This is a genomic window from Streptomyces sp. NPDC003393 (assembly GCF_053589015.1).
In genome coordinates, this window is record NZ_JBSFRB010000003.1 from 279,213 (window position 1) to 330,636 (window position 51,424).

Below are 51,424 nucleotides of genomic sequence, written 5' to 3' on the forward strand. Positions count from 1 at the left end.
CACGCTCGGGCGCGCGGTGTCCGCGGCGGGCGTGGCGGTGATGCGTCCGGTGTCGCCGGTGAGCGCCTCCACGGCCGCCTCCACTCGCCGGCAGGCGGTGGCCAGGCGCGCGTCGTGCGAGGCCTCCGGATCGGCGGCCACGGCGACCAGACCGCGGATCTCACGGGCGCAGTCGTCGAGCAGCGCGAGCACCTGGCGGGCGCGACGCTTGCGGCCGAGCATCGGGTTGAGCGGGTGGACCAGGGGCGCCACGGAGAGCCGTACCCGGCCGAGCAGCTGTTCCAGTTCGGCCACGCGGGGCGCGGGGTCGGCGTCCGCGACGCCCGCGAGTCGCGCGGCGGCCTCGGCGGTGCACGCGTGGACGCAGCGCAGAGCGCGCTGGATCCAGGCGTCGGTGACGGAGTGGGTGGTGACCGGCAGCACGAACAGCACGGCCAGCCCGGCGCCGAGTGCGCCGACGGCGGTCTCCGCGAGCCGCAGCGCGACCAGGCCGGGGGTGAGGACGCCGAGGAGGCCGTAGAGCGACTCGGCGAGCAGTGTGACCCAGAGCATCATCCAGGTGTAGGACACGGCGGCCGTGTAGAAGGTGCCGAAGACGCTGACGGCGACGAGGGCGACGGTGGGCAGGACGGCGCCGTGCAGCGGGACGACGAGGAGGGCGCCGAGGCCCAGGCCGAGCACCGTGCCGAGGACGCGCCGGAAGCCGCGCACCAGGGTCTCGCCGCGCGAGACGGTGTTCACGAAGACCCACCAGGTGGCGCCCACGGCCCAGTACCAGCGCTGTCCGGAGACCATCTGCCCCACGACGAGCGCGAAGGCGGCGCCGGAGGCGGCCTGGACGGCCTGCCGGGTGGTCACCCGGACCAGTGCGCTGCCGGCCGGCGGCGCGGGCGTGACGGCCGGGGGCAGTCGGCGTTCGTAGCACCACAGCCCGAAGCGGACCGCCGCCGCGCTGAGCACGGACAGGACGACGGCGGCGGACAGCTCGGGCAGCTGCCCGCTGGCCGCGTGCAGGAACTGCGCCACGAAGAAGGTCATGAACGCGAACACGCCCAGGCTGTGGCCCCGCGGCCCCCAGCGACGCGCGTACACGCCCGCGCCGACCAGGGCGATGAAGGCGAGGTCCCGGACCACTGGGTGGTCGTGCAGTTCGGCCGCGGCGGCAAGAACGGGGATGCCGACGACCGGCAGCAGCGCGGTGGTGACCGCCTGGCCCCGGACCGTGGGATCGGTGACGGTGAACAGTGCCAGCAGCGCGGCGAGCCCTCCGGTGACGGCACCCGCGAGGGAGTGCCCGGCCGATCCGCAGACGACGACCGCCAGGCCGATGCCGAGGACGGCACGGGCCGCGAACCGCAGCCGCGCCCGTCCCGGGTCCGGAGCCGCGAACACCCTCTTCAACACTGCTTACCGCCCCCTTGGCAGACCTGGAAACACCGGCATGGGACGCCGGTGCGGACCACCGGCATGAAAAAGGCGCCGCGGAGGTCCGCAGCGCCATCGACGTGTCCATAACACCATCCGCACGCCCATGGCTCAAGCGAGGGCCGAGCCACTGGACCATTGGCCCAGCCGCACGCTGAGATCCGATACCGCTGAAGGGCCAATGGACCACGACGCCCGGCCGGGGTGGGTCGCACCGCACTGAGCCATTGGTACAGTCGGCGTCGATCGACGAACGCAGGAGGGCACGGGCGACGCCATGGCCGTGGACGAACTCGACACCCGTATCCTGCGGCTGCTCCTCGAACAACCGCGCACCAGTGTGCGCGAGTACGCCCGCGTCCTCGGTGTCGCACGCGGCACGCTCCAGGCCCGCCTGGACCGCCTCGAACGCGACGGCGTGATCACGGGCACGGGGCCCGTCCTCTCCCCCACCGCACTCGGCCATCCGGTGCTCGCCTTCGTGCACATCGAGGTCACCCAGGGGCATCTGGACGACGTCGGTGAGGCGCTGGCCGCGGTGCCGGAGATCGTCGAGGCGTTCTCGATCACCGGCGGTGGCGATCTGCTCACCCGGGTCGTCGCGCGGGACAACGCCCACCTGGAGGACGTGATCCAGAAGCTGATCAGCCTGCCGGGCGTGGTCCGCACCCGCACCGAGGTGGCCCTGCGCGAGCGCGTCCCCCACCGGTTGCTGCCGCTGGTGGAGTCGATCGGCCGTGCGGCGAAGAGGTGACCCCGTCGGGACCCGGCCGGGGCGCCGCTGCGCGCCCGACGGCACCCAGGTCCAGGCCGGCAGTTGATGTCGGCCTTTGGTCCCGGTGCGGCCGCACCTACCTAGGGGCGGCGCGGCCTGCCGCGCTTGCCGCCCTTGGTGTCCTTGCTGGTCCTGGTGTTCTTCGCGCCCTTCGCGCCCCTGCCGCCGCGTGATCCCTGGGAGCCGCCCGAGCCGGCTCTCGGAGTGGCCGCCTTGCCGGCCCGTCCCGTCGGCTTGCCCGCCACGGGCTTGCGGCGGCCGTCCGCGGCCCCGGTCCGGTCGTCCTGGGACCCGCCGGCGGCCCGGACGGTGCCGCGCCCCCGGGTGCTGTTGACCGTCCGGCCCCGGACGATCCCGATGAAGTCGTCGACCAGGTCGGTGGTCCTCGCCTCCGGCCACGCCAGCGCGACGCTGGACTGCGGGGCGTCGACGAGCGGACGGTAGGTGAGGTCCCGGCGGTGGTGGAGGCGGGCCAGCGACTGGGGGACGACGAGCAGACCCACGCCCGCGGCCACCAGCTCGACGGCGTCCTCGGTGGTGGCGGGGCGCTCGAAGGCGGGCTCCCCCGGTGGCCTCTCCCAGCCCAGGACGTCGTCCAGGGGGTGCAGGACGACCTCGTCGGAGAGGTCCACGACCGACACCTCGTCCGCGGCCGTCACCAGGTGGCCCTTGGGGACGACGACCACCGTCGTCTCCGTGTAGAGGGGGATGGCGCTGAAGAAGGTCCGGTCCACGGGCAGCCGTACGAGTCCCGCGTCCGCCGTACCGTCGCGCAGCACTACGGGCGCGTCGGCGGCCGGGACCTGGACGAGTTCGAGGGGGACGTCGGGCAACCGCTCGCTCCAGATCCGCGCCCACTTGGCGGGCGTCGCCCCGGGAACGTACGCGAGCCGGAACGAGGGGGATGCTTCCGAGCCTGTCACCCCGCCAAGGTTACCCGGCGTGGTCGGACCACCCGCGACCGGTCGATAGGCTGGGCACCATGAAGTCGCACCGCACCACCCAGACCATGAAGCCCGCCACCGCGGCGAAGAAGCTGGGTGTGTACCTGCCCGCCACGCCCGCCGATTTCCAGGAGGGCGTCGTCTCGCGGGCAGAGCTCGAGGAGCTCCAGGCCGAGCCGCCCGAGTGGCTGCGCGAGTTGCGACGCAACGGCCCCCACCCTCGCCCGGTGGTCGCGGCCCGGCTGGGCGTCTCCATCGCGGGCCTCGCGCGCGGAGGAATCACCGAGGCCCTCACCACGGAGCAGATCGACGCCCTGAAGCAGGACCGGCCGCAGTGGCTGGAGAAGGAGCGGGCCACTCAGGCCGAGGTCCGCAAGGAGGCGGCCCGCCTGAAGGAACGGAACGCCGAACGCGCGGCCCGGCACGCCGAACAGAACGGCACTTCGCGCGCCTGACACCGGGGACCACCGGCTGAACGCGGTCATCTGCCCCTGTCCGCGCACGGTGTGCGCCGAGCGCGCTGTACGCCGATGCGGCGGCGCTGCCGACCGACGTCGATGAGTGGCTGGAGGGCTGTACCGCAAGGTCGGCACCGACACCGCCGGGCCGGCCGCCGCCCTGGAGACGTTTCCCGGCCCCGTACGTGACCCGCCACTGGCGGGGCCCGGCGTCCTCGGCGGCCGGCGTCCGGGTGCCCGGTCCGCCGGCCCCGTCCGCGTGCAGGTGGTCGGCCGGCGTTCAGGCCGCGCGGGTGCCGTCGTCGCGGTGCTCGGTCTCTTTCCCTTCCTCCCGGTGGATCGGTGTCTGCGAGCCGGTCAGCGGGACGCCGGTGCCGCCGCGCCGGATGGCCACGATCTCCGCCACGATCGACAGGGCGGTCTCCTCGGGTGTCCGGGCGCCGAGGTCGAGGCCGATCGGGGATCTGAGCCGGTTCAGTTCCGGCTCGCCCAGGCCTGCTTCGCGCAGGCGCCGCTCACGGTCGGCGTGGGTGCGGCGTGAGCCCATCGCGCCGACGAACGCCACCGGCATCCGCAGGGCCTGGGTCAGCAGGGGTATGTCGAACTTGGCGTCGTGGGTGAGCACGCACAGCACCGTGCGCGCGTCGGTCGTGGTGCCCCGCAGATAGCGGTGGGGCCAGTCGACGACGATGTCGTCGGCCTCGGGGAAGCGGGCCCGCGTGGCGAAGACGGGGCGGGCGTCGCACACCGTCACCCGGTAGCCGAGGAACTTGCCCGCCGTGACGAGTGCGGCGGCGAAGTCGACCGCCCCGAACACGATCATGCGCGGCGGGGCCACGGTGCACTCGATGAGCAGGGTCAGGCCGCCCGGGCAGTGCGATCCGTCCTCCGACAGTTCCCGGGTGCCGGTGCGGCCGGCCTCCAGCAGGGCGTGGGCCTCGGCCGCCACGGTGCGGTCCAGTTCCGGACGGCCGCCGAGGCCGCCCTCGTACCTGCCGTCGGGCCCGGCCAGCATCGTGGCGCCGAGGAGACCGGCCGGTCCCCGGACGACGCGGGCGAGGGCCACCGGCTCGTCGCGGACGGCGGCCGCCAGCGCCGCCCGCAACACCGCCCGCAGCGGTGTGTCCCCGCGGACGGGGGTGACGAGGATGTCGATGACCCCGCCACAGGTCAGTCCCACGGCGAAGGCGTCCTCGTCGCTGTAGCCGAACCGTTCGAGGACGCTCTCGCCGTCCTGGAGCGCCTGCCGGCACAGCTCGTAGACCGCTCCCTCCACACAGCCGCCGGACACCGAGCCGATCGCGGAGCCCTTGCTGTCCACGGCGAGGGCGGCACCGGGACCGCGCGGTGCGCTGCCGCCGACGGCCACCACGGTGGCGACCGCGAAGTCCCGATCCTCCTCGATCCAGCGGTGCAGCTCGCCGGCGATGTCAAGCATGCCGTTCCCCCGCCAGGGCCTGCAGGACGCGGTCGGGACGGATGGGCAGGTCGCGGTGGCGGACGCCGGTGGCGTGCCACACCGCGTTGGCGATCGCGGCGGCGGCGCCGACGACGCCGATCTCCCCGATGCCCTTGATCCCCACCGGGTCGTCCGGGTCCGGGTCGTCCACCCAGTCGGCCTCCACGAAGGGGACGTCCGCGTGCGTGGCGACGTGGTAGCCGGCGAGGTCGGCGCCGTAGAGGCCGCCGGTGGCGCGGTCGCGGACCGCCTCCTCGTGCAGGGCCATGGAGATGCCCCAGGTCATGCCTCCGATGAGCTGACTGCGTGCGGTGAGCGGGTTGACGATCCGGCCGGCCGCGAAGATGCCGAGCATGCGGCGCACCCGTACCTCGCCGGTGGTGACGTCGACCGCCACCTCGGCGAACTGGGCGCCGAAGGAGTGCCGTTCCCTCCGGGCGAGCGCTCCGACCGCTGCGGTGGTGTCGGACCGTACGGTGATGCCTTCCGGCGGGATGTCGGCGCCCAGTGCCAACCGCTCCCGCAGTTCGCCGGCCGCCGTCATGACGGCCCAGGCCCAGGACCGGGTGCCCATGGACCCACCGGCGATCATCGCCGGTCCGAAGTCGCTGTCGCCGATCCGGACCTTGATCCGGTCAGGTGCGACCTCCAGCGCGTCGGCCGCGATCAGGGTGAGCGCGGTGCGGGCTCCGGTGCCGATGTCGGCGGCGGCGATCCGCACCGTGAACGTGCCGTCCGGTTCGGCCGTGGCGGCCGCCGTGGAGGGCCCGGCTCCGGCGCCGAAGGAGGCGGCGGCCGTACCCGTGCCGAGCAGCCAACGCCCTTCACGGCGCAGACCGGGGCGCGGATCCCGGTCCGCCCAGCCGAACCTGCGGGCGCCCTCGCGGAAGCAGGCGGGCAGGTTGCGGCTGCTGAAGGGCAGTCCGGAGACGGGACCCCGCTCGGGTTCGTTGCGCAGCCGCAGTTCGACCGGGTCGAGTCCGCACTTCTCGGCGAGTTCGTCCAGCGCGGACTCCAGGGCGAACGAGCCCGGCGCCTCGCCCGGGGCGCGCATGTAGGTCGGGGTGGGCACGTTCAGCCGTACGACGCGGTTGGCGGTGTGGTGGGCGTCGGCGTCGTACATCACCCGGGCCGGACCGGCCGCGGGCTCGACGAACTCGTGCACGGTCGACGTGAGGTTCACGGAGCGGTGCTCCAGCGCCCGCAGCCGTCCGTCGGCGTCCGTGCCCAGCCGGACGCGCTGCGCGGTCGGGCTGCGGTAGCCGGTCAGGGAGAACATCTGACGGCGCGTCAAGACGACCCGGACGGGCCGCTGGAGGACCGTCGCGGCCATCACGGCGGCCACCTGATGGGCGCGAACGCCTTTGCTGCCGAAGCCTCCGCCGACGTGTTCGGAACGTACCCGCACGGAGTCCGGGTCCAGCGAGAACATCTTGGCGAGTTCAGCGACGACCCAGGTGGTGCCCTGGTTGGAGTCGGCCAGTTCGAGCCGGCCGCCGTCCCACCGGGCGGTCGCCGCGTGCGGCTCCATCATGGCGTGGTGCTCTTCGGGGGTGGTGTACTGCTCGTCGACGACGACGTGGGACGCGGCGAGTTCGGCGTCCACGTCGCCCTTCTCCGTCACCGCCGGCATGTAGCCGTCCACCGGGTGGGCGTCCGGGCGGGCGGCGTCGAAGTCGATGTCGTGCGGCTCCTGTTCGTAGTGCACGACGAGCGTCTCGGCGGCCTCACGGGCCTGTTCGGACGTCTCGGCGACGACCAGTGCCACCGGCCAGCCCAGGTGCGGCACCCGGTCGTGCTGGAAGACGGCGCAGGTGGGGTCCGGGACGCCCATCATGCCGACGTAGTCGGTCTCCACGCGCGGGGCGTTCCCGTGGTGCAGTACGGCGAGTACACCCGGCTGGGCGAGGACGGGGGCGGTGTCGAGGGAGCGGATCCGGCCGCGGGCGATGGTGGACAGCACCAGCCAGCCGTGGGCGAGGTCGGCGAAGGGGATCTCACCCGCGTACCGGGCGGCTCCGGTGACCTTGTCGCGGCCCTCGACACGGGTGTGCGAGGTTCCGGTGACGCCCCTGGTGGGCGTACGGGTCCCGGTCGTGGCGGTGGTCATCGGGTGGCCTCCTCGGTGAGTTCGGTGAGCACGGCCACCACGAGGTTGCGGATCAAGGTCACCTTGTAGGCGTTGTGGGGCAGCGGGTCGGCCGCCGCCAGTTCGGCGTCAGCGGCGGCGGCGAAGGTCTCGGCGTCGGCCGGTGCCCCGGCCAGCACCTGCTCGGCCGTCCGCGCCCGCCAGGGCCGGGAGGCCACCGCGCCGAACGCCAGACGGACATCGCGCACGGCGCCGTCCCGCACGTCCAGTGCGGCGGCGACCGAGCCGATCGCGAAGGCGTAGGAGGCTCGCTCGCGGACCTTGCGGTAGCGGGAGTGTGCGGCGACCGGCGCGGGCGGCAGGATGACGCCGGTGATCAGCGCGCCCGGCGGCAGGGCCGTCTCGCGGTGCGGGGAGTCGCCCATGGGCAGGTAGAAGTCGTCGAGCGGCAGTTCGCCCGGCCCGTCGGCCGTCTCGTAGGTGACGACGGCGTCGAGGGCGGTCAGCGCCACGCCCATGTCGGAGGGGTGGACGGCCACGCAGTGGGCGGAGGCACCCAGGACGGCGTGGTTGTGGTGCTCGCCCTCGATCGCGGGACACCCGCTGCCGGGGGTGCGCTTGTTGCACGGCTGGGTCACGTCGGTGAAGTAGCCGCAGCGGGTGCGCTGGAGCAGATTGCCGCCCACGGTGGCCATGTTGCGCAGTTGTCCGGAGGCGCCGGCCAGGACGGCCTGCGCCAGCGCCGGGTAGCGGCGACGGACCTCGGGGTGGGCGGCGAGGTCGCTGTTGGTGACGGTCGCGCCGATGCGCAGTCCGCCGTCCTCGGTGGGTTCGATCTCGTCGAGCGGCAGTTCGCGGACGTCCACGAGGCGGGCGGGGCGCTCGACGCCGGTCTTCATCAGGTCGACGAGGTTGGTGCCGCCGCCGAGGAAGCGGGCCCCGGGGTCGGCGCCCAGCAGCGCCACGGCGCCGGCCACGTCGTGAGCCCTCTGATAGCCGAACTCCTTCATGCTGCGGCCTCCTTGTCCTCGCCCTCGACGGCCGGCGCGGACTCGCCCGCCCGCACGGCTCGCGCGTCCTGGGCACCCGCGGCCGTCTCGGCGGCCCGGGCGACGGCGCGCACGATCGACACGTATGCGCCGCAGCGGCACAGGTTGCCGCTCATCCGCTCGCGGATCTCGTCGGCGGTCAGCGCGGGTGGTCCCGCCTCGGGCCGTACGTCGTCGGTGGCGGCGCTCGGCCAGCCCGCCGCGTGCTCCTCGATCATCGCGATGGCCGAACAGATCTGTCCCGGTGTGCAGTAACCGCACTGGAAGCCGTCGAGGTCGAGAAAGGCCTGCTGCACCGGATGGAGCGTGTCGCCCTCGGCCACGCCCTCGATGGTGGTGATCTCGCGCCCCTCGGCCGCCACCGCGAGCTGGAGACAGGCGACGGTCCGGCGGCCGTCGACCAGGACCGTGCAGGCTCCGCACTGCCCCTGGTCGCAGCCCTTCTTGGTGCCGGACAGGTCCAGACGCTCGCGCAGGGCGTCGAGCAGGGTGGTGCGGTGGTCGGCGGTCAGGGCGTGCTTCTCGCCGTTGATGTTCAAGGTGATGGCACTGTACGTCGGGAGGGCCGGGGAGGCTGGGTCCATGATCAGCTTCTTTCGCGTATCCGGAAGCGCGTCGAGGGACGGCCTGGCAGACGGACGGACGAATCAGAAATGGGCGGAGAACGGCGAGTCGAGGAGCCGGCAGTGCCTTGGGACGGGAGGAGAACAGGAAGAGGAAGTGCCGTGCATGGCGGAAACACGCGTCCCGCACCTATGGTGGACCTAAGCGGACAGCTGTCCGTTATCCAGGAACTTACCGGACAGCTGTCCGCTTAGCAAGACCGGGTTCGGCGACGTACCCATAAGGAGGACGAGTGCGGCCCAAGAAGGACGCGCCGCTGCGCTCGGACGCGCAACGCAACCGCGAGACCATCCTGGAAGTGGCGGTGGCCGAACTGACCCGCTGCGCGGACACCCCGCTGAGTGTGATCGCCCGCAAGGCCGGAGTCGGGCAGGGCACGTTCTACCGGAACTTCCCCAACCGCGAGGCACTCGTCCTGGAGATCTACCGCCACGAGATGCAGCAGGTCGCCGACAGCGCGGCCGATCTGCTGCGGTGCCGCGAGCCCGACCGGGCGCTGCGCGAGTGGATGGACCACCTGGCCCGGTTCGCCATGACCAAGGCGGGTCTCGCCGACGCGATCCGGCAGGCCACGAGCGGACCCGGCAGCCCGGCGAAGCCCGGCAACAGCGCGCTGACGGCGGCGACCGAACTCCTGCTGCGCGCCAACAGGGAGGCCGGCACGATCCGTCCCGATGTGACCTCCGACGACTTCGTCCTCGCCATCGCCGGACTCTGGCAGCTCGATCCGCACGGCGACTGGCAGACGCGCGCCGCCCGCCTCCTGGACCTCGTCATGGACGGCCTGCGCGCGGGAGCACGCGGCCGGTGACGGCGATCGCCGGGCGTGGACGCGGTGGCTGGTCGCAGCGAAGCGATCGCGGGCCGCGGCGGCGGTACTGGGGCCCCGGCGGCGGGGCAAGAACCGGCGTCCCGGCAGTACGCGCATCACAGGCAGGTACCGGCATCACGGGCGGCTACCGGCATCTCGCGCCGTCCGCCGCATCACTCGGGCAGTACCACGTGGCACGTCTCGCCCGGACGGACCCGGACGGCCCGGTCGGCCACCCGGACCTCGATCGGTGAGCGGTCGGAGAGGGGCACGGCGATCTCCGACCGGCGGTGCTCCAGCCGCAACCGGACGCCCCAGTGGCCCTGGTAGCGGACGGAGAAGCCGTAGGAGGACAGCTCGGGCAGCGGGGCGGGATCGAGCCGGAGCACGCCGTCGCGGGTTTCCAGGCCGGGCAGTCCGCGCTGGACCAGGTCGAGGGTGCCCGCCATGGCGCCGAGGTGGATGCCCTCGCCGGTGGTGCCGCCCTGGAGGTCGGCGACGTCGCTGCACAGGGCCTCCTGGACGTAGGTCCATGCCTCGGAGCGCCGGCAGCGGGCCAGCACCCAGCCGTGCACCAGTCCGCTGAGGGTGGAGCCGTGGCTGGTCCGCTCCAGGTAGTAATCGACGGTGCGCTGCCAGAGTTCCTCGTCCAGGCGGTGGCCCAGCCGTCCGAACAGGCCGATCAGCTCGCCGGGCGCGAAGAGGTAGCCGAGCATGAGGACATCGGCCTGCTTGGACGCCTTGTAGCGGTTCACCGTGTCGTCCTCGGCCTCCAGGATCCGGTCCAGGCGGCGGATGTCGCCGTAGCGCCTGCGGTAGCCCTCCCAGTCGAATTCCTCCAGGTCGCCGTAGCCCGCGAACTGGCTGATGACGCCGTCGTGGAAGGGAACGTGCAACGTGCGGGAGATCTCCTCCCACCGGTCCGGTTCGGCGTCGTCGAGGCCGAGGCGCTCGACGAGTTCACGCCGGCGCGGCTCCGGCAGCTTGCGCAGCACTTCCAGGGCGCGGGCGAGCACCCATGCGGCCGTCACGTTGTTGTAGGTGTTGTCGTCGAGGCCTGGCCGGTCGGCGCCCGGGTAGGCGTCGTGGTACTCGTCGGGGCCCATCACGCCCAGGATGCGGTGCCGTTCGAGACCTCGGTCCCAGGTGGCCGAGTCGGCCCAGAAGCGGGCGACCTGAAGGAGCATCTCGGCGCCCTGGCCGTGACGGAAATCGGCGTCGCCGGTCGCCTCGCAGTACCGCCACACGTTGTAGGCGACCGCCGAGCCGACGTGCCGCTGGAGGTGCGAGTGGTCCGGCAGCCAGCGCCCGGAGTGCGGATTGAGGTGCAGTCGCTGGGTCTCCTCCCGGCCGTCGCTGCCGCTCTGCCAGGGGTACATCGCGCCGCGCCGGCCGGCCGCGCGCGCCGCCGCGCAGGCCTGGCCCAAGCGCCGGTACCGGTACTGCAGCAGGGCGCGGGACACCTCGGGCAGGTGCAGGTTGAGATACGGCAGGACGAACAGCTCGTCCCAGAAGACGTGCCCCCGGTAGGCCTCGCCGTGCAGTCCGCGGGCGGGCACGCCGACGTCCAGGTCCGCGGTGTGCGGGGAGAGGGTCTGGAGCACGTGGAACAGGTGCAGACGCAGGATGCGGCCCGCCTCACCGGGGACGTCGATCTCGTTCAGACGCCACAGCTGGTCCCAGGCCGCCCGGTGGCTGCGCAGCAGGTCGTCGAAGCCGGGCGCCGACGCCACCCGTTCGGTCGCGGCGTGCCGCGGGTCGCTGATGGCCGGGTCGCGTGAGGTGTGGAGTGCGGCCGTCTTGTCCACGGTGACGGTGTCGCCGGGTGCCACCCGCACGCGCAGCCGCTGGACGGCGCACGGGTGCTCGTGCCGGGTGGCGACCGTTCCGGCGCCGGTCAGCCGGGTGGCCATGCCGATGCGGATGTCGGAGGTACGGGTGCGGCAGCGCAGCCAGACCGTGCCGGGCCCGGCCGTGCCGGTGTGCACATGGGTGAGGTGACGGCCGTCCAGGTCCCGGTAGCGGGCCACCCCGGCGTTGGTGACGCCCCCGTCGATCGCGGCCTCGACCTCGAGGTCCGCGGTGAAGCCCTCGGTGGTGAACTCGGTGCGCAGCGCGGCCAGGTGCGGGTCGACCATGTGCACGATCCGTAGCTGGCGCACCGTCAGTGTCCGTCCCGCCCCGAGCCCGAAGCGGGTACGGCGCTCCAGAAGCCCGCCGTCCACGTGCAGGACCTGCCGGTGGGCGAGGACGGTCGCCGTGTCCGGGGTGAGCCAGTCGCCGCCCGCGAGCCGGAAGCGCAGCGGCAGCCAGTTGGGCAGGTTGACCATGTCCTCGTTCTCGACCAGTCGGCCCGCGACCTCGGAGGTGAGCCGGTTGTAGCACCCGGCCACATAGGTTCCCGGGTAGTGCACGTCGTCCGCGTCGCACTCCGGCAGGACCCCGCGGGTGGCGAAGCACCCGTTGCCCAGCGTGCACAGCGCCTCCCGCAGGCGCTCCTGGACAGGGTCGTAGCCCTGGTACTCCCACGTCTCGGCCGTCCGGGTGGTCGTCACCGCCGTCACCGGCCCTCTCCCTCGTCGGCCTCGCCGCTTCCCATCGTCCCTCCCCCGTCCGCGTCGGGCTGCCGCCCGGTGCCGGTCCGGGACGCCCTCGGAAGGGATCGCCGGGGGTGTCCTCACACCGTCAACTCGGTACCCACCACCGGGCTGTGAGACCGCGCGCCGCGTCGACGGGCCGTTGTCAGTGGCCCGCGTTACTGTGCCGAAGTGACCCTCGGCCCCGTTCAGGAGGCACTCATGGCATCCCGTCTCAACCCCTACCTCAGTTTCGACGGCGCCGCCCGCCAGGCGATGGAGTTCTACCAGGACGTCTTCGGCGGCACCCTGACCCTCAACACCTATGGCGACGTCGGCCAGCCGGGAGGCCCGGACGCCGACCGGATCATGCACGCCACGCTGGAGACCCCCAGCGGCTTCACGCTCATGGCCTCGGACATCCCGCCCGGCATGGAGCGCACCCCCGGCACCAACATCACGGTGAGCCTGAGCGGCGACGACGAGGCCGATCTGCGCGGCTACTGGGAGAAGCTGTCCGCCGACGGCTCGGTGGCCGTGCCGCTGGAGAAGCAGATGTGGGGCGATGTGTTCGGCATGTGCACGGACCGGTTCGGCATTCCGTGGATGGTCGACATCACCGCATAGCTGACACCCCACCGCCCGCCGGCCCGGACGGGGAGGCGTTCGCACCCTCTGCGTACTCAACGAATTGCAAGATTTCGCAATTCATTAGATGCTGACTGCGCTGTGCCCGCACATGGTCGTGGGGCCGGCTTTCTGTGCGCGCCCCGACCGGGGCGCCGTCGGCGAAGAAGAGGGTCCGTGTCCGTGCCGCTGTACCAGGCCAAGGCCGAGTTCCACCGGATGCCGGGGCATCCCGTACGGATACGGGTCCCGGAACCGCTCCCGGACAGGCCGGCTCCGGTGCGGGAGCTGCCTGCCGAGCCGCAGGATGCGGGGGTCCACGCATCATGAGGCGGTCGCTCGGCCGGGCGGGGACCCGGTTCGCCGCGCTGCTGCCCGGTGGCGCCGACCTGGCGGACGTACGGCGGAACCCGCGGCGCGACCTGCTCGCGGGTCTCACCGTCGCGATCGTGGCGCTGCCGCTGGCGCTCGGTTTCGGTGTCTCCTCGGGGCTGGGCGCCGAGTCGGGCCTGGCGACCGCGGTGGTCGCCGGGGCGGTCGCGGCGGTGTTCGGCGGCTCCCGTCTCCAGGTGTCCGGGCCCACCGGCGCGATGACGGTGGTGCTGGTGCCCATCGTCGCCGAGTACGGTCCGGGCGGGGTGCTGACCGTCGGGCTCATGGCGGGCGTGATGTTGGTCGCGCTCGCCGTGCTGAGGGCCGGGAAGTACATGCGCTACGTGCCGGCGCCGGTCGTCGAGGGCTTCACGCTGGGCATCGCCTGCGTGATCGGGTTGCAGCAGATCCCCAACGCGCTGGGCGTGCCCAAGCCCGAGGGCGACCGCGTGCTGGTCGTGGCCTGGCGTGCCGTGCGGGAGGCCGCGCAGCACCCGAACTGGACCGCCGTCGGTCTCGCCCTGACGGTCGCCGCCGTCATGCTTGTCGGCGCCCGTCTGCGGCCCACAGTCCCCTTCTCCATCGTCGCGGTGATCGCGGCCACCGTCGTCGCGCAGGTCGTCGGGCTGGACGCGGCCACGCCGATCGGCGATCTGCCGTCCGGCCTGCCCGCCCCCTCCCTGGACTTCCTGGATCCGGGCGCCCTGGGCTCGATGGCGGCGCCGGCGGTCGCGGTGGCGGCGCTGGCTGCCCTGGAGTCGCTGCTGTCGGCGTCCGTGGCCGACGGCATGACGGTCGGGCAGAGACACGACCCCGACCGGGAGCTGTTCGGCCAAGGACTGGCCAACATCGCCGCCCCGCTGTTCGGCGGCGTCCCGGCCACCGGCGCGATCGCACGGACCGCGGTCAACGTCCGTACCGGCGCCGGCTCGCGGCTGGCCTCCCTCACCCATGCCGCGGTCCTCGCCGTGATCGTCTTCGCGGCGGCGCCCCTGGTCTCCCGTATTCCGCTCGCCGCGCTGGCCGGGGTGCTGCTGGCCACCGCGGTCCGCATGGTCGAGGTGGGCTCGATCAGGGCGATGGCCCGGGCGACCCGCTCCGACGCCCTGATCCTCGTCCTCACCGCCGTCGCGACGCTCGCGCTCGACCTCGTGTACGCCGTGATCATCGGGCTGGTGGTGGCGGGCGCCCTGGCACTGCGGGCCGTGGCCAAGCAGGCCCGCCTGGACCAGGTCCCGCTCGACCGGGGCGACCACAGCGCCGAGGAGCACGCCCTGCTCGCCGAGCACATCGTGGCCTACCGCATCGACGGGCCCCTGTTCTTCGCCGCCGCCCACCGCTTCCTGCTGGAGCTGGCCGAGGTCGCCGACGTGCGCGTGGTGATCCTGCGCATGTCCCGTGTGACCACAGTCGACGCCACCGGCGCCCTGGTCCTCAAGGACGCGGTGGAGAAGCTGAACCGGCGCGGGATCGCTGTGATGACCTCCGGGATACGTACCGGCCACCGGCGGGTACTGGACTCCGTCGGCGCGCTGGAACTGCTGCGCCGGGAGGGACGCGAGTACGCCACTACGCCCGAGGCGATCGAGGCTGCGCGCACCTACCTGAAGGGCGCGGGCGTGCTGGTGTCTCCGCTCGCTGCCACCCGGGTGGAGGCCTGATGCGCGCCTTGGAGGCCCTGCCCCACCGGCACGTCCTGACCGTGCAGACGCATCCGTCCGCGGTACGGCTGGCCCGGCAGACCGCCGAGCAGGCTCTGGCCGAGTGGGGGGTGAACCCGGGCCACCCCACGGTCGGACCGGCCCTGCTGATCCTGAGCGAGCTGGTCACCAACAGCGTCCGGCACGCCGCGGTGCTCTCCCCCGAAGTGACCGTGATCTACGCGGTGGGAGCCGACTGCCTCGCCTTCGCGGTGCACGATCGGCATCCGTACCAGCCGCCGTTGTGCGGAGCGGTCACCGGCGCCGACGCAGGGCAGGCGACTCGCGGCCTGGCGACCGTCATGGAGCTCACCCTCGGCCTCGGCGGCACCGCGGTCGTCCGGGGCGACGCCGACGGCAACGGCAAGAGCATCTGGATCACTCTCCCGCTGTGAACAGGTGCCCATCGTCGCGGGAGCGGCCGTGTGAACAGGAGTGACAACATGAACAGGCGTGACGACGGCGGAGCGGGGCAAGGTGCCTGCCCCGATTCGGTCCGGGCGACGGCGCAGGCGAGGATGGGACCCATGGTGTTGACACATGGGTGGGTGCGAGGCGTCGGAGACCGGTCGGTGCGACCGGGCGGCTGTACCGGGGAGGCCACGGCGCGATGAGTACGCCGCTGTACCAGCTGAAGGCCGAGTTCTTCAAGACCCTCGGCCACCCGGCCCGCATCCGGGTGCTGGAGCTGCTGAGTGTGCGCGAACACGCGGTGGCGGAGATGCTCCCGGAGGTGGGGATCGAGCCGGCGCATCTCTCGCAGCAGCTCGCGGTGCTGCGCCGGGCGAACCTGGTGGTGAGCCGCAAGGAAGGGTCCACCGTCTATTACTCCCTGACCAGCCCGCACATCGCCGAGCTGCTCAGGGTCGCCCGCACCATCCTCTCCGGCGTGCTCGCCGGGCAGGCCGAACTGCTTGCCGACCTGCAGGCCGTCCAGACGGAGGCGAACCGGCCGTCGCAGTGAGGCTGACGTCGCCTGGGCCATGAGTCCCCGCGGCGGGCGGACGGCACCTGGATCGAAAACTCAAGGACGTGACCGGTCCAGGGCGGCGCGGGTCAGGGCCGACCGGCCCTATCCCGTCGCGGCGGCCGCGCGGAGTATGGAGGAATGCTCCACGACGACGGTTTTCGCGCACTCGACCGGCAGGAGTGCCTGCACCTGCTGGCCAAGGTGCCGGTCGGCCGCGTGGTGTACACGCGGCAGGCGCTGCCCGCGGTCCTCCCGGTCAACTTCTCCCTGGACACCGACGCCTCCGTGCTGCTGCGCACCTCCCCGGGCTCGGATCTCGTACGCGCCATCGACGGCGTGGTCGTCGCCTTCGAGGCGGACGCGTTCGACGCCGCGACGCGTTCCGGATGGAGTGTGGTGATCACCGGACGGGCCACCGTGGTCACGGACCCGGCCGAACAGGAACGGTTGTCCAAGGCCGGCCCCGACTCCTGGATGCCGCATCGGGGGGAGGTCCTCGTCCGGATCGAGCCGGAGATGGTCACCGGACGGGAGCTGGGGGGCATCGGTCCGGTCGCCCTGTCCACCACGTCCCAGTCCTGAGGAGTGCCCGCATGTCCGCCACCGTGATCACCGATCTGGCCGCCGAGCTGGCCGTGCCCGAGGACGGCACGCTCAGCCGCGTCCTGTACCGCGACGACCGCCTGCGGGTGGTCGGGTTCGCCTTCGCCGCCGGACAGGAACTGACGGAGCACACCTCGGCCCGGCCCGTGGTGATCCAGGTCGTCCGGGGCCGCCTGGAACTGGTTCTCGGCGAGGAGAAGACCGAGGCACGGCCCGGGAGCTGGATCCATCTGCCCGCGCGGCTCCCGCACAGCGTGCGGGCCGCCGAACCCAGCGTCATGCTGCTGACCGTGCTGCCCGACGCCGGACATTCGGCGTCCGGGACGCCTTCCGGGGACTGACTGACCGCCGCTTCAGGCCGGCAACCGACGCCTCCGGCCCCGTCGGCCGCAGGGGCCCATCCCCCGTTGCCCCTGTCACGAACGTGCGCCGGCCCCTGGACCGAGTTCGTGCCCGACGAGCGTGTTGTCACCGGTCCGGCCGGCGAACCAGTCCGCGACGTTGCGCGCGCTGGTCTCGGCGATCTGCCCCACCGCGTCCCTGGTGAAGTACGCCTGGTGCGAGGTGACCAGGACGTTGTTGAAGGTCATCAGCCGTGCCAGGCGTTCGTCGGTCATCACCTCCAGCGACTTGTCCAGGAAGAACACACCGGCCTCCTCCTCGTACACGTCGAGGCCGACACCGTTCAGCCGCCCCGCGCGAAGCGTCTCCAGCAGGGCGTCGGTGTCCACCAGGCCGCCCCGGCTGGAGTTGACCAGGATCGCGTCGTCCTTCATCAGCGCCAGGGCGCGCGCGTCCACCAGGTGATGGGTGTCCGGCAGCAGTGGCACGTGCAGGCTGACCACGTCGGCCTCGGCGAACAGGCGGTCCCGCTCGACGTACTCCATGCCCAGGGCCAGGCACTCGGCATTCCCGGTGGCGTCCCAGCCCAGCAGCCGCATGCCGAAACCGTGCGCGATCCGGGCGAACGCCGTCCCGATCTTTCCGGTGCCCACCACCCCGGCCGTACGCCCCCGCAGTTCGCGGCCCATCAGCCCGTCGAGCCGGAAGTCGAAGTCCCGGGTGCGCTGCGCGGCACGCACGATGCGCCGGTCGACGGCGAGCGCGAGCGTCCACGCGAACTCGGCGACCGCGTACGGCGAGTAGGAGGACACCCGCGCCACGGTCAGCCCCAGCTCGGCGGCCGCGGTCAGGTCGATGTTGTTGTAGCCGGTGGACCGCTGGGCGATCATCCTCGTGCCACCCTTCGTCAGCGAGCGCAGGACCTCGCCGTCGAGGGTGTCGTTGACGCTGCTGAGCACGACCGGGTGGCCGCCCGCCGTCGGGACGGTGTCCCGGTTCAGGAACAGCCCCAGGCACCGCAGCTCATGACGGCCGCCGAACTCCTGCTCGAACGCCCGGCGCAACAGCGGCTCCTCGTCCCGGAAGACACCGTAGGCGACAATCTCCACTGCTCTCCTCTCCTCGCTCTGGTCACTCTTCGCACAGGGCGTGACCGGTCTCCGCCCGTTCCGGGGAGCCCGGTGGCGACGTACTCGGTGAGGTCGAGCAGCCGGGTCGTGCGGTCCCACTCGTTGTCGTACCAGCCGAGGACCCGACCGGCGGGCGCAGCCGGTGGGGTGATGTCATGGCCGGGCGCCGCGCGGCCCGTGACCGGGGCAGGCCGTACCCGGTGACGCCGCCCGGCGCCCGCGTCGGGGCGAGGACGCGCGGACCAGCCGTTCGGCCCTGTCGGACAGGGCCATTGGGCCCTGTCGGCGCCGCCGGGCACCATGATCTTCTGGGAAGGCGACCGGGTGCGCCCGTGTCTGCGGCTCCCGATCCCCCGTCCGGGACAGGAGAGCGGGGCACCCGGTACGCACCGACACCACGGCGCTCCGTTCGCCGCGCGGATCCGAGAGCCGTCGTCGCGACCGAGCCCGCCCGCCGCGGCCGTGACGCCCCCGTACATCCCTCTTCGCGCCGTGCTCCCGGCCGCATCCGTCACCCATGGGGGACGACCGCCACGGGGCAGCCGACGTGACGGACGGCGGCGTGGGTGACGGGGCCGATACGCGCGCCCGTCGGGGACTCGGCGGGGCGGCGGCCGACGACGAGCAGGCTCGCCCCGGAAGAGGCCCGCACCAGCGCGGTCGAGGGCTTCTCCCGGACGACCGTCTCCACGACCTCCACCTCGGGATGCTTGTCCCGCCACACCCGGAGCACGGCCGACAGGAAGCCCTGCCACTCCTCGGCCCGCAACGGGTCGCCCACCAGCGCGATGTCGCCGGGCCCGAGACCCACGGCGGACGGCTGCTGCCAGGCGTACACGGCGCGCAGCCGGGCATGGCGCAGGCGGGCCTCCTCGAAGGCGAACGCGATCACCTCGTCGCACGGGGCGGCGACGTCCAGGCCGAGCACCACGTCCCCGTAGCCGGCACGGTGCGAGCCACTGCCGTCGGCCGCCGGGAGGTGCTCGTCCCCAGCCCCCTCGCCGGCCCGTACGAGGACGACCGGGCAGGCCGCCCGCGCCACGGTGCCGAGCGCGACGGAACCGACCAGGAACCCGGTGAAGCCGCTCAGGCCGCGTGAGCCCAGCACCAGCAGCCCGGCCCGCTGCGAGGCCTTCAGCAGCGCAGCCGTCGCCGGTCCCCCGACCTGCTCCTCCTCCAGCCGCAGACCGGGGCAGCGGGCCCGCGCCCGCTCTCGGGCCCGGCTCAGCGCTCGCCGGGCCGGGGCCTGCCGGGCGGCCTCGTCCCGTGCGTCGCGCGCCTGGCTCGGGCGCCCGTTGCAGGCGTGGCACAGCCGCAGGTCACGGCCGCTGCGCTCGGCCTCACGGGCGGCCCAATCGGTCGCGGCGAGACTCTCCGCGGAACCATCGACTCCTACGACGACGGGCGACAGCATGTCCCCACCTCCTGCGCTCGACGCGCTCTCACCGCCGGCGTCCCGCCACGAGGCGGGCTCCGGCAAAGGCCACTCGGACCCGGGACCGGGCCTTTCGGCCCCCTGCTGGTGCGGCGCGCACGGTCGAGGCGCACCCCTTGAGGCCACGGCCCCGGCTGTCCCCTGGTCGGCCGACGCGTTCCCAGCCCGGGCGTCCGGGCTCGGCCCGCCGGGAGGTCAGGGGCTTTGGCCGCGCAGCCGGTCGCGGGCCTGAGTGGCGATGACCGCGGCCTGGACGCGCCGCTCGACGCCGAGCTTGGCCAGCAGCCGGGAGATGTGGTTCTTCACCGTCTTCTCCGCCAGGTACAGCCGCCGGCCGATCTGGCGGTTGGTCAGGCCCTCACCGATCAGGTCGAGGATCTCCCGCTCCCTCTCGGTCAGACCGGGCAGTACATCCGGCTCCTCCTGTTGCTGCCGATCTCCCCGCAGCCGGGCCATCAGCTTCGTCGTGGCACTGGGGTCGAGCAGCGACTGGCCGCGGGCCACCGTGCGCACCGCCGAGACCAGGTCGGAGCCCTGGATCTGCTTCAGCACATACCCCGACGCGCCTGCCATGATCGAGTCCAGCAGCGCCTCCTCGTCGTCGAACGAGGTCAGCATCAGACAGGCCAGCTCGGGCAGACGGGAGCGCAGCTCACGGCAGACCGTCACACCGTCGCCGTCGGGCAGCCGGACGTCCAGCACCGCGACGTCCGGACGCAGCGCCGGCACCCGCACCAGCGCCTGCTCGGCGGTGGCGGCCTCGCCGACCACCTCCATGTCCGGTTCGTCGTTCAGCAGGTCGTGCACCCCGCGCCGTACCACCTCGTGATCGTCGAGGAGAAAGACCCGAACCGGGGTGTCGGGGCCGGCCTGCTCGCGGTCCGCCATGAGTCAGTCACTCCTTGCCACGGTATCGCGTTCCACACCTCACCTTCCCGGAAAAGGGGGCCGGTGGACAGGGCCGATCGGCCCTGTTCCGATCGAGGAGTGCGGGCGCTGCCCGGAGGGTGGGCCGGCCGTGAACGCGCCGACCCTGCGTCACGCCGCAGGGGGTTCCGCGCGGTGCACGCCCGGGTGTGGTCGGGCCGAGCCGGCCGAGTGGCCCGGCGGGCGATGCGCGCCTACGTTCGTCCCATGGGCACCGAGGCCGACGCAGGGCGAAGGCGACCGAGAGATGCGGGTGAGGCGCCCCGACGCCGTGTCCGGTGGCACCGCCCAGGTGGTGGCGACCCAGGCGCCCAACGGCTTCGAGGTGCCGACGCCGCCGGCCTGGATGCGGTGGCTGCCGGCCGCCTACATCGTGTTCGTCGTCGTCCTCGGCCTTCTGCTGCCCTCGCACTGGGCGACCAGCTTCCTGCTGATCGCGCTGCCCACCCTCGCCGCCTACACCCTGGGCCCCGGCCCGGTCCTGGCTCTCACGGTCGTCGCCATCGTGCTGGAGGGCGTCATCGCCGGCGTCCACCTCCACCTGTGGGAGGACCACCACGTCGCCGCCTACATCGCCACGGCGCTCGTCGGCCTCCTCGGCGCCGCGCTCGCTGCCCACCGCCGGCGCCAGGAGCGGTCGCTGGTGCACAACTCGGTGGCCGAGGCGCTGATGCGCACCCTGCTGCGGCCCGTGCCGCACCGGATCGGGCATCTTCTCGCGGCCGCCCTCTACCGGCCCGGCGAGGTCGGCGACGCCACCGGCTCCTTCTACCCCCTGCTCGACCGGCTCCGGCACCGTTTCGCCGGCCGGCCCGCGCCGGGCCCCGCCGACGTCGTCGACTTCCTCAACACGGACCTTCCCCGCCACACCCGCCACTTCCATGACGACGTCGCCGTCCTCGCCATCGCCCCGAACGTCGATCCCCCACCGTGATCGCCCCCGGTCGCACCCGGTCCCTCCGGCCCCGTTCGGGTCCTCTCAGTGGGCGAGGCGGGCGGCGAGCAGGGCGACGTCGTCCGGGAACATCCCGCCGCCCTGGTCGAGCAGCGCGTCACACAGGTCGGCGAGCGGCCGTGTCGCGTAGCCGGCCGCGAGGTGGGTGGCGTGGTTCATGCCGACGTCGAGGGAGTGGTCGCGCTGTTCGACCAGTCCGTCGGTGTGCAGGAGCAGTGTCGAGCCGGGTGGGAGTGTCAGTTCGTGGTCGGGGCGCTTGAGCCCGAGGTCGACACCGAGAGGGTGACCGACGGTGTCGGTGTCGAGGTAGCGGGCCTGGTGTTCGGCGGTGGCCAGGAGGGGTGGCAGATGGCCCGCGCTGGCCCAGCGCAGCGCGCGGCTGCTGTCGGCGGCGGGTGCCTCGAGGCGGGCGACGAGGACGGTGGCCATGGGCCCCCCGTAGAGGTCGTGGAGGATCTCGTCGAGGTGGTGGAGGATCCGGCTGGGGGGCTCCCGCTCCTCGTAGGCGATCACGCGCAGGGCGTTGCTGATCTCACTCATGAGGGTGGCGGCTTCCAGGCCGTGGCCCATGACGTCTCCGACCATCAGGCAGGGGACGCTGTCCGGGAGGCGGATGAGGTCGTACCAGTCCCCGCCGATCCTGGGGGCCTGGGTGGAGGGCTGGTAGCGGGCCTGGAGCTCCAGGCCGGGCAGCCTGGGCAGTTCGGGCAGGAGGCGGCGCTGGAACTCCTCGGTGGCCTGGCGCAGCCGCTCGTAGAGACGTGCGTGCTCGATGGCCACGCCGGCCGCGCTGGCCAGGGCGGTGACGATCTCCTCGTCGTCGTCGGTGAAGGCGCCGCCGTGCTTGTCGGCGAGGTAGAGGTTGCCGTAGACGGTGCGGCGCACCGAGATGGGCGCCCCGAGGAGGCTGGTCATGACGGGGTGGCCCTCGGGGAAACCCACGGCGCGGGGGTGTGCCGACAGGTCGTCCACCCGCAGCGGACCGGGGTCACGGACGAGCTCACCCAGGAGTCCGGTGCCGTGCGGCAACTCCTCACCGTTGTCCTTGCGGAACTGGTCGGCGCCGAATCCGGAGGTGATCAGTTCGGAGAACTTGCCGTCCTCACCGAGGACCCCGATGGCGGCGTAGCGCGCGTCGATCAGCCGCCGCGCCGACTCGGTGATGGTGTGCAGCACGGCGTCGAGTTCCAGGGCACTGCTGATGGCGACCACCGCGTCCAGGAGGGAGCGCATACGGCCGTGCGCGTGGGCCAGCCGCTGCAGTCCGGCCTGGAGGCGGTCCAGGTCGTCGCCGCCCAGGAGCGGTGGCAGCTGGGTGCGGTGCATGCCGCGACCCCCGGAAGGTGTCTCCACGCCACTCGCACCTCCTCACCTGAGCGGCCCCGTCCTTCCCTGCGGGTACCCGGACGCCCCTGTTCCAGGCCGCGCCGCGTCGCGCGGGCCGCCCCGTCGAACGGGGCTGCCCTGCCGGTCGGCCCTGCGGGCCCGGAGCGGGGTTGGTTCGTTCAGGAGCAGAGGTTCACGTGCCGGACGGCCAGGACGTGCCCCGCCGCGTCGACGAGGCGGTCGCGGGAGAGCTGTCCACCGTCCACCGCTTTGGTGATCGCCGTCGCGATCGCGGACGTCTGGGAGCCGACGTCTCCCGTCAGATCGAACAGGACCATGTCGGCGCCGGAGCGCAGGGCCTGGACGGCGGCGGCGGGAACGCTGAAGCCGGCGGCCGAGATCGCCTTGGCGCTGAGCGAGTCGGTGAGCACCAGCCCCTTGAACCCCAGGCTGCCACGCAGTTCGCCGATGACGCTGGGTGACAGGCTCGCCGGGTTGGTGCCGAGGCCGGGCACGGTGTTGTTGGCGACCATGACGGCGGGGGCACCGGCCTGGATGGCCGCCTTGAAGGGCGGGATGGCCAGCTTCTGCAGGGTGGACCAGGGCAGGGTGCGGGCGGGGCCGAAGTCGGAGTTGTAGGTGGAGCCGCCGATGCCCGGGAAGTGCTTGACGACGGGTATCACGTTCCCGGCGCGCATGCCGTTCATGTACGCCACACCGGCCTTGGAGACCACCGAGGTGTCGCCGCTGAAGGACCGCCATCCGTCGGGGTTGGTCTTGCTGGGCGCCTCGTTCCTGCCGTCGACGTCGACCACGGGCGCGAGGTTCATGTTCACCTGGGCGGCCGCCATCCTGGTCGCGACCTTCGTGACGTTCTGCTGGATCTGGGCGGGGGTCCAGTGCGCGCCCATGTACGCGGCCCAGGGCAGGTCGCCGACGAGGTTGGCCATGCGCTGGATGCCGCCGCCCTCCTCGTCGGTCATCACCAGCAGGCCGAGGTTGCCGGGCACATGGGACTTCAGGGTCGTCAGCCGGGCGCCGAGGTCGGCGGGCGCCTTGCTACCGAAGAGCAGCACCCCGCCCGCACCGGCCTTCACCTCGGCGGTGGCGTCGGCCACCGAGGTCTCCGACACCGGGACGGCGACGGTCAGCATGGCCAGCCGGCGGTCCGACCACCCGGTCAGCTCGGACGTGTTGGTGCACGCCTGGGCGGTCGTGGTGGCGGGCAGGCCCGGGGAGAGCGAGGTGTGCGTCGGCTTCGGAGGACCGGAGGCGGTGGACGCGGTGGGCGGGGCCAGGGACACGCCGGGGCTGCTGGTGTGCGGGGTCGCCTTGGGGGTCCCGGTGCCCGCGCCGCAGCCGGCCAGGACCACCGCCGCCACAGCGGCGGCGCCCCTCGCCCTGCGGGCGGTCCTCCCCCGGCCGCGCAGCCGCCGGGGAGCGGTCGCGCTTCTCCGGGCTGCCGTCACGCTTCTGCTGTCCCGGTACGACGAGAGATGCATCGCCCGATCTCCTTTCGGAACGCGCGGCGGCACCCGTCGCGCTGAGGGCCGTATGAGCATGAGGTGGGCCTCGCGAAGCGTGAGATGCGCTCCGCTCCGCTTTTGTTCGCTCGTCCGCGGGCGACGTCACACCAGCATCTCTCGTTTCGCAGTCGGCCGAAAGGCGGGCACGGACGACGGGCCTCGGGAGCCCGCCGGCCGCTGTCAGGGCGACGGGGATACGGCTGGGCGCGGCGCGGCGGTCCGCGGATCCATCTGGTCCGGCAGGGCCGGCCCGTCCGGTGCCCGGGGCGCGGCGGCGCGGTGCGTGTGGGCGCTGGCGTCCTCGACGATGCGCCGGCAGACCTCTGTGGCGCGAGGAGCACCGGAAGGAGACCGGCGCCCTGCTCCTGGCCTGGGTCCGCGCGGGACACCCGCTGGTCGAAGAGCCCTACCTCGCCGACCTGTTCGCCCGGATCGCGGCTACGGGCATGCGGAGCGGCGAGTTTCGCGAACGGGTCGCCCCCGAGCACGCCGGCAACGCCGTGCGCGATCTCTGCCTCGACGCCCTCTACCGCTGGTACGGCCGCCCCGACGGCTCGACCGGCACGCTGACGAAGGGACTGCTCGCCGCCCTCGACCCGATGCTGCGCGGTCTCGTCTCCGCGCCCCCATCCGAGGACCCCGCCCACTGACCCGGAACCCGGACCCCGGTGGCGGGCGGCCGAGCCCGGTCAGCCCAGGAAGCTGAGCCGCACCTGACGGTCGGGGTTGTCCTTGTTGGTGTCCACCAGGCACACCGACTGCCACGTGCCCAGGGCCGGCCGGCCGCCGAGGACCGGGATGGTCGCGTGGGGCGGGACGATGGCGGGCAGGACGTGGTCGCGGCCGTGGCCGGGGCTGCCGTGGCGGTGCTGCCAGCGGTCGTCGGCGGGCAGGAGGGTGTGCAGGGCGGCGAGGAGGTCGTCGTCGCTGCCGGCGCCGGTCTCGATGAGCGCGATCCCGGCGGTCGCGTGCGGCACGAACAGGTTCAGCAGGCCGTCACGGCCGTCGGCGGTCTCGCGCAGGAACGCCTCGCAGTCGCGGGTGAGGTCGACGACCCTCTCCCGTGAGCCGGAGGTGACGTTCAGCACTCGGGTGGTGAAGGCATGTGACATGCACCCATCTTCCTTGATCGCGGGAAGATCCCCGTACCCGGCATGGTTGAGGGCTGGCGTGGACAGTACACGCGAGATCGAGGTGGTCGTCGTAGGCGCCGGTCAGGCCGGGCTGTCGAGCGCGTATCACCTGCGGCGCACCGGGTTCGAGCCGGACCGTGACTTCGTGGTGCTGGACCACTCCCCCGGTCCGGGCGGCGCCTGGCAGTTCCGGTGGCCGTCGCTCACCTACGGCAAGGTGCACGGGATGCACGCGCTGCCGGGCATGGAGTTGACGGACGCCGATCCCGCGCGGCCGTCGTCGGAGGTCGTCACCGAGTACTTCGCCGCCTACGAGCGCGCCTTCGACCTGCGGGTGCGGCGCCCGGTGGACGTGCGGGCCGTACGGGAGGGCAGCGCGGGACGGCTGCTCGTGGAGACCTCGGACAGCGTGTGGTCCACGCGCGCCGTGATCAACGCGACCGGCACCTGGGACCGGCCGTTCTGGCCGAGGTATCCGGGCCAGGAGAGCTTCCGCGGGCGGCAGTTGCACACCGCCCAGTACGCCGGTCCGGAGGAGTTCGCCGGGCAGCGGGTGATCGTGGTCGGCGGCGGCGCGTCCGGCACGCAGCACCTGCTGGAGATCGCCCCGTACGCGGCCGCCACCACCTGGGTGACTCGCCGCCCGCCGGTCTTCCGCGAGGGTCCCTTCGACGAGAACGTGGGTCGGGCCGCGGTCGCGCTGGTCGAGGAACGGGTGCGGCAGGGGCTGCCGCCCCGCAGTGTCGTCTCGGTCACCGGACTGCCGCTGAACGACGCCGTCCGGCAGGGGTTGAAGGACGGGGTGCTGGACCGCCGGCCGATGTTCGACCGGATCACACCGGACGGGGTGGAGTGGGACGACGGGCAGCGCGTATCGGCCGACGTCATCCTCTGGGCGACCGGGTTCCGGGCCGCGCTCGGGCATCTGACTCCGCTCGGGCTGCGCGAGCCGGGGGGCGGCATCCGCGTCGAGGGGACCAGGGCGGTCGCCGATCCCCGGATCCATCTGGTCGGCTACGGGCCGTCGGCGAGCACCATCGGCGCCAACCGGGCCGGACGCGCGGCTGTACGGGACATCCGGCGCCTGCTCGCGGCCGGGGAGCCGGCCGCTGCCGCGTGACGGGGGCGTCTCGAAGGTCCGAGCACTGCGCTGACGCGCGTGTCTCGAAGGCCCGAGCGCTGCGCGCCTGAGGCGGGCGTCTCGAAGGCCTGAGGCCGGCGGAAACTCCGAACTCCCGGGCTGCGGAGCACCGGTCGGTTACGTCGGCCGGACGGCTCCGTTCGGGCACCCCTGCTCGCGGGTACGGGTCGGGCGTCCTGACTCGTGGGTCCGTCAGGCGTCCGCGTCCGCAGGCGCCGGCCGGGCGTCCCGGCGGACCAGCGCCGCGTAGCGCCCGTCGAGTTCGAGCAGTTCCTCGTGGGTGCCGCGTTCGGCCACGCGCCCGGAGTCGAGGACCACGATCTGGTCGGCCTCGCGGACGGTCGACAGGCGGTGCGCGATGGTGAGCGTGGTCCGGTCGGCGGACAGCGCGTCGATGGCCTCCTGCACGGCGGCCTCCGTACGGGTGTCCAGGGCGCTGGTGGCCTCGTCGAGGAGAAGGACCGGTGGGTCGCGCAGGATGGTCCGGGCGATCGCCAGGCGCTGCTTCTCGCCGCCGGAGAAGCGGTGGCCGCGCTCGCCCACGACGGTGTCGTAACCGTCGGGCAGGGCCGCGATGTGGTCGTGGATCTGGGCAGCCTTCGCCGCGGCCCGGAGTTCGTCGTCGGTGGCGTCCGGCTTGGCGAACCGCAGGTTCTCGGCGACCGAGGCGTGGAAGAGGTACGTCTCCTGCGAGACGACGCCGACCGCGCGGGCGAGGGTGTCGAAGTCGAGGTCGCGCACGTCGACCCCGTCCAGGGTGACGCGGCCGCCGGTCACGTCGTACAGCCGCGGCACCAGGTAGCCGAGGGTGGACTTGCCCGCGCCGGTGGGACCGACGATCGCGAGGCTGCTGCCCGCCGGGACCGTGACGTCGATGCCGTCGAGGACGGGGCCGCCCTTGTCGTCGTAACCGAAGACGACGTTCTCGAAACGGACCTCTCCCTTGACGCGATCGAGGCGGACCGGCCGCTCGCGCTCGGTGATGTCGATCGGCAGGTCCAGGTACTCGAAGATGCGCTGGAAGAGCGCCAGCGAGGTCTGGATCTGGACGCCGGTCGACAGCAGGCTCACGGTCGGCCGGAACAGTCCCTGCTGGAGCGAGACGAAGGCGACGATGGTGCCGATGGAGACCTTCGGGCCGCCGAACTGGAGCGCCATGCCCGCGGTCCAGTAGATGACGGCCGGCATGGCGGCCATGACGACGGTGATGACGGCCATGCGCCAGCGTCCGGCCATGTTCGACCGGACCTCGAGATCGACCAGGCGTTCGGACTCTTCGGCGAAGGAGGAGGTCAGCGAGTCGGCGCGGCCCATGGTGCGACCGAGCAGAATGCCACTGACCGAGAGCGACTCGGTGACCGTCGCGGCCATCGCGGCCATCTGCTTCTGGCGCTGGGTGGTGATCTTCTTGCGCTCGTTGCCGACCCGGCGGCTGATCCACACGAACACCGGGAGCAGCAGCAGCGACACGACGGTCAGCCGCCAGTCGAGGGCCACCATCGCGACGATGGTGGCGACCACGCTGGTCAGGTTGGAGACCAGCGAGGTGGCGGTGGAGGTCACGGTGGCCTGCATGCCGCCGATGTCGTTGGCGATGCGCGACTGCACCTCGCCGGTGCGGGTGCGGGTGAAGAAGGCGAGCGACATGCGCTGCAGGCGGCCGTAGACGGCGGTCCGCAGGTCGTGCATGACGCGCTGGCCGACGGTCGTGGAGATCAGGGTCTGCAGGACCCCGAAGACGCTGGTCAGGACGGCGCTCAGGATCATGCCCGCAGCAAGCAGGCTCAGCAGTCCGGTGCGGCTCTGCGGGATCGCGACGTCGAGGATCTCCTTGAGCAGGAAGGGTGTGGCGACGGAGACCAGCGAGGCGGCGCCGACCAGAAGGCCGACGACGGCGAGCCGGGCGCGGTAGGGGCGGAACAGCCGCAGGATGCGGCGGACCTGCCGAGGCTGGTCCTTGGCGTCGAGGGGCGGGGTCCAGGTGGGTTGGCGGTCGGGATGCATGGGCTCCTACGGGTGGGCGGGCGCCTGCCCTGGCATGCGGCCGGCGACGACTTACGGATCCTAGCTCATTGTTACCTATGCTCATAATGAATCTGGTCCTGATAGTGTTCCCGCATGACCATCCCCGACCCCGACGGCCTCCTCGCCGAGCAGTTGCTGCGGCTCACCCGGCGGGTGCACCGCATCCAGAAGCGTCATCTGGAGGAACACGCCCTGGGCATCACACCTGCCCAGTCCCGGCTGCTGCGCACCCTCGCGCACTTCGGTGAGCCGCCGCGCATGGCGGACCTCGCCGCGTCCCTGGAGGTCGTGCCCCGCGCGGTGACCACGCTCGTGGACGCGCTGGAGGCGAGCGGCAAGGTGCACCGGGTTCCCGACCCGGTCAACCGCCGGGTGATCCGTGTCGAGCTCACCGACGACGGGCGCACCGCCCTTCGAGAGCTGCGCAGCGCGCGCCGGGCCGCGGCGGCGGAGATCCTGGCCCCGCTGACGGGTGAACAGCGCGAGGCGCTCGGTGGGCTGCTGGACACACTGGTGGGCGCGGCACCGGCGCGGGGACGCGGCTGCTGATCCACCGGGCTCGCGTCCGCTTCGGTCCAACTCATGTAGGTGGGCTACCCCGATGACCTCACGTCGGAGCGCCGGCGCGTCGGCATGCGGCCGCGCCGGCGCGCCGATCGCATGGTGGGGCAGCGGACCGGTGACTACGCCCGCAGGTTGGCCCTGTCCCCCATCACCACGATCGGCGTGTCCTGCGGGTCGAGCCGGCGCAGCAGATACCTCATCGCGGACTCCGGAACGCTGACACAGCCCAACGTGCCGTCGCCGTGGTCCAGATGCAGCCAGATACCCCCGCCCTTCTTCTGGCCCAGGGGGCGGGTCGGGTCGTCGGGGCGGGTGCCCGGCAGGCGGTTGTAGTCGATGGCGATGACGTAGTCGAAGTCGTGCCAGTGCGCCTCGTCCCAGTAGTACGGGGTCTGGAAGGCTTCCTCGTCCTGGGTGTACGGCAGGAGGGAACCCGGGTCGTCGAGGATGCCGCCCGCGTCGGACAGCGTGAACACGCCCACGGGAGTGCGTTCGTCACCCTCGTGGTGGTTCGTCGTCCAGCCCCGCTTGCCGTTGTGCGCCGGCCAACTGCGAATGAGGTGCCAGGTGGACCCGCGCTTCTCGTAGAGGACAAGTGTGGAGTCCGGGGAGTCCTCGTCCTCCCCGTAGACCGTCACGACCTGACGAGTACCCACGGGCACCTGCTGCCACAGCTGTTCGCCGATGCCGGGGACCTGGGCCGGGGTCGGCCGCACGGACGGGACGGGACGGGCGGTCCCCGAGGGGCCGCCGGGCCTCGGCACGTCCGCGTGGCGGCTCTCGGTCCGCTCACCACCGCACGCGGCCAGGGTCGTCAGAAGGAGACCGCAGGACACACCCGCGGCCATCGCACGCCTTGCACCACCGCTTCGCATGAACCCATGGTGGCCATCACAATACGGGTGATCTACTCAGCATTGGTCCAAATAGCCTTATCCGTCTCTCTCCGCCATGTACGGGCATGTCGGTCGGCCCGGAACCACAGCAGGCGCACCGGCGCACGCAGTACGCCCGGAGGCACGCGATCCCGTCCCACCGCGCGGAAAACCGCTTGCTTTTCGCGACTGGGCGCAGCGACGCTGTCACGACTTGTCGCCGCCCTCCACGGCCTCTTCGCCCCTGACACGAGCCACTGGGACGTCATGCAGATTCAAGACCTTCCGTATCCCGACCCGGGTGTGCCGGACGCACGCTCGGGTCCCCGATTCCTGTGGTGGCTGGGACGGAACCAGCTCGGCGGGCAGCTGAAGGCACTGGCCTGGGGGCTGCTCCACTTCGCCTCGGTCTCCGCACTGCCGTTCTGCGTCGGCCTCGCCGTCCAGGCGGTCGTCGACCGCTCCGGCACGCGACTCGCCCTGACCGGCGGACTGCTGGTGCTGGCCTGCGCCGGCAACGCGCTCGGTGACACCTTCCTGCACCGCGCCGCCGTCACCAACTGGATCACGGCGGCCGCGCGGGTGCAGCAGCTGCTGGCCCGCAAGGCCGCCCACTTGGGCTCGGCCCTGACCCGGCGGGTGGCGGCCGGCGAGGTGGTGGCCGTCTCCACCGGCGACGTCGAGAAGATCGGCTGGTTCGTGGAGGCGGTGTCCCGGTTCACGGCGGCGGCGGTCACCATCGTGCTCGTCTGTGTCGCCCTCCTCGTCTACCAGCCGGCGCTCGGCGTGGTCGTCGCCGCGGGACTGCCCGCGCTGGCGCTCGCGGTGCTGCCGCTGTTGCCCCGCGCGACCCGGCGCGCCGACCTGCAACGCGAGAAGGCGGGGCGCGCCACCGAGCTGGCCTCCGACACCGTCGCCGGTCTGCGGGTGCTGCGCGGCATCGGCGGCGAGGAGCTGTTCCTGGACCGCTATCGCCGTGCCTCCCAGGAGGTGCGGCAGGCGGCCGTCCGCAGTGCCCGGATGTGGTCCCTGATCTCCGCCATCCAGGTCCTGCTGCCGGGCCTGCTGCTGATCGCCGTCATCTGGTACGGCGTGCATCTGGCCCGGACCGGGCGGATCACCGTGGGAGAACTCGTCACGGTCTACAGCTCCGTGATGGTGCTCACGTATCCGCTGCGGCACTTCGAGGAGATCGCCATGGCGTACTCCTTCTCCCGCCCGTCGGCCAGACGAGCCGCACGGGTGCTGTCGCTGGAGCGAACCACGGAGGTCTCCTCGCCGCCGGCCGCCGCACCCGTGTCCGCCCTCCCCGGCGACCCTGCGCTCTCCGGCGACCTGTACGACCCGGTGACCGGTCTGCGGGTGCCCGCCGGCCTCCTGACCGCCGTGGTGTGCGGGGACCCGGACGCGGCGGGACGTCTCGCGGACCGGCTGGGCGGCCACCCGGCCGAGCCCGAGGCGGGAGCCTCGGTGCTGCTGGGCGGCGTACCGCTGGACGATCTGCCGCTCGACACGGCCCGCACGGCCGTCCTGGTCCAGGACAAGGACCCGGTGCTGCTCTCCGGTTCGCTGCGTGACCTGCTCGATGTCCCCTCCCGCGGTGGTGTCTCCGTCGATGCGGCACTGGCGGCGGCCCAGTGCGCCGACGTTCTGGACGCGCTGGCCCAGGCGTCGCCGGTGGCCGGCGATCCGATGGACGTCCGGATCACCGAGCGCGGCAGGTCGCTGTCCGGCGGCCAGCGCCAGCGTCTGGCTCTGGCCCGGTCCCTGATCACCGACCCGGAGGTGCTCGTCCTGGACGAGCCGACCTCGGCCGTCGACTCCCACACCGAGGCGCGGATCGCGGAGGGACTGCGCGCCCTGCGGAGCGGACGCACCACCGTGGTCCTCACCTCCTCGCCGCTGCTCCTGGACCACGCCGACCGGGTGGTGCTCGTCCACGAGGGGACGGCTGTGGCCGTCGGCGTGCACCGTGACCTGGTGCGCACCGAGCCGCTGTACCGCGCGGTGGTGACCCGCGAGACGGACGAGGAGCGCGCCGTGCACGAGGTGCTCGGCGGCGACGGAACACCGGCCCGCGACGCGCGGCGTCCACGGGCGGGCGGCTCCGCCCCGCGGGGCGCGGAGCGGGACCTGCTCGAGGACGAGGCAGCCCTGCGGGGTGCCCTGGAAGAGATCGAGGAAAGCGCATGATGGGCGTCGCCCCACCGGCATACGACCCGGCGGCGCCGACGACGGCGACCACCCTGCCCGTCGGCGCCCCGGCCACCGTACGTGCCTACGTCCTGGAACTGCTGCGCCGGCACCGCCGGGCCTTCCTGCTCCTCGTCACCGTGAACACCGTCGCCGTGCTCGCCTCCATGGCGGGACCCTGGCTGCTGGGCGGCCTGGTCGAGCGGGTCTCGGACGACGCGCGGGAGCTCCGTCTGGGGCTCACCGCCTCGCTCTTCGTGCTGGCTCTGCTCGTACAGGCCGTGTTCGTCCGCGAGGTCCGGCTGCGCGGCGCGATGCTCGGTGAGCGGATGCTGGCCGATCTGCGCGAGGACTTCCTCATCCGGTCGGTCGGGCTGCCGCCGGGCGTGCTGGAGCGGGCGGGCACCGGTGACCTGCTGTCCCGCATCACCACGGACATCGACCGGCTCGGCAACGCGATGCGCGAGGCCGTTCCGCAGCTGGCGATCGGCCTGGTCTGGGCGGCACTGCTGTTGGCGGGGCTGGTGGTCACGGCGCCCCCGCTCGCCGCCGCCGTGCTGCTGGCGCTGCCGCTGCTGGTGATCGGCTGTCGCTGGTACTTCCGGCGGGCGCCGTCCGCGTACCGGTCGGAGGCGGCGGGTTACGCCGCCGTGGCCGCCGCGCTCGCCGAGACGGTCGACGCCGGGCGCACCGTGGAGGCGCACCGGCTCGGCGACCGGCGGATCCGCCTGTCGGAGCGCCGGATCAAGGAGTGGACGGCGTGGGAGCGCTACACGCTGTGGCTGCGCTCGGTACTGTTCCCGGTCGTCAACGTCACGCATGTGACCGTGCTCGCCTCGGTCCTGATGGTCGGTGGCGTGTTCGTGCTCCAGGGCTGGGTCGGGGTCGGACAGCTCACCACGGGTGCGCTGATCGCGCAGATGCTCGTCGACCCGGTCGGGCTGATCCTGCGCTGGTACGACGAGTTGCAGGTGGCGCAGGTGTCGCTGGCCCGGCTGGTCGGTGTCCGCGACATCGAGCCGGAGGCGGGGGACGATTCGCTGGCCCCGGACGGCAGGGACGTCGACGCGGACCGGGTGCACTTCGGCTACCGGGAGGGCGTCGACGTGCTGCGCGAGGTGTCCCTGCGGGTGGCACCGGGCACCCGGCTGGCTCTGGTGGGTCCCTCGGGTGCCGGCAAGTCCACGCTGGGCCGGCTGCTCGCGGGGATCTACGCTCCACGCGACGGCCGGATCACCCTCGGCGGTGCCGAACTGTCGCGGATGCCCGCCGAGGCGGTGCGCTCCCATGTCGCCCTCGTGAACCAGGAGCACCACGTCTTCGTCGGCTCCCTGCGCGACAACCTCCTGCTCGCGCGCTCCGACGCGGCCGACGCCGAACTGTGGGCCGCGCTGGGCGCCGTCGACGCCGACGCCTGGGCCCGTGCCCTGGCCGACGGCCTGGACACGGAGGTCGGCTCCGGCGGCCTCGCCCTCACACCGGCCCAGGCGCAGCAGATCGCGCTGGCCCGCCTGGTCCTGGCCGACCCGCACACGCTGGTCCTGGACGAGGCGACCTCGCTCCTTGACCCGCGGGCGGCCCGGCACCTGGAGCGGTCCCTGGCCAGGGTCCTCGACGGGCGCACGGTCGTGGCCATCGCCCACCGGCTGCACACCGCCCACGACGCCGACGTGATCGCCGTCGTCGAGAGCGGCCGCATCAGCGAACTGGGCAGTCATGACGAGCTCGTCGCGGCCGACGGCGCGTACGCGGCCCTGTGGCGCTCCTGGCACGGCTGAGCAGGCGACGCACCGCCCCAGCCGGGCGAGGGCCGTATGCGCGCGGGGGGCGGCGACGTAAGCGCGGGTCGCCGCCCCGCGCGGGCAGATGGGGGTCGCCCGCGTGCAGGCACTGGGGTCGGCCGCCGGGCCAGGGCCGCGCCGCAAGCCGGTCGCCGCGTCGGCGCCGGCCGCGTCCGCGGCTTCGGCTCCGGTGACGGGCCGGATACTGGGCGCGATGCCGGGTGCCGCTGCGTCGCCGGATGGTGTGCCGGCGGAATGCGGCTGCCGTGCCGTTGCGCGGTCCCGAACAGGGGTGGAAGGCTGGAAAGCGGCAGCGGCTCGGGGAGCGCCCGGGAACCGTCCGGTTCGTGCCGGGTGACAGCCGTGCCCCGCGCACCGGCGGCCGGCCGTCGGCCGCGGTGAGAACGGGCCCGTCCCCACCACCTGGAGGTATCCGTGGACAACGCCGACGGATGGGGAGACGACGTCTACCAGCCCGATGAGGACTCCGAGGTCAAGGAAGACACGGGAGTGCTCGACTCGGAGGACACGCTGGAGTACGACGGTGTCGACGATCCCCTGGACCGTGGCTGGTCCCCTCCGGAGCGGCCATGGGCCGTGGAGCACACCGGTGTGACCGCGGCGGAGCGCCGGCAGGGCGAGACGCTGGACCAGCGCCTGGCCGAGGAGCTGCCCGATCTGGCCGTCCCGGACAGCGACGGCATCGGCGACTGGGAAGATTCCGACGGGGAGGTCCTGGACAACGAGGTCGGCGCGGCACGCTCCGGCCGTCTCGTCGCACCCGACGAAGGCGCGCACGAGGACGAGGAGAGCGCGCTGGTCGCCACGGACGTGGGCATCGACGGCGCGGCGGCCTCTGCCGAGGAGGCCGCTGTGCACGTCGTCGACGAGGACACCCTGCCGGGCTGAAACCGCCGCCCGGTCGGCGCCGACTCGGCCCGGTCCCCCGTCCCCGCCGCACGAGGAGTACGCATGCAGCAGGACAAGCACCCCGACTACCGCCCCGTCGTCTTCCGCGACCGGGCCGCCGGATACGCCTTCCTCACCCGGTCGACCGCGACCAGCGACCAGACGATCGACTGGGACGACGGGCAGACCTACCCGGTGGTGGATGTGGAGATCTCCTCGGAGAGCCACCCGTTCTACACGGGCAAGGCCCGCACGGTGGACTCCGAGGGCCGCATCGCCCGGTTCGCACGGCGCTACGGCGAAGACGCCGCGCAGGGCGGTGACCGGGCGCCCTAGGGTGGGCCGCGGCGCGCCGGGCGCGCGCCTCAGATGAAGTTCAGTGCGCCGGCGCAGCCCACCCCGCCCAGGACCATGAACGCCGGCATCAGCACCTTGAGCTCGACCCAGCTGCCCGCCCGGAAGCGGATCGCCTTCGGCGGGCCGAGCGGGTACCAGCGCTTGCGGCCGACCGGTATCGGCCACAGGATCGGGCAGCCCGAGACGGTCAGCGCGTCCCCTATGTCGTGCACCAGTGCGCCCAGCACGATCGGCAGCCCCAGCCACATGTACTCCTGGCCCGGAGCGCTGAACAGCCAGTCGGAGCCCTTGCCCGGCTGATCCAGGATCCCGGCGAGGATCCAGGCGCTGGTCGCGGCCAGCAGCCACACCAGGATGTCGCTGCTGGAGCCGCGGGCCGCGCGCCACAGCAGGCCTTCGATGGCCAGCACCATGTGCGCGAAGAGGATCGCCAGCACCGCCCAGCGGCCCCCGGTGATCGCCGCCGCCGAGGCGCCCGCACCGATCAGCGCCGCCCACAGCCACGTGTGCGTCAGTGTCCGATGGCCACCGGAGCGGCGCGGGTCGCCCTTCTTGCGCGTCGCCTTGTAGACGGCGGCGGACAGCTTGTCGACGATCTCGCAGAGCCAGCGCGACAAAGGTCCGAAGGCGCGCGAGATGGTGGCGGCCTTGTGGTCGAGGTCCGGCGCGAGCGCCGCCCCGGCGCAGATCAGGGCGCCGCACAGCAGAACCGGCCAGGGCATCGGGTGTCCGGCCGCCGCGGCCGCGGCTCCTACGCCGAGCCAGGCCGCCGCGCCCGACAGTGAGTGTGCTGGTCCCATCATGGCCGTTGCCCGCCCCATTCCTCGTGTGCCGCTGTCCAGTTGTCCTGGCGCACTGTTGCCACGTCGGCGCCACAGCGTAGCGCTCATGATCTTCCGTCCGGCAGGCGATTCCCCCTTCGGGCGAGGGGCCAGGCAAGATGGGTGCGTGACCCTCATCGATCAGCTGCCGCCGACCGCCGACCCCGACGCCCTCTACGAAGCCTTCGAGTCGTGGGCCGAGGAACGGGGTCTCACGCTCTACCCGCACCAGGAGGAGGCGCTGATCGAGGCCGTCTCCGGGGCGAACGTGATCGTGTCGACGCCCACCGGATCGGGCAAGAGCATGATCGCCGCGGGTGCGCACTTCGCCGCCCTGGCCCGGGACGAGGTCACCTTCTACACCGCGCCGATCAAGGCCCTGGTCTCGGAGAAGTTCTTCGAGCTGTGCAAGCTGTTCGGCACCGAGAACGTCGGCATGCTCACCGGTGACGCGTCCGTCAACGCCGACGCGCCCGTCATCTGCTGCACCGCCGAGGTGCTGGCGTCGATCGCGCTGCGCGACGGCAAGGACGCGGACGTCGGCCAGGTCGTCATGGACGAGTTCCACTTCTACGCCGAGCCCGACCGCGGCTGGGCCTGGCAGATCCCGCTGCTGGAACTGCCGCAGGCGCAGTTCGTCCTGATGTCGGCGACACTCGGTGACGTCTCGTTCTTCGAGAAGGACCTCACCCGGCGCACCGGCCGCCCCACCGCCGTGGTCCGCTCGGCGACGCGCCCGGTGCCGCTGTCCTACGAGTACCGCCGCACCCCGCTCACCGAGACGCTCACCGACCTGCTCCAGACGCGGCAGGCGCCGGTGTACATCGTGCACTTCACCCAGGCGCAGGCCGTGGAGCGGGCGCAGGCGCTGATGAGCATCAACATGTGCTCGCGCGAGGAGAAGGAGAGGATCGCCGAGCTGATCGGCAACTTCCGCTTCACCACCAAGTTCGGCCGCAACCTCTCCCGCTACGTCCGGCACGGCATCGGGGTCCACCACGCCGGCATGCTGCCCAAGTACCGGCGCCTGGTGGAGAAGCTCGCGCAGGCCGGCCTGCTGAAGGTGATCTGTGGCACGGACACGCTCGGCGTGGGCGTCAACGTCCCGATCCGCACCGTGCTGTTCACCGCCCTGACCAAGTACGACGGCAGCCGTGTGCGCACGCTGCGCGCCCGGGAGTTCCACCAGATCGCCGGCCGGGCCGGGCGGGCGGGCTTCGACACCGAGGGCTTCGTCGTCGCCCAGGCACCCGAGCACGTCATCGAGAACGAGAAGGCGCTCGCCAAGGCGGGCGACGACCCGAAGAAGCGCCGCAAGGTGGTCCGCAAGAAGGCACCGGAGGGATTCGTCGGCTGGACGGACACCACGTTCGACAAACTCATCGCCTCCGAGCCGGAGCCTTTGACGTCCCGGTTCCGGGTCACGCACACGATGCTGCTGTCGGTGATCGCCCGGCCCGGCAACGCCTTCGAGGCGATGCGGCGCCTGCTGGAGGACAACCACGAGCCGCGCAAGCAGCAGCTGCGCCACATCCGGCGGGCGATCGCCATCTACCGCTCGCTGCTGGACGGCGGCATCGTCGAGAGGCTCGACCGGCCGGACGCCGAGGGCCGGATCGTCCGCCTGACCGTCGATCTCCAGCAGGACTTCGCCCTCAACCAGCCGCTGTCCACGTTCGCGCTGGCCGCGTTCGAACTGCTGGACCCGGATTCGCCGTCCTACGCCCTGGACATGGTGTCCGTCGTCGAGTCCACACTGGACGACCCGCGGCAGATCCTCGTCGCCCAGCAGAACAAGGCGCGCGGTGAGGCGGTGGCCGCGATGAAGGCGGACGGCGTCGAGTACGAGGAGCGCATGGAGCGCCTCCAGGACATCACCTACCCCAAGCCCCTGGAGGAGCTGCTCTTCCACGCGTACAACACCTACCGCAAGAGCCACCCCTGGGTCGGCGACCACCCGCTGTCGCCGAAGTCCGTGACCCGTGACATGTACGAACGGGCAATGTCCTTCACCGAGTTGGTGTCCTTCTACGAGCTGGCCCGCACCGAGGGCATCGTGCTGCGCTACCTGGCCAGTGCCTACAAGGCTCTGGAGCACACGATCCCGGACGACCTGAAGTCCGAGGACCTGCAGGACCTGATCGCCTGGCTGGGCGAGACGGTGCGCCAGGTCGACTCCAGCCTGCTGGACGAGTGGGAGCAGCTGGCCAACCCGGAGGAGATGACCGCGGAGGAGGCCCAGGAGAAGGCCGACCAGGTCAAGCCGGTCACCTCCAACGCGCGCGCCTTCCGGGTGCTGGTCCGCAACGCCATGTTCCGCCGCGTGGAACTCGCCGCCCTCGACCAGGTCCGGGAGCTGGGCGAGATGGACGCCGAGGCCGGATGGGACGCCGAGGCCTGGGGCGAGGCGATGGACAAGTACTGGGACGAGTACGACGACCTGGGCACCGGTCCCGACGCCCGCGGCCCCAAACTGCTGGTGATCGAGGAGGAGCCGCAGCACGGGCTGTGGCGCGTGCGCCAGATCTTCGACGACCCCAACGGGGACCACGACTGGGGCATCAGCGCGGAGATCGACCTCGCCGAGTCCGACGCCGAGGGCCGTGCGGTGGTCCGCGTGACCGACGTCGGGCAGCTGTGAACGGGCGCCGGCCGGCCATGCGCAGCCGCCGGCCGGCCACCGGCAGGTGCCGATCCGTAGCCAGCACAGGAGAATCCCGCCCATGACGAACCCGGCCGAAAGGCTCGTCGACCTGCTCGACCTGGAGCAGATAGAGGTCAACATCTTCCGCGGCCGCAGCCCCCACGAGTCCTTGCAGCGGGTCTTCGGCGGCCAGGTGGCAGGCCAGGCCCTGGTCGCCGCCGGCCGCACCACGGACGGCGAGCGCCCGGTGCACTCGCTGCACGCGTACTTCCTGCGCCCGGGCCGGCCGGGGGTGCCGATCGTGTACCAGGTCGAGCGGGTGCGGGACGGGAGGTCCTTCACCACGCGCCGGGTCACCGCCGTGCAGCAGGGCCGCACGATCTTCACTCTGACCACCTCCTTCCACAAACCTGAACAGGGGAGCTTCGAGCACCAGCTGCCCCCCGCCCGCCCCGTCCCGTCACCGGAGTCACTGCCGACGATCGCCGAGGAGGTCAGGTCCCATCTGGGCGCGCTGCCCGAGCAGTTGGAGCGCATGGCGCGCCGCCAGCCCTTCGACATCCGCTATGTGGACCGGCTGCGCTGGACCGCCGAGGAGGTCAAGGACGCCGAGCCGCGCAGCGCCGTGTGGATGCGCGCGGTCGGACCGCTCGGCGACGACCCGCTCGTGCACACCTGCGCGCTGACCTACGCCAGTGACATGACCCTGCTCGACGCGGTGCGCCTCCCGATCGAGCCGCTGTGGGGGCCGCGGGGCTTCGACATGGCGTCGCTGGACCATGCCATGTGGTTCCACCGGCCGTTCCGCGCCGACGAGTGGTTCCTGTACGACCAGGAGTCACCGATCGCGACGGGCGGCCGGGGGCTGGCCCGCGGTCGCATCTACGACCTGGAAGGGCGTCTGCTCGTGTCGGTCGTCCAGGAGGGCCTGTTCCGGGCGGTGCAGGCGACGCCCGGCCGTGGTTCAGGCGCCTCTGCGGAAGAGCCGGACCAGCAGGCCGGGTGACCGGCCCCGGTCGCCGGGTCGCCGGGGCGGTTCGGGCCGCGCCGATCGCCCGGGGCGCCGGAGACGGTCGCCGTGCCCCTGGTGATCGGTGTGCCGCTGGTGGACGTAGCGGTTCCGGTGGCCGTGGCGGTCCTGCCGGCCGTGGTGTTTCTGGTGGCCGAGAGGACGGGACGGCTCGGGGTGTTCCGGCTGCCCGGCTGTCCCGGTCGGCTGCGGATGCTGCGCGCGGACCGGGGGCCGCTGGGTGCGCTGTGAAGCGGGGCGGGGTGCCGGCCGGTGGGTCCGCGCCTCTTCCACGGTCCGGGCCAGGTCGGCCCGGAGCCAGTCGATCTCGTCCGCATCCTGAGCCGTCGTGATCCGCTCGGCCAGTCGGGCGGCTGGGGAGCCCGGTGCGCCGTGGGCGGGCGGCCGAACTCGACGGCGGTTCAGATGGGCACGTTCGTAGGGGTCGTACACGATCTCCGAGACCTGGAGCGGGTCCAGCAACGAGGCCACGGCGGCCGCCCGCTCCCAGGGGTCGTCGGCGGCCTGACGGAGCAGGACGCCGAGTTGCCGACCACGCCAGTTGCGGGGGCGCAGATCGACGCCGGTGTCCAACTGGTCTCGCAGCCCCTCGGGCAGGGGCCGTTTCAACAGCGAGGCGTTCTCCGGGCCGGCCGCGAAGTCGCGGAGCTCACCGGCCAGGTAGAGCCAGACGACCGCGCGGTACCGGTTCAGGTAGAACGCGACCGGTACCAGCAGGCCCAGGCGTGCCAGACGAGTGAACCTGGCCGGGCTCACCTGCATGATCCGCGCGGCCTCGCTGGTGCCCACGGTCATGACGCGCTCGCGCAGCGCTTCCGGGAACCCTTCCTGGGCGCGCAGCCGCTCCATCTCGGCACGCGCCACACGTCGGCCTCCTCCCCGGTCGTCGGAGAGGGTGCGGATACGGCCGAGGCTGACAGCCAGGTCGAACTCGCTTCGCTTCAGGCCCAGTTCTCGTGCCGCTCGGCTCGTGGCGATGGATGTCTCGCGCGTCCCGGCGGTCGACGCGACGGCGGGCGGGACCTCGTGCGTGATGGTGTCACCGGACATGTTCGTGCCCCCGTGGAGTGTGCGGCCGACGCCGTGTGCGCTCGGCTGCGAAAAACCGTAGCCGCTGCGGCACATCTCGGTGCGAGCCTGTGGATAACTCTGCGGGAACCAGAGAAAATGCAGGTCAGAAGTCTGTTGACGGAGCGCGCTCCGGTTGGCGGGCGTCCACGTGGAGGTGTTCGCCGACGCGGTTCACCACCAGCGTCATCTCGTAGGCGATCTGGCCGATGTCGGCGTCGGCTCCGCTGAGGACGCACAGGCAGCTGCCGGTCCCGGCGGCCGTGATGAAGAGCACGGCTTCGTCGAACTCGACCATCGTCTGGCGTACGCCGCCCGCGCCGAAGTGGCGTCCGGAGCCCTTGGCCAGGCTGTGCAGTCCCGACGAGACGGCCGCCAGATGCTCGGCGTCCTCCCGCCGCAGCCCGGTGCTGGACCCCGTGACCAGTCCGTCGTTGGACAGGACCAGGGCGTGCCGTACGTGCTCGACCCGTTCGGTCAGGTCGTCGAGCAGCCAGTCCAGTGTCGGGTTCTGCGCCATGTGCGGTCTCCCCCTGTGATGGCTCCCCCTTCTCGGAGGACTCCCGCAAGCCTTCCCCACCGCCGCTGCCCCGGCAAGGAGAATGGAGGCATGGCACAGAAGATGTCCGACGAGGAATGGCGGGCGTTCGTCTCGTACGGCACCCGCACCGGCAAGCTGTCGACCGTCCGGGCCGACGGAAGTCCGCACGTCGCACCGGTCTGGTTTGTGCTCGACGGGGACCACGTGGTGTTCAACACCGGGAAGGAGACCGTGAAGGGGCGCAATCTGGCCCGCGACGGCCGGGTCGCGCTGTGCGTGGACGACGACCGGCCGCCGTTCAGCTTCGTGGTGCTGACCGGTCGGGCCCGGCTGTCGGAGGACCTGGACGAACTGCGGCACTGGGCCGCCCGGATCGGCGGCCGTTACATGGGTGAGGAGCGTGCCGAGGAGTTCGGTGCTCGCAACGGCGTCCCGGGTGAGCTCCTGGTCCGGGTGCCGGTGGACAGGGTGGTGGCGGTGAGGGATCTCGCCGATTGAGGACGGCTCGCGGCCACGCACCGCGACCTGAGGTGAACGGGTGAGGGATCATGCGGAGCATGAGTGAGGACCGCGCGCACGTCCAGGAGTTCTTCACCGCCCGCGCCGCCGAGTGGGACAGCAGATTCCCCGACGACGGCCCCGCCTACGCGGCCGGGGTCGCCGAACTCGGGCTGCGCGAGGGCGACCGTGTGCTCGACGCGGGGTGCGGCACCGGCCGCGCCCTGCCGCCGCTGTGTGCCGCCGTGGGCGCGTCGGGGACGGTCGTGGGCGTGGACCTGACCCCGGCCATGCTCCAGGCCGCCGTACGGGCCGGCCGGCACAGGGACGGGCACCTGCTGCTCGCCGACGTCGGCGCGCTGCCGCTGAGGTCGGGGGTGTTCGACGCCGTGTTCGCCGCGGGTCTCGTCGCGCACCTGCCGGAGCCGTCCGAGAACCTGCGGGAGCTGCGGCGCGTGGTGCGTCCCGGTGGCCGGCTGGCGCTGTTCCACCCGATCGGCCGGGCTGCGCTCGCGGCACGCCAGGGGCGGCAGCTCACACCGGGCGACCCGCGGGCGGAACCCAACCTGCGGCGGCTGCTGGCCGGTTCCGGCTGGCGCATGACGTCGTACGTCGACGAGGACGCCCGTTTCCTGACGCTGGCCGTGCGCGAGGACTGACGCCGAGGGGCGGCGCGGTCGGGCCCCGGCCGAAGCGACGGGAGCGAGGGGCGGTACCTCACAGCCCGCCGGCGACGGCCGCCACGAACACGTCGGGGTTGTCGAACATGATGTTGTGGCCCGCGCCGGGCACGGTCACCACACGCACTCCGGCCGCCTCCAGACCGGCTCGGCCCGGCAGTTCGCCACTGTCCTCGCCCTGGAGGTAGAGGCGGTCGAGCGTGGTGAGCCCCTCGAGGATCGTGCGCATCGTGGGATCCGAGCCGCGCCGGAGCCCCGTCGCACTTCGATGCAGTGCGCGCGGATCGGCCAGTCGCATGGTGGCCGCCCACAGGGGCCCGACACGGTCCAGCACGCGCGCGTAGGCGTCGTGGACGAAGGCCTCCTCCGTGAAGGTGGCGATGCCGCTGCTGGCCGCCGTCATCGGAGGGAACGGGTCGAGGTTGGCCTCGGCGAGGACCAGCCGGGAGACCAACTCCGGCCGGCGGTGCGCGAGCACGATCGCCACGGCGCCGCCCATGCTGTGCGCGATCAGCTCGGCACCGGTCAGTCCCGCCGTGTCGAGCGCGGCCGCCAGGGCGTCCGCGTGGTCCTCCAGGGTGTAGCCGAAGTGTTCGGGCCGGTCACTGATGCCGTGTCCGGGCAGATCGACGAAGAGACTGCGCCGGCCCGCGAGCTCGGGCCGGGCCGCGATGTGCGCGTGGTACACGGACGACATCGCCCCCAGCCCGTGCACGTAGATGCGAGCTGGTTCCGCTCCGGGCACCTCGATCCAGCGGATGCGGCTCCCCTTCGCGTCGAACTCGGTCTGCCTCATAGGGCCCTCCCTCATGACGTCGCCTGCCTGACTGCTGCCACTGACAATACCTCGCTACCGATGTATATCGTCAATGGAGTACTGACACTGCGATGTACCACGCGGATGGGAGACAATGCGGGCATGCTGGAGCTGGCCATCCTGGGATTCCTGTACGACGCGCCCCTGCACGGGTACGAGCTGCGCAAGCGCATCACGGCGCTGACGGGACACGTGCGGCCGGTCGCCGAGAGCACGCTCTACCCGGCCATCAAGCGACTGGAGCGGACGGGCCTGCTCGAGCGGGCCACGGAGCCGGGAGCCGTGGCGGCACCGCGCCACGTCCTCACGCTCACCGACGACGGCCGGCGCGAGCTGCGCCGCCGGCTCGCCGAACCCGTCCAGCGCGACATCACCGACGAGAACCGCTGGTTCACCGTCCTGGCCTTCCTCAGGCACCTGGACGATCCCGGCGCCCAGGCCGCCGTGCTGCGCCGCAGACTGGCCTTTCTGGAGACGCCCTCGAGCTTCTTCTACGACGGGGACCGGCCGGTGCGCGCCGAGGAGCTCGACGACCCGTTCCGGCGCGGCATCCTCACGGTGGCGCGCGCCACCACGGAGGCGGAACTCGCCTGGCTGCGCACCACGACCGACGCGCTGGACGCCGCAGCCCGCTGAACCATCGGCGTCAGTGCCGCCCGGTGGCTGCGGCCGGAAGCCCGCGCGGCACACCAGTGACCCGAGGCCCGGGGCATGCCCGAGCCTCGGACATGCCGTATCCCGCTCCCCTTCGCCCGGTTGTTCCCCTTCTGCCGTCGGCGCTCCAACTCTACTGTGAGTGGCAGCAGATGAACGATCTGTACCGCTTTCCGCTCAGGAAGGGGCCAGCATGTTCGGCAGACTCCGCAAGTCCTTCGCCGGAGTGGTCTCCTCGGTGCGCACGGAGGGTGGCAGCGGCGGCCACGACCGCGCACACAATCTGTTCGAGGCCGCTGCCGCATATGTATCGGCCTGCACGGAGGACGATCAGGAACGGATGGACGAGGCCGCCTCCTGGGTGTCGCCGGAGGCGCTCTCGTTCGGGGTGAGCGAGCTGGCCTGCCGTGCGGTGATCGCGCTGGCCCGGGAGCGGGACGAGTCGCCGCGAGTGGTGGCGCGGGCGCTGCTGGGGCTTCCGGCGGTGTGAAAACCGTGCGCACACAGGGGTCGTTTCGCCCCCCTCCAGGCGGAAAACTGCAGGTCCGAGAGGTCACCCGAGTCGTGACAACGGCCTTCCAGTCGCACTAGGGTGCGCGCCGTTGGACGAAAGAGGGAGGCTGGCATGGCCGGGACGGACGAGGACGCCGTCGCCGCCGAGGACGACGCGCTCTATGTGCTCACGGCGGTACTGCTGACACCCGCGCAGTTCCCGAGTGTGCTGGGCGACGACTACCCGGAGGCCTGCGCGGCTCTGGGCCTCGCCCCGCTGGCCGAGGGGTACGGTCTGGTGCTCGGTCAGGACGGCACCGGCGCGCGGTGGACGGTCGCCATCGATGACGTGTCGCTGGTCGCCGTGGCCATCGCCTCCTGGGACTGCGGCATGGAGTACGACCTGTCGCCGGACGAGCGCACGGTCGTCGCCGCGCTGCCGGGCTGGCCCCTCGCGGTCGCCGTCGCGGCACCCGGGGTGCCCGCGCCGCACGACCCCGAGCCGGAGGTCTCGGACGGCCCCCTGCTGTCGCCGCCGGACACCAGTACCTGGGGGCCGGCACAGCGCCGTCTGGGCGCCGATGAGATCGCGCTGCAGTGGGCGACGTGGCGGGAGCAGATCGGCGACGACGCCTTCACCGCTCCGGGGAACCCCGACGAGGAAGCTGTGGGCGGCGGCCAGGCGGGTGACGGGGCCGGAGCGGGCCGGGGAGCCGAGACGGACGGCACCCCGCCGGAGCGGTCCGGGGAGGCCGGGCCCACGGGGCATCGCGGTGTCCGGCGCGTCCTGGCGGAGGCCCGCGCGTATGTGGACTCGCCGCCGCCGCTCGGACGCGTCCGCTCGTCCTTCGCCCCCGGTGACGCACGGACCCTGCGGGCGGACGGCCCCGGCTGGTCCATGGTGGCCCGCACCGACGACATCGCCTTCGTCCTCCTCGACGAGGAGCCCGGCGAGGTCCTGCCGGTCGGCCGGGGCGCCGAACTGCCCGGTCTGCTCGAAGCCCTGGACAAGCTGGCGGTACGCCCCAGCTGATCCACCGTGGCCGATCCGCCGCGGCTCCCCGTGCGGAGTCGTCGCTCCACGCGGTGCCGACCCATGGAGGAGGCGGAACCGGGCCTGCGGGGCGGGGTGGCTCCCGGGCTGCCGGGCGTGTGCCGTCCCACCGTTCACGTCCCGGCGCCCGTGGCGCCTCTCTGTCCGGACCGGCTGCGGCCGACCCGCCCTGCTACCGGTCGGCGTTCGACGCCCCCGGTGGCTGGAGCGTGGCGCGCCGCCGCCCTTGGACCGGACTGTGGCCAGGTCCGCGGGCGACGGCGTCGTCAGCTCGTGCGCACCCCTGGGGAACGCGCCGGGGGTGAGGTGGCTCAGCGGCCGAGCTCCTTGCGGGTGACGCGGCGCAGCCGGCGTCGCTGCGACGGGTCCAGTGTGAGGTACGCGGCGGCCGGGACTCCCAGGACTATCAGGAGCGCGGCCCACCAGGGCAGCCAGATCAGCAGGATCAGCCCGGCCGCCACGCCCCCTGCGGCGATCTTCGCGTTCTTCGACATCTGTCGCCTCCTTCGCGGCCACTGCTGCCGCTCTCTGTCGTGGAAACGGCCCTGGGACCCCAGTGGTTCCACCCGCGGCCCCGAGACGCCCCTGAGAAATCCCTGAGCCGCGCCCTGAGGGCCGCGGCCCGCTCCCCGTCCACTGCGCGTCTACCGCGCCCTGAGCGGCTCCCCCACCTCGTGCAGGTGGCGCAGCGCCTGCCGGTAGGAGTCGACGAGGCCGGTCTCCGCGTAGGTGATGCCCAGTTCCCGGCAGTGGGCACGCACCAGGCGCTGGGCGTGCCGCAGGTGCGGGCGGGGCATGCTGGGGAACAAGTGGTGCTCGATCTGGTAGTTGAGTCCGCCGAGGAACCAGTCGGTCAGGACGCCGCCACGGATGTTGCGTGAGGTGAGCACCTGGCGGCGCAGATGCCCCCAGCGTTCGCCGTTCGGGTCGGGCATCTCCATGCCCTTGTGGTTGGGCGCGAAGGACAGACCCAGGTGCAGTCCGAACAGCGCCTGGTGGAGGACGGCGAACGCCAGTGCCTTTCCGGGGGACAGGACGGTCAGCAGCAGGGCGGCGTAACCCACGACGTGGGCCACGAGAAGTACCCCCTCCAGTGCCCGTTCCCGGGGCGGCTGCCGGCGCAGGTCCTGGAAGCTGTGCACCTTGAGGGCGATACCTTCGAGAAGGGTGAGCGGGAAGAACAGCCAGGCCTGGTTGCGGGTGAGCCAGCGGCGCCAGCCCTCGCGGTCGCCGGTCTGCTCGCCGGTGAAGACCAGCACGTCCGCGGCGACGTCCGGATCCTTGTCGATGTGGTTGGGGTTGGCGTGGTGCCGGTTGTGCTTGTTGTTCCACCAGGAATAGCTCAGGCCGAGCAGCAGGTTGCCGTGCACCAGTCCGATGAGTCGGCCGACGGACTTGTCGCCGGTGATCTGCGCGTGGCCCGCGTCATGGCCGATGAAGGCCGTGCGGGCGGACAGCACGGCGAACAGGGGCGCCAGGAGCAGCGCCCACCAGGAGTCTCCGGTCAGGACGAGGCCCGTGACCACGCCGGCCAGGGCGAGCGCGTTGGCCGCGATGACACGCGCGTACCAGGCGTACCGCCGCCCCAGGAGGCCTTGGTCCTTGACCGAGCGCAGGAGGGGTGCGAACTCGCTGCCGGCGGACGGACCACCGGTCCGTGCTTCGGTACCGTCCGCGACGGCTACGGCGGGCTGGGGCATGGTGAGGTCTCCGGCTCTCTCTCGGCAACGGCCTGACCTGAGGAAACGTACGAACGGAAGGCCTTCGCGGACCATGGCGCCAGCCCCCGGATGCTCAGGGGGGCCAGCCCCGCTCGGCCAAGGGGGCTGGCGGCACCCCCGGGGCAGCGCGGCGGCGATCGTGGACGCGCGGTGGACGGCCAGTTCTGTCAGCCCGGCGGCGGCCCCGGCCGGCACGGTGGCGTACGTCACCGCCATTGTGGTCCCGGTAGGCCGTCGTGGTGCTGTACCCTCGGCGGCTCCACTCCCAGTAGTCAAATTTGAGGAATCGGTATCGCTGTGCACAGCACTGCCTTGGCAACACCGACCGAGATCTCCGAACTGGCCCATTGCTGTGCCGTGTTCCTGCAGGCGGACCCGGCCCGTGCCGGCCGGGTCGCCTTCTGGCGTCCCGACGGCGACGCTCCCCCGGCCGTCCCCGGCGCATCGGTGGAGGACCTGACGGTCGTCGTGCCTCTGGACGGCGGCATCGAGCCGTTGACCGTGTCCGCGGCCCTGCTTCCCGTACGGACAGCCCTACCCCTGCTCACACGCGCGCGTGCCACCGAACTCGGCCACCGTTCCTGTGTGTTCTGGGGTGCCGCAGCCCTGCTGGCCCTGCACTTCACGGCGCGCGGCCTGCTGCTGCCGGGACTGTCGGCCGGTGATCACGACGCCTGGCGTGCGGCTCCGCTGCGCGGCCAGGACGCCGATCGGGTCCGGGAACTGGCCGCCTCGATGCCGCCCGAGGCGCACGCCGTCCCGCTCGAGGACACCGAGCATCTGCTGCTGCCCGACCAGGAACGGCTGCTGCGCGCCTTCCTGGACGCGGTCACCGACGTACTGCCCCGCACAGCCGCCGCGTCCCTCGTCACGGGTGGACCGGCCTACGCCGTGCCGGAGCCGCAGCATGTCCCGGAGCAGCGGGCGTGGGCCGCCGAGGTCGCCGCGGGTCACGACGCCGGGGTGCGGATCTCCCTGCGCGTAGAGGTGGCAGAACTGGACGACGCCGGGCCGGACGGCGCCCCGGAGCCGCGGTGCCGAGCGGTGCTGCAGGTGCACAGCGTGAGTGATCCGGCGCTGGTCGCCGACGCCGCCGAGGTATGGACCGGATCCGGCGCCGTGGACGGAGCGTTCGGCCCTCGGGCGCGCACGGACGTCCTGCTCGCCCTGCGCCGCGCGGCCCGCTCCTGGCCGGCGCTGACGCCCCTGCTCTCGGCCACCGTGCCGGACTCCGTCGATCTCGCCGACGAGGAGGTCGCCGAGCTCCTCGGAGAGGCCGCCCGCGTGCTCGCCGCGGCCGGAGTGGAGGTGCACTGGCCCGCGGAGGCGGTGCGCGGTACGGCCGCCGGGGTGGCCGTCGGGCCGCCCGAGGACCCGGTGTCCGTCGGTGCCGCCCCGGCGGACACCCGGTCGGTCCTGTCCGCGGACGCCCTGCTCGCCTTCGATCCCTGGTTCGCGCTGGGCGACCAGCGGCTCACGCGCGCTGAGCTGGACCGCCTGGCGGAAGCGAACCGGCCCCTGGTGCGGCTGCGCAACCAATGGGTCCTGGTCGATCCCGAAGAGGTGCGCCGGGCCAGGTCGTGGCAGGACAGGAAGATCACCCCGGTGGAGGCGCTGGGCGCCGCCCTGACGGGCTCCGCCGAGGTCGACGGCCACCGGGTCGAGGTGCGGCCGACGGGATGGCTGGCCGCCCTGCGGGACAGGCTGATGGATCCGGCGGCGCGGGAACCCGTGGAGCAGCCGGCCGCGCTGGACGCCCGGCTGCGCGACTACCAGGTGCGCGGTCTGGGTTGGCTGGCCCACATGACGTCGTCCGGGCTGGGGTGCTGCCTCGCCGACGACATGGGACTCGGCAAGACGATCACACTGATCGCACTGCATCTGCACCGGCAGGGCGACCCGGCGACCGCCGGACCCACCCTCGTCGTGTGCCCCACCTCGCTGATGGGCAACTGGCAGCGGGAGATCGAGCGGTTCGCGCCCGGCACGCCCGTGCGGCGCTTCCACGGCGCACGGCGCGATCTGGCCGACCTGGCCGACCACGGGTTCGTCCTGACCACGTACGGCACGATGCGCCTGGACGCGCGGCGGCTCGCCGGCACCGGCTGGGGCATGGTGGTGGCGGACGAGGCCCAGCACGTGAAGAACCCGTACTCGGCGACGGCCCGGCAGCTGCGCACCATCGGGGCACGCGCGCGCGTCGCGCTCACCGGCACTCCGGTGGAGAACAACCTGTCCGAACTGTGGGCGATCCTGGACTGGGCGACGCCGGGGCTGCTGGGCCGGCTGAGCACCTTCCGCGCCCGCCACGCGCAGGCCGTGGAGAGCGGCCGGGACCCGGCGGCGGCCGAGCGGCTCGCCCGGCTGGTCGGCCCCTTCCTGCTGCGCCGGCGCAAGTCGGACCCGGGCATCGCACCCGAGTTGCCGCCGAAGACCGAGACCGACCGGGCCGTGTCGCTCACCGGGGAGCAGACGGGCCTGTACGAGGCCCTGGTGCGCGAGACGCTCGCGGAGATCGCCGGTGCGGACGGCATGGCGCGGCGGGGCCTGATCGTGAAGCTGCTGACCGGCCTGAAGCAGATCTGCAACCATCCGGCGCAGTTCCTCAAGGAGGAGCGGCCGCGGATCGCGGACCGCTCCGGGAAGCTCGAACTGCTGGACGAGCTGCTCGACACCATCCTCTCCGAGGGCGCTAGCGTGCTGGTCTTCACCCAGTACGTGCGGATGGCACGGCTGATCGAACATCATCTGGCCGCACGCGGCGTGCGGTCGCAGTTCCTGCACGGCGGCACACCGGTCGTGCGACGTGAGGCGATGGTCCGGTCCTTCCAGAACGGTGACGTACCGGTGTTCCTGCTGTCCCTGAAGGCCGCGGGCACCGGACTGAACCTCACGCGCGCCGAGCACGTCGTGCACTACGACCGCTGGTGGAATCCCGCGGTCGAGGCACAGGCCACCGACCGCGCGTACCGCATCGGGCAGAGCCGGCCCGTACAGGTGCACCGGCTGATCGCCGAGGGCACGATCGAGGACCGCATCGCCGACCTGCTGCACCGCAAACGGAATCTGGCCGAGGCGGTCCTGGGGGCGGGCGAGGCGGCACTCACCGAACTGACGGACGCGGAACTGGCCGACCTGGTGGAGCTTCGAGGAGAATCCCGATGAACGACCACGCCGTCGACACGGAGCGGACGTTCGCCGCGCTGCCCCCCGCGCCGGGACGCGGTTTCGCCCGGACCTGGTGGGGCGAGGCCTGGCTGAAGGCGCTGGAGGACACGGCCCTGGACGCACAGCAGGTGCGGACGGGGCGCCGGCTCGCTCGTGCCGGAGCCGTCGGCGCGGTGTCGGTGCGCCCGGGACGCATCACGGCCGTGGTGCACGACCCGGGCGGTACGGCGCACCGCGCGGACGTCCTGCTGGAGCGGCTGTCCGACGACCAGTGGGCGCGGTTCCTCGACGTGGTCGCCGAACGGTCCGGTCACCTCGCCGCGCTGCTCGACCATGACCTGCCGCCGCATCTCGTCGAGGACGCCTCGGCGGCCGGGATCGAACTGCTGCCCGGCATCGGCGACCTGGAACCGGAGTGCGACTGTGGCGCCTGGGACCACTGCGGGCACACGGCGGCGCTCTGCCACCTGGTGGCGCGGCTGCTGGACCAGGATCCGTTCGTGCTGCTGTTGCTGCGCGGTCGTGACGAACGTGCCCTGTTCGGCGAGTTGAGTGCCCGCGACGGGGACGCGGACGCCGACGGGCCCTCCGCGCCGGACGGTGTGGACGCCGCGGAGGCCTATGCCGCGGCGTGCGTCCTGCCGCCGCTGCCGCCGCTGCCCGATCCGCCGACAGAGCCAGGACTCCCGCCGTGCCTGGTCACCGAGGCCGTCCCCGCGCCCGGCGTCGATCCGGCGGCGCTGGAGTTCCTGGCCGCAGGAACGGCCGAGGCGGCTCGCAGGTGGCTCGGCGAGGCACTGCACATCCCCTCCGGGACCCCTCCCGCCACCGGCTGTCCGACCGTCGCGCAGGACGCCGTGCGTCTCGCCTCAAACGCGCCGGACGCCCGGCCCTGCGACGGTGCGGTGCTGGAGCGGCTGGCCACGGGCTCGGGCCGCAGCAAGGAACAACTCGGGCGTGCCGTCCGCGCCTGGCGGGCCGGAGGGCCGGCCGGGCTGTCCGTCCTCGAGGAGGAGTGGACTCCCGGCGAAGAGGCCCGGGATCCGCTGCACCCGGCCAGCAGCACCACGGTCGCGACCACGGCCGTCCATCGCATGAGACGCGACATGCCGCATCCCCCCTCCCCGACTCCCGC

General features: G+C 72.7%; 47 protein-coding genes and 1 pseudogene (1 of these 48 running past the window's edge). 27 read left to right on the forward strand and 21 right to left on the reverse strand.

What is annotated here, in order from left to right; all coding sequences use genetic code 11:
- Positions 1–1,404: the 5' portion of an FUSC family protein gene (locus ACWDUZ_RS05225; RefSeq protein WP_451630423.1), read on the reverse strand. Its footprint begins 102 nt before the window's first position; the window shows 1,404 of its 1,506 coding nt (coding positions 1–1,404); the start codon lies at positions 1,402–1,404; the stop codon falls past the left edge of the window.
- A gap of 298 nt (positions 1,405–1,702) precedes the next feature.
- On the opposite strand from ACWDUZ_RS05225, the gene ACWDUZ_RS05230 reads away from it, so the two are divergent.
- A complete protein-coding gene (locus tag ACWDUZ_RS05230; protein ID WP_451630424.1) occupies positions 1,703–2,179 on the forward strand; it encodes an Lrp/AsnC family transcriptional regulator in 477 nt (158 codons plus the stop codon).
- Between the two features lie 101 nt (positions 2,180–2,280).
- Here ACWDUZ_RS05230 and ACWDUZ_RS05235 read toward each other — a convergent pair whose 3' ends face one another.
- On the reverse strand, positions 2,281–3,123 hold the full coding sequence (locus tag ACWDUZ_RS05235) for a LysR family substrate-binding domain-containing protein (RefSeq protein ID WP_451630425.1): 843 nt from the start codon (positions 3,121–3,123) through the stop codon (positions 2,281–2,283).
- Positions 3,124–3,182: 59 nt separating this feature from the next.
- Here ACWDUZ_RS05235 and ACWDUZ_RS05240 point away from each other — a divergent pair, with 59 nt between their 5' ends.
- Positions 3,183–3,599, forward strand: a complete 417-nt coding sequence (locus ACWDUZ_RS05240; protein ID WP_451630426.1) for a DUF5997 family protein — start codon at positions 3,183–3,185, stop codon at positions 3,597–3,599.
- Between the two features lie 283 nt (positions 3,600–3,882).
- Here ACWDUZ_RS05240 and ACWDUZ_RS05245 read toward each other — a convergent pair whose 3' ends face one another.
- Genes ACWDUZ_RS05245 through ACWDUZ_RS05260 form a run of 4 tightly spaced genes read right to left on the reverse strand, consistent with a single transcriptional unit; the run spans position 3,883 to position 8,783 of the window.
- Complete coding sequence (locus ACWDUZ_RS05245; protein ID WP_451630427.1) at positions 3,883–5,040, reverse strand: XdhC family protein; 1,158 nt, start codon at positions 5,038–5,040, stop codon at positions 3,883–3,885.
- Complete coding sequence (locus tag ACWDUZ_RS05250; RefSeq protein ID WP_451630428.1) at positions 5,033–7,171, reverse strand: xanthine dehydrogenase family protein molybdopterin-binding subunit; 2,139 nt, start codon at positions 7,169–7,171, stop codon at positions 5,033–5,035. The genes ACWDUZ_RS05245 and ACWDUZ_RS05250 overlap by 8 nt, the downstream gene beginning before the upstream one ends.
- A complete protein-coding gene (locus ACWDUZ_RS05255; protein ID WP_451630429.1) occupies positions 7,168–8,160 on the reverse strand; it encodes an FAD binding domain-containing protein in 993 nt (330 codons plus the stop codon). Before ACWDUZ_RS05255 ends, ACWDUZ_RS05250 begins: the two co-directional genes overlap by 4 nt.
- Positions 8,157–8,783: a 2Fe-2S iron-sulfur cluster-binding protein gene (locus ACWDUZ_RS05260; protein ID WP_451630430.1), complete on the reverse strand. Its 627-nt coding sequence runs from the start codon at positions 8,781–8,783 to the stop codon at positions 8,157–8,159. Before ACWDUZ_RS05260 ends, ACWDUZ_RS05255 begins: the two co-directional genes overlap by 4 nt.
- A 272-nt stretch (positions 8,784–9,055) precedes the next feature.
- On the opposite strand from ACWDUZ_RS05260, the gene ACWDUZ_RS05265 reads away from it, so the two are divergent.
- Complete coding sequence (locus tag ACWDUZ_RS05265; protein ID WP_451630431.1) at positions 9,056–9,634, forward strand: TetR/AcrR family transcriptional regulator; 579 nt, start codon at positions 9,056–9,058, stop codon at positions 9,632–9,634.
- A gap of 173 nt (positions 9,635–9,807) precedes the next feature.
- Here the strand turns inward: ACWDUZ_RS05265 and ACWDUZ_RS05270 are convergent, their stop codons facing one another.
- The gene (locus ACWDUZ_RS05270; RefSeq protein WP_451630432.1) at positions 9,808–12,198 is read right to left on the reverse strand and encodes a glycoside hydrolase family 65 protein; all 2,391 of its coding nucleotides are present in this window, start codon (positions 12,196–12,198) and stop codon (positions 9,808–9,810) included.
- A 234-nt stretch (positions 12,199–12,432) separates the two neighbouring features.
- Here ACWDUZ_RS05270 and ACWDUZ_RS05275 point away from each other — a divergent pair, with 234 nt between their 5' ends.
- From ACWDUZ_RS05275 to ACWDUZ_RS05305, 7 genes and pseudogenes are all read left to right on the forward strand, one after another.
- Complete coding sequence (locus ACWDUZ_RS05275) at positions 12,433–12,837, forward strand: VOC family protein (protein WP_451630433.1); 405 nt, start codon at positions 12,433–12,435, stop codon at positions 12,835–12,837.
- A gap of 177 nt (positions 12,838–13,014) precedes the next feature.
- Positions 13,015–13,134: pseudogene (locus tag ACWDUZ_RS05280) on the forward strand (transcriptional regulator); the annotation flags it as partial.
- A gap of 29 nt (positions 13,135–13,163) precedes the next feature.
- On the forward strand, positions 13,164–14,870 hold the full coding sequence (locus ACWDUZ_RS05285) for a SulP family inorganic anion transporter (protein WP_451630434.1): 1,707 nt from the start codon (positions 13,164–13,166) through the stop codon (positions 14,868–14,870).
- Complete coding sequence (locus ACWDUZ_RS05290) at positions 14,870–15,304, forward strand: ATP-binding protein (RefSeq protein WP_451630435.1); 435 nt, start codon at positions 14,870–14,872, stop codon at positions 15,302–15,304. Before ACWDUZ_RS05285 ends, ACWDUZ_RS05290 begins: the two co-directional genes overlap by 1 nt.
- Positions 15,305–15,519: 215 nt before the next feature.
- A complete protein-coding gene (locus ACWDUZ_RS05295; RefSeq protein ID WP_451630436.1) occupies positions 15,520–15,873 on the forward strand; it encodes an ArsR/SmtB family transcription factor in 354 nt (117 codons plus the stop codon).
- Between the two features lie 144 nt (positions 15,874–16,017).
- Positions 16,018–16,461: a pyridoxamine 5'-phosphate oxidase family protein gene (locus ACWDUZ_RS05300; protein ID WP_451630437.1), complete on the forward strand. Its 444-nt coding sequence runs from the start codon at positions 16,018–16,020 to the stop codon at positions 16,459–16,461.
- An 11-nt stretch (positions 16,462–16,472) separates the two neighbouring features.
- Positions 16,473–16,823 (forward strand): cupin domain-containing protein, encoded by a 351-nt coding sequence (locus tag ACWDUZ_RS05305; RefSeq protein WP_451630438.1) that lies wholly within the window; start codon positions 16,473–16,475, stop codon positions 16,821–16,823.
- 75 nt (positions 16,824–16,898) lie between these two features.
- Here ACWDUZ_RS05305 and ACWDUZ_RS05310 read toward each other — a convergent pair whose 3' ends face one another.
- From ACWDUZ_RS05310 to ACWDUZ_RS05320, 3 genes are all read right to left on the reverse strand, one after another.
- Positions 16,899–17,933, reverse strand: coding sequence for a 2-hydroxyacid dehydrogenase (locus tag ACWDUZ_RS05310; RefSeq protein ID WP_451630439.1), 1,035 nt, complete (start codon positions 17,931–17,933; stop codon positions 16,899–16,901).
- A gap of 532 nt (positions 17,934–18,465) precedes the next feature.
- Positions 18,466–19,368, reverse strand: coding sequence for a universal stress protein (locus ACWDUZ_RS05315; RefSeq protein ID WP_451630440.1), 903 nt, complete (start codon positions 19,366–19,368; stop codon positions 18,466–18,468).
- A 216-nt stretch (positions 19,369–19,584) separates the two neighbouring features.
- Positions 19,585–20,277: a response regulator gene (locus tag ACWDUZ_RS05320; RefSeq protein WP_451630441.1), complete on the reverse strand. Its 693-nt coding sequence runs from the start codon at positions 20,275–20,277 to the stop codon at positions 19,585–19,587.
- A 286-nt stretch (positions 20,278–20,563) separates the two neighbouring features.
- Here ACWDUZ_RS05320 and ACWDUZ_RS05325 point away from each other — a divergent pair, with 286 nt between their 5' ends.
- Positions 20,564–21,250: a hypothetical protein gene (locus ACWDUZ_RS05325; RefSeq protein ID WP_451630442.1), complete on the forward strand. Its 687-nt coding sequence runs from the start codon at positions 20,564–20,566 to the stop codon at positions 21,248–21,250.
- Between the two features lie 45 nt (positions 21,251–21,295).
- Here ACWDUZ_RS05325 and ACWDUZ_RS05330 read toward each other — a convergent pair whose 3' ends face one another.
- A complete protein-coding gene (locus ACWDUZ_RS05330; RefSeq protein WP_451630443.1) occupies positions 21,296–22,624 on the reverse strand; it encodes a PP2C family protein-serine/threonine phosphatase in 1,329 nt (442 codons plus the stop codon).
- A 152-nt stretch (positions 22,625–22,776) separates the two neighbouring features.
- Entirely contained in the window at positions 22,777–24,099 is a 1,323-nt protein-coding gene (locus tag ACWDUZ_RS05335; RefSeq protein ID WP_451630444.1) for a glycoside hydrolase family 3 N-terminal domain-containing protein, read from the reverse strand.
- 281 nt (positions 24,100–24,380) lie between these two features.
- On the opposite strand from ACWDUZ_RS05335, the gene ACWDUZ_RS05340 reads away from it, so the two are divergent.
- The gene (locus ACWDUZ_RS05340; protein WP_451630445.1) at positions 24,381–24,773 is read left to right on the forward strand and encodes a hypothetical protein; all 393 of its coding nucleotides are present in this window, start codon (positions 24,381–24,383) and stop codon (positions 24,771–24,773) included.
- Between the two features lie 39 nt (positions 24,774–24,812).
- On the opposite strand, the gene ACWDUZ_RS05345 is transcribed toward ACWDUZ_RS05340, so the two are convergent.
- Positions 24,813–25,235 (reverse strand): YjbQ family protein, encoded by a 423-nt coding sequence (locus tag ACWDUZ_RS05345; RefSeq protein WP_451630446.1) that lies wholly within the window; start codon positions 25,233–25,235, stop codon positions 24,813–24,815.
- A gap of 58 nt (positions 25,236–25,293) precedes the next feature.
- Here ACWDUZ_RS05345 and ACWDUZ_RS05350 point away from each other — a divergent pair, with 58 nt between their 5' ends.
- Positions 25,294–26,376, forward strand: a complete 1,083-nt coding sequence (locus tag ACWDUZ_RS05350; RefSeq protein ID WP_451630447.1) for an NAD(P)-binding domain-containing protein — start codon at positions 25,294–25,296, stop codon at positions 26,374–26,376.
- A gap of 213 nt (positions 26,377–26,589) precedes the next feature.
- Here ACWDUZ_RS05350 and ACWDUZ_RS05355 read toward each other — a convergent pair whose 3' ends face one another.
- Entirely contained in the window at positions 26,590–28,401 is a 1,812-nt protein-coding gene (locus tag ACWDUZ_RS05355) for an ABC transporter ATP-binding protein (RefSeq protein WP_451630448.1), read from the reverse strand.
- A 114-nt stretch (positions 28,402–28,515) separates the two neighbouring features.
- On the opposite strand from ACWDUZ_RS05355, the gene ACWDUZ_RS05360 reads away from it, so the two are divergent.
- Entirely contained in the window at positions 28,516–28,971 is a 456-nt protein-coding gene (locus tag ACWDUZ_RS05360) for a MarR family winged helix-turn-helix transcriptional regulator (RefSeq protein ID WP_451630449.1), read from the forward strand.
- 134 nt (positions 28,972–29,105) lie between these two features.
- Here the strand turns inward: ACWDUZ_RS05360 and ACWDUZ_RS05365 are convergent, their stop codons facing one another.
- A complete protein-coding gene (locus tag ACWDUZ_RS05365) occupies positions 29,106–29,702 on the reverse strand; it encodes a L,D-transpeptidase family protein (protein WP_451630450.1) in 597 nt (198 codons plus the stop codon).
- Positions 29,703–30,128: 426 nt separating this feature from the next.
- Between ACWDUZ_RS05365 and ACWDUZ_RS05370 the strand changes: the two genes are divergently transcribed.
- The 4 genes from ACWDUZ_RS05370 to ACWDUZ_RS05385 all read left to right on the forward strand — a co-directional run bounded on the left by ACWDUZ_RS05370 (position 30,129) and on the right by ACWDUZ_RS05385 (position 35,080).
- Complete coding sequence (locus ACWDUZ_RS05370; protein WP_451630451.1) at positions 30,129–32,054, forward strand: ABC transporter transmembrane domain-containing protein; 1,926 nt, start codon at positions 30,129–30,131, stop codon at positions 32,052–32,054.
- Positions 32,051–33,832 (forward strand): ABC transporter ATP-binding protein, encoded by a 1,782-nt coding sequence (locus ACWDUZ_RS05375; RefSeq protein ID WP_451630452.1) that lies wholly within the window; start codon positions 32,051–32,053, stop codon positions 33,830–33,832. Before ACWDUZ_RS05370 ends, ACWDUZ_RS05375 begins: the two co-directional genes overlap by 4 nt.
- A 438-nt stretch (positions 33,833–34,270) precedes the next feature.
- Entirely contained in the window at positions 34,271–34,744 is a 474-nt protein-coding gene (locus tag ACWDUZ_RS05380) for a DUF5709 domain-containing protein (protein WP_451630453.1), read from the forward strand.
- A 63-nt stretch (positions 34,745–34,807) separates the two neighbouring features.
- Positions 34,808–35,080, forward strand: a complete 273-nt coding sequence (locus ACWDUZ_RS05385) for a type B 50S ribosomal protein L31 (RefSeq protein WP_451630454.1) — start codon at positions 34,808–34,810, stop codon at positions 35,078–35,080.
- A gap of 29 nt (positions 35,081–35,109) precedes the next feature.
- On the opposite strand, the gene ACWDUZ_RS05390 is transcribed toward ACWDUZ_RS05385, so the two are convergent.
- Positions 35,110–35,904 carry a metal-dependent hydrolase gene (locus tag ACWDUZ_RS05390; protein WP_451630455.1) on the reverse strand — a complete coding sequence of 265 codons (795 nt, stop codon included), beginning with the start codon at positions 35,902–35,904 and terminating at the stop codon, positions 35,110–35,112.
- A gap of 145 nt (positions 35,905–36,049) precedes the next feature.
- Between ACWDUZ_RS05390 and ACWDUZ_RS05395 the strand changes: the two genes are divergently transcribed.
- Positions 36,050–38,563, forward strand: coding sequence for a DEAD/DEAH box helicase (locus tag ACWDUZ_RS05395; RefSeq protein WP_451630456.1), 2,514 nt, complete (start codon positions 36,050–36,052; stop codon positions 38,561–38,563).
- A gap of 82 nt (positions 38,564–38,645) precedes the next feature.
- A complete protein-coding gene (locus ACWDUZ_RS05400) occupies positions 38,646–39,572 on the forward strand; it encodes an acyl-CoA thioesterase (RefSeq protein WP_451630457.1) in 927 nt (308 codons plus the stop codon).
- On the opposite strand, the gene ACWDUZ_RS05405 is transcribed toward ACWDUZ_RS05400, so the two are convergent.
- Positions 39,531–40,646 carry a DUF6397 family protein gene (locus ACWDUZ_RS05405; protein ID WP_451630458.1) on the reverse strand — a complete coding sequence of 372 codons (1,116 nt, stop codon included), beginning with the start codon at positions 40,644–40,646 and terminating at the stop codon, positions 39,531–39,533. The genes ACWDUZ_RS05400 and ACWDUZ_RS05405 overlap by 42 nt on opposite strands.
- Positions 40,647–40,770: 124 nt before the next feature.
- Positions 40,771–41,184, reverse strand: a complete 414-nt coding sequence (locus ACWDUZ_RS05410; RefSeq protein ID WP_451630459.1) for a roadblock/LC7 domain-containing protein — start codon at positions 41,182–41,184, stop codon at positions 40,771–40,773.
- A gap of 90 nt (positions 41,185–41,274) precedes the next feature.
- Here ACWDUZ_RS05410 and ACWDUZ_RS05415 point away from each other — a divergent pair, with 90 nt between their 5' ends.
- Together ACWDUZ_RS05415 and ACWDUZ_RS05420 are read left to right on the forward strand one after the other, a co-directional pair.
- Positions 41,275–41,703, forward strand: coding sequence for a PPOX class F420-dependent oxidoreductase (locus ACWDUZ_RS05415; RefSeq protein ID WP_451630460.1), 429 nt, complete (start codon positions 41,275–41,277; stop codon positions 41,701–41,703).
- Positions 41,704–41,762: 59 nt separating this feature from the next.
- Positions 41,763–42,362 carry a class I SAM-dependent methyltransferase gene (locus ACWDUZ_RS05420; RefSeq protein WP_451630461.1) on the forward strand — a complete coding sequence of 200 codons (600 nt, stop codon included), beginning with the start codon at positions 41,763–41,765 and terminating at the stop codon, positions 42,360–42,362.
- Positions 42,363–42,420: 58 nt separating this feature from the next.
- Here ACWDUZ_RS05420 and ACWDUZ_RS05425 read toward each other — a convergent pair whose 3' ends face one another.
- Positions 42,421–43,179: an alpha/beta fold hydrolase gene (locus ACWDUZ_RS05425; protein ID WP_451630462.1), complete on the reverse strand. Its 759-nt coding sequence runs from the start codon at positions 43,177–43,179 to the stop codon at positions 42,421–42,423.
- A 123-nt stretch (positions 43,180–43,302) separates the two neighbouring features.
- Between ACWDUZ_RS05425 and ACWDUZ_RS05430 the strand changes: the two genes are divergently transcribed.
- The 3 genes from ACWDUZ_RS05430 (at position 43,303) to ACWDUZ_RS05440 (ending at position 45,379) form a co-directional block, all read left to right on the forward strand.
- On the forward strand, positions 43,303–43,836 hold the full coding sequence (locus ACWDUZ_RS05430; RefSeq protein WP_451630463.1) for a PadR family transcriptional regulator: 534 nt from the start codon (positions 43,303–43,305) through the stop codon (positions 43,834–43,836).
- 211 nt (positions 43,837–44,047) lie between these two features.
- On the forward strand, positions 44,048–44,344 hold the full coding sequence (locus ACWDUZ_RS05435) for a hypothetical protein (protein WP_451630464.1): 297 nt from the start codon (positions 44,048–44,050) through the stop codon (positions 44,342–44,344).
- A gap of 135 nt (positions 44,345–44,479) precedes the next feature.
- Positions 44,480–45,379 (forward strand): hypothetical protein, encoded by a 900-nt coding sequence (locus tag ACWDUZ_RS05440; protein WP_451630465.1) that lies wholly within the window; start codon positions 44,480–44,482, stop codon positions 45,377–45,379.
- A 332-nt stretch (positions 45,380–45,711) separates the two neighbouring features.
- On the opposite strand, the gene ACWDUZ_RS05445 is transcribed toward ACWDUZ_RS05440, so the two are convergent.
- Entirely contained in the window at positions 45,712–45,894 is a 183-nt protein-coding gene (locus ACWDUZ_RS05445) for a hypothetical protein (protein WP_086731275.1), read from the reverse strand.
- A gap of 150 nt (positions 45,895–46,044) precedes the next feature.
- Positions 46,045–47,100 (reverse strand): fatty acid desaturase family protein, encoded by a 1,056-nt coding sequence (locus ACWDUZ_RS05450; RefSeq protein WP_451630466.1) that lies wholly within the window; start codon positions 47,098–47,100, stop codon positions 46,045–46,047.
- Positions 47,101–47,433: 333 nt separating this feature from the next.
- Here ACWDUZ_RS05450 and ACWDUZ_RS05455 point away from each other — a divergent pair, with 333 nt between their 5' ends.
- Positions 47,434–50,286, forward strand: a complete 2,853-nt coding sequence (locus ACWDUZ_RS05455) for a DEAD/DEAH box helicase (RefSeq protein WP_451630467.1) — start codon at positions 47,434–47,436, stop codon at positions 50,284–50,286.
- A partial coding sequence (locus ACWDUZ_RS05460) for an SWIM zinc finger family protein (protein WP_451630468.1) occupies positions 50,283–51,424 on the forward strand: 1,142 nt, incomplete at its 3' end. The genes ACWDUZ_RS05455 and ACWDUZ_RS05460, both read left to right, overlap by 4 nt.

Bases quoted from the DNA above. Each gene is read 5' to 3' on its own strand.
- ACWDUZ_RS05230 (WP_451630424.1), top strand. From the start codon at position 1,703: ATGGCCGTGGACGAACTCGACACCCGTATCCTGCGGCTGCTCCTCGAA.
- ACWDUZ_RS05240 (WP_451630426.1), top strand. From the start codon at position 3,183: ATGAAGTCGCACCGCACCACCCAGACCATGAAGCCCGCCACCGCGGCG.
- ACWDUZ_RS05245 (WP_451630427.1), bottom strand. From the start codon at position 5,040: ATGCTTGACATCGCCGGCGAGCTGCACCGCTGGATCGAGGAGGATCGG.
- ACWDUZ_RS05250 (WP_451630428.1), bottom strand. From the start codon at position 7,171: ATGACCACCGCCACGACCGGGACCCGTACGCCCACCAGGGGCGTCACC.
- ACWDUZ_RS05255 (WP_451630429.1), bottom strand. From the start codon at position 8,160: ATGAAGGAGTTCGGCTATCAGAGGGCTCACGACGTGGCCGGCGCCGTG.
- ACWDUZ_RS05260 (WP_451630430.1), bottom strand. From the start codon at position 8,783: ATGGACCCAGCCTCCCCGGCCCTCCCGACGTACAGTGCCATCACCTTG.
- ACWDUZ_RS05275 (WP_451630433.1), top strand. From the start codon at position 12,433: ATGGCATCCCGTCTCAACCCCTACCTCAGTTTCGACGGCGCCGCCCGC.
- ACWDUZ_RS05285 (WP_451630434.1), top strand. From the start codon at position 13,164: ATGAGGCGGTCGCTCGGCCGGGCGGGGACCCGGTTCGCCGCGCTGCTG.
- ACWDUZ_RS05290 (WP_451630435.1), top strand. From the start codon at position 14,870: ATGCGCGCCTTGGAGGCCCTGCCCCACCGGCACGTCCTGACCGTGCAG.
- ACWDUZ_RS05295 (WP_451630436.1), top strand. From the start codon at position 15,520: ATGAGTACGCCGCTGTACCAGCTGAAGGCCGAGTTCTTCAAGACCCTC.
- ACWDUZ_RS05300 (WP_451630437.1), top strand. From the start codon at position 16,018: ATGCTCCACGACGACGGTTTTCGCGCACTCGACCGGCAGGAGTGCCTG.
- ACWDUZ_RS05305 (WP_451630438.1), top strand. From the start codon at position 16,473: ATGTCCGCCACCGTGATCACCGATCTGGCCGCCGAGCTGGCCGTGCCC.
- ACWDUZ_RS05315 (WP_451630440.1), bottom strand. From the start codon at position 19,368: ATGCTGTCGCCCGTCGTCGTAGGAGTCGATGGTTCCGCGGAGAGTCTC.
- ACWDUZ_RS05320 (WP_451630441.1), bottom strand. From the start codon at position 20,277: ATGGCGGACCGCGAGCAGGCCGGCCCCGACACCCCGGTTCGGGTCTTT.
- ACWDUZ_RS05325 (WP_451630442.1), top strand. From the start codon at position 20,564: ATGCGGGTGAGGCGCCCCGACGCCGTGTCCGGTGGCACCGCCCAGGTG.
- ACWDUZ_RS05335 (WP_451630444.1), bottom strand. From the start codon at position 24,099: ATGCATCTCTCGTCGTACCGGGACAGCAGAAGCGTGACGGCAGCCCGG.
- ACWDUZ_RS05345 (WP_451630446.1), bottom strand. From the start codon at position 25,235: ATGTCACATGCCTTCACCACCCGAGTGCTGAACGTCACCTCCGGCTCA.
- ACWDUZ_RS05355 (WP_451630448.1), bottom strand. From the start codon at position 28,401: ATGCATCCCGACCGCCAACCCACCTGGACCCCGCCCCTCGACGCCAAG.
- ACWDUZ_RS05360 (WP_451630449.1), top strand. From the start codon at position 28,516: ATGACCATCCCCGACCCCGACGGCCTCCTCGCCGAGCAGTTGCTGCGG.
- ACWDUZ_RS05370 (WP_451630451.1), top strand. From the start codon at position 30,129: ATGCAGATTCAAGACCTTCCGTATCCCGACCCGGGTGTGCCGGACGCA.
- ACWDUZ_RS05375 (WP_451630452.1), top strand. From the start codon at position 32,051: ATGATGGGCGTCGCCCCACCGGCATACGACCCGGCGGCGCCGACGACG.
- ACWDUZ_RS05385 (WP_451630454.1), top strand. From the start codon at position 34,808: ATGCAGCAGGACAAGCACCCCGACTACCGCCCCGTCGTCTTCCGCGAC.
- ACWDUZ_RS05390 (WP_451630455.1), bottom strand. From the start codon at position 35,904: ATGATGGGACCAGCACACTCACTGTCGGGCGCGGCGGCCTGGCTCGGC.
- ACWDUZ_RS05400 (WP_451630457.1), top strand. From the start codon at position 38,646: ATGACGAACCCGGCCGAAAGGCTCGTCGACCTGCTCGACCTGGAGCAG.
- ACWDUZ_RS05405 (WP_451630458.1), bottom strand. From the start codon at position 40,646: ATGTCCGGTGACACCATCACGCACGAGGTCCCGCCCGCCGTCGCGTCG.
- ACWDUZ_RS05410 (WP_451630459.1), bottom strand. From the start codon at position 41,184: ATGGCGCAGAACCCGACACTGGACTGGCTGCTCGACGACCTGACCGAA.
- ACWDUZ_RS05415 (WP_451630460.1), top strand. From the start codon at position 41,275: ATGGCACAGAAGATGTCCGACGAGGAATGGCGGGCGTTCGTCTCGTAC.
- ACWDUZ_RS05420 (WP_451630461.1), top strand. From the start codon at position 41,763: ATGAGTGAGGACCGCGCGCACGTCCAGGAGTTCTTCACCGCCCGCGCC.
- ACWDUZ_RS05425 (WP_451630462.1), bottom strand. From the start codon at position 43,179: ATGAGGCAGACCGAGTTCGACGCGAAGGGGAGCCGCATCCGCTGGATC.
- ACWDUZ_RS05430 (WP_451630463.1), top strand. From the start codon at position 43,303: ATGCTGGAGCTGGCCATCCTGGGATTCCTGTACGACGCGCCCCTGCAC.
- ACWDUZ_RS05435 (WP_451630464.1), top strand. From the start codon at position 44,048: ATGTTCGGCAGACTCCGCAAGTCCTTCGCCGGAGTGGTCTCCTCGGTG.
- ACWDUZ_RS05440 (WP_451630465.1), top strand. From the start codon at position 44,480: ATGGCCGGGACGGACGAGGACGCCGTCGCCGCCGAGGACGACGCGCTC.
- ACWDUZ_RS05445 (WP_086731275.1), bottom strand. From the start codon at position 45,894: ATGTCGAAGAACGCGAAGATCGCCGCAGGGGGCGTGGCGGCCGGGCTG.
- ACWDUZ_RS05450 (WP_451630466.1), bottom strand. From the start codon at position 47,100: ATGCCCCAGCCCGCCGTAGCCGTCGCGGACGGTACCGAAGCACGGACC.